We start from the raw sequence: 48,588 nt of genomic DNA, 5'->3' as shown, positions 1-48,588 counted from the left end.
GACCCGGGCGTCCGCCCGCCCGCCCGCGCGGCGCCGGCGTCCCGGGTCCGCGGCACCGTGCGCCACGCGCAGCGCGGCGACCGGGAGCGCGAGGGCCGCGACCCCGGCGAGCGCGAGCACGACGCCGACCGGCACGGCACCGGGCACGACGGCACCGGCCGCGAGCATGCCCGCCACCGCCCCGACCCCGACGACGACGACCGCCTCCGCCCCGAGCTCGACGGCGAGCGCCGGCAGCGCGGCGCCCCGGGTGCGCCGGGTGGCGAGCTCGCCCGCCCGCCGCCGGGCGAGCAGCCCCGCGGTCAGGACGAGGAGCAGCGCCCCCACGACCACCCCGCCCACCACGAGCGACGTCGCGGCGGCCCGCGCGGCCGCGAGGTCGGCCGCGGCCGCCCGCAGCACGCCCAGCGCGCTGGAGTGCAGCGATCCGCCGGCCGCGCCCCAGCCGATGGTGCCGGGCGAGGCCTGCAGGGCCGGCAGCTCCGCGAGCACCCGGTCGCCCGCCGCCACGCCGACCCGCGCCGGGTCGAGCGCGACCCGGACGGTGCGCTGCACCTCGCGCGGCCCGACCGCCGCCACCGCCGCGGCCAGCGAGTCGTCCGAGAGCAGGGCGGCCGCGGCGGTGCTCGTGGCCGGGCCGGTCGTCGACACCCTCGGGTCGAGGAGGTCGGGCGCGTCGTGCCACGTCGCGGCGGCGGGGTCGACGGGCCGGTACACGCCCGACACCACCGCCTCGACCGGCCCGCCGTCGGACGCGGTCAGGTGCAGCGGGTCGCCGGTCGTCGCGCCGACCGCGCGCGCCACCGCCTCGGACAGCGCGACCTGTACGGGCGCCGGCTCGGTCACGCCGCCGTCCGCCGCAGCGCCGTTCCCCGCCGCGCCGTCCCCCGCGCCGCCGTCCACTGCGCCGCCGTCCGCACCCGGGGCGGGCCGCTCCGGCGGGGCACCAGGTCCCGTCCCGGAGACCCACGTCACCGCGCCCTCCGCCGGCGTCCACACCAGCCGCAGCGTCACCTCGCCCGGTGGCGCGGCCGGGTCGTCCGCCGCCACCGCGAGGGACAGCGGCGCCGAGGCGGTGGAGACCAGGGCGTCGCGCAGCACGTCCCCGAGCCGCGGGGCCAGCCCGGTGGCGATCTGGTCCGCGGCCTCCCGGGAGAGCTCGGCGGACCCGTCGTACCCCTGCCCGGTCTCCGTGAACGCCGTCGCCGTCGTCACCACCAGGTCCGCGTCCGTGCCGGCCCGAGCCACGGCGGCCTGCACGGCCGCGTCCGACACCCGCGCGACCGCCCGCGGCACGGCCGCCACCAGCGCCACCACCAGGGCGACGAGGACCGCCACCAGGGTCAGCGGGCCCGCCTGCGCGGCGGCGCGGCGCGGGAGCGTCGCGAGGTCGAGGCCCGCGCGCCGCCGCGGGGCGCGCGTGCGGTGCCGGCCGGTCACTCGGCGTCCCCGAGCCGCAGGTGCGCGGCGGACGCCCGGCGGACCAGGCCCGTCACGACCGGCAGCACCACCGCGGCCGACCCGGCGAGCAGCACCGCCGCGATCCCGCCCGCGACGGGCCACGACCACACGGCCAGCGCGTCCGGCACCGGCCGGCCCCCGGTCGCCGAGATCGTCAGCGCCGGAGCGAGCGCGCGGACCGCGACGGCGCCCACCGCGGTGCCCGCGGCCACCGCGAGGACGTCCACGACCACGTGCTGCACCGCGTGGGTGCCGGCCACCGCGCGCGGCGAGGCCCCGACGGCGAGCAGCCGCGCCACCTCCGGGCCGCGGTCCTCGGCCGTCTCGGCGGCGTGCAGCGCGGTGCCGACGAGGGCGAGCGCGACGGCGGCGACGACGAGCAGCCCGAGCGCCGCGAGCACCCCGACGCGGAGCGGGCCGCCCCGGAGGTCGTCGGCGACCTCGGCGCGGGACGTCACGGCGGCACCCGCGTCGCGCAGCGCGGCCACGTCGCCGCCCGCGGGCAGCCACCACGCGTCCACCAGGGACGCGGTCTCGGCCTCGCCGATCGCGACCCGGGACAGCGTGCGCAGGTCCGCGAGCACCGCGGGGCCGTCGACCGCGCCCGGGAGGTACGGGGCGACGGCGGCGACGGTCGCGGGCAACGCCGTCCCGCCGACCGCGACCTGGAGCGGGTCGCCCGGCGCCAGCCCCGCGCCGGCCGCGAGGTCCGCGGTGACCGCCACCGGCAGCTCGGCGGCCGGGGCGAACGCCGTGAGCACGAGCACGGTCGGCAGGTAGGACGCGCGCGACACGTCGACCTCGGCGGTGCCGCGCAGCATGCCGGATGCCACAGTCACCGCGGGCTCCGCGAGGGACTGGTTCCGGAGCGTCGCGTCGGTCGGGCGCGCGGACCACCCGCCCGCCGCGGCCGCCGGCTCGTCGGCGCCCGCCGGGAGGTCCCAGCCCACCGCCACGTCGACGTCCGCCAGGCCGCCGACGCCCTCCTCCAGCACGGCGTCGGTCGCCACCTGCAGCGCGACGGCCAGCACCCGGGCACCGCCGTCCGGCGCGGCGAACCCGCCCGGCGTGGTCAGCCGCACCGTCCGCTCCACGCCGTCGAGCGGCACCCGCTCCCCCGCGACGCGCACCCGCACCCCGTGCCCGTCGTCGAGCACGAGCGTCGGCGTGACCGCCATCGGGTACGCGCTGCCGGTCGTCCCCGAGACCCGCACCGCGAGGTCCCCGCCCTCGGCGGCGAACGGCAGCGCCGCCGCGAGCTCGTCGTCCGGCGGGGCGAGGCCCGCCGTCAGCCCGGACCACGTCGTCCCGGCCGGCAACCGCCCGGCGAGCGCAGCGGCCGCGGTGTCGACGGCGAGCAGCCGGGGCTCGGCGTCCTCGGGCCCGGACACCGCGAGCGTACCGAACCCGGTCACCCGGTCCGTCACCGGCAGCGCGGCGCCGTCGGTCGCGGACCGGACGAGGGCGCCCTGCGCCGTGGGAGAGCCGGGCACGTCGGCCGCGACCACGGCCGCGGGCACCAGGGCCTCGGCCTGCTCGACCTGGGACCGGGACCAGGTCGCCGCCCACCCCGCGCCGGCGGTGGCGCCCGCGGCGGCGAGCACGAGGAGCAGCAGCGCGACCGCGGCCCGGGGCCGGCGCGCGACGTCCAGCGCCGCCAGCGGCAGCACGAACCGCCGCGACCGCCGCGCGGCGCGCTCGGCCGGCCGCGCCAGCAGCGGCACGACCCGCAGCACGACGACCGACGCCGCGACCAGCACGAGGACCGGTGCGAGCACCCGGACGGCGTCCGTGGCGCCGCCTGCGCGGAGCCGGACCGCGGCGAGCACCGCGACGGCCACCAGCAGCAGGTCCCCGCCGGACCGGGCCAGCCGCGACGCCGTGCCTCCGCGTCGCCGGCCCCCCGGTGGCCGTGCCGCCGGCGCCACGAGCGCCAGCAGGAGGCCGGCCGCGCCCGCGCCGACGGTGGCCACGAGGGAACCGGGTACCCCGTCCGGCGCGCCCACGCCCGAGCGTGCGACCAGCGGCACCGCCGTCAGCGCCCGGTACGCCGCCAGGCCGAGCGGGACGGCCAGCGCCGCCGCGACGGCCACCACCGCCGCCGCCTCGCCGAGCGCCAGGCCGAGCAGCTGACCCCGGCCCGCCCCGCGGTCCAGCAGCAGCGCGCGCTCCGGGGCGCGGCGCGCGGCCAGCAGCCGGCCCGCGAGGAGCAGCGCGGCCGCCGCGAGGGCGACGCCGACCAGCCCCGCGGTCAGCGCCGCGGCCCCCGCCACGGCGTGCTGGGTCGCCACCGCGCGGACCGTCGCCGGGAACGCGGTGCGGACCACCGCGCGGTCCGCACGGTCGCCGAGCGCGTCGGCGAGCGCGGGGCGCAGCCGGGCGACGTCCCGGCCGGCCTGCTCCAGGTCCGCGACGGCGACGCCTGCGGTGCCCGGACGCAGCGTCACCGTCACGACCCCGACGCCGGTCCCCGCGGCGGGCAGCGCACCGGGCGCGACCACGAGGGGCCCGTACGCGGGCGACAGCTTCCGGCCCGAGGTGCCCGGCCGGGGGTGCTCCGGGTCGACCCCGGCACCCCCGAGCAGGTCGCGCTGCCACACCGGCGTCCCGGCGTCGCCCCGGCCGAGCGGCTCGAACACGCCCACGACCCGGACCGTCGTCCGCGGTGCCGCCGCGGGCGCGTCCGGCGACGGTGCCAGGTCGACGGTCTCCCCGGGGACGAGGTCCAGAGTCGCGGCGGCGGCCGCGGGGACGGCGACGTCGACGGGAGCCGTCCCGCCCGCGGCCGTCCCGGCGTCCCCGGGGGCCCCGGCGTCCCCGGGCCAGGACCCTGCCACCAGGCGCGCGGCGTCCGCGAGGTCCGCGGCGTCGGTCAGGTACGCGTAGCCCGCGTCGTCCGAGCCGTCGTCGGGCAGCGCGAGCAGGGGCGACTCGGTCCAGGTGGACGCGACCGCGGGCAGCGGCGCGAGCGCGTCCGCGACGACGGCCGCCACCGCGGGCGCCAGGTCGTCGGCGTCCGCGGCGTCCGCCCCGACGGGCGGCACGACCCGGGCGACCACCTGGGTGCCGCTGGTGCCCGCGGCGGCGAGCGCCGCGTCCAGCGCGTCCCGGCGGCCGGCGGTCAGGAGCAGCCCGCACGCCGCCAGCACCGTCAGGGCGACCAGCGCGGTCGCGATCACGGCCGCGAGCAGCGGCGCCTGCGCCCGGGCGCGGTGCAGCGCCAGCGCGGGCACCTCCCGGGCCCAGGCGGCGCTCATGCGGGCAGCACGTGCCCGTCGACCAGGCGCACCGCCCGGTCCGCCAGCCCGATCATCACCGGGTCGTGGGTCGACACGACCGCCGCCATGCCCTCCGCCTCGACGACCGCCCGGATGAGCGCCATGACCGCGAGGCCGGTCTCGGTGTCGAGCTGGCCGGTGGGCTCGTCGGCGATCAGCAGCCGCGGCGACCCCGCCAGCGCGCGGGCGATCGCGACGCGCTGCTGCTGCCCGCCGGACAGCTCGTCCGGCCGCAGCCCGGCGTGCCCGTCCAGCCCCACGAGCCGCAGCAGCAGGGCCACCCGGCGCTCGCGGTCGGCGACCGGCAGCGCGCGCAGCCGCAGGGGCACGGCGACGTTCTCCGCCGCGCTGAGCACCGGGACCAGCCCGAACGTCTGGAACACGAACGCGACCACGTCCCGGCGCAGCCGGACCTGGCCCGCGGCGTCGAGCGTGGTCACGTCCGTCCCGTCGACGTGCACCGTCCCGGCGTCCGGGCGGTCCAGCCCGCCGACCACGTTGAGCAGCGTCGTCTTGCCGGAGCCGGACCGGCCGACCAGGGCGACGAGCTCGCCCGGTGCCACGTCCAGGTCGACGCCCCGCAGCGCGTGCACGGCGGCGCGACCCGAGCCGTAGGTGCGGTGCACGCCGCGGACGCGGACCAGCGGCGCGGTCGCCGGGGCCGCGGCCGTCGGGGCGCCGGACCCCGCCACCGCCCCGTCCGGGGTCCCGGCGGCCGCGGTCGACCCGGTCACGCGGCACCGTGCCGGCGCCGCCGGGCCGGCGCGGCGGCACCGTGGTCGCCCGGGCCGGTCGGTCCCGCGGCGGAGTCCGGCCGCACCGCGACGTGGTCCGCCTCGAGCTGGAGCCGGACCCGGCGGGTGAGGTCGAGCGCCTCCCGGTACTCCCGCGGCACCTGGACCCGCCCGGCCCGGTCCATCACCGCGTACTCCTCGGCGACGACGGCCGACGCGCCGTCCTCGCCGACGTGCGCGCGCCGCAGCACCTCGCTGCTGGTCCGCCCGTCCCGGATCGCCACCGTGCGCTCCACCTGCCCGCTCACCGCCGGGTCGTGCGTCACGACCACGACCGTGGTGCCCGCGTCCCGCTGGGCGGCGCGCAGCGCGTCGAACACCTGCTGGCCGGTGGCGGTGTCGAGCTCGCCCGTCGGCTCGTCGGCGAGCAGGAGCCGGGGCCGGTTGGCGAGCGCGACCGCGATCGCGACCCGCTGCTGCTCGCCCCCGGACAGCTCGGCGGGCCGCCGCCCGCCCGCGTCGGCGAGCCCGACCAGCTCCAGCAGCTCGCCCACCCGCGCGGCCCGCTGCCCGCGAGGCACCCCCGCGAGCGTGAGCGGGAGCGCGACGTTCTGCCGCGCGCTCAGGTAGGGCACGAGGTTGCGCGCGGTCTGCTGCCGGACGGTCCCCACCACCGTGCGCCGGTAGGTCACGCGGTCCCGCGCGCTCAGCGCCCCGAGGTCCCACCGCCCGACGCGGACCCGGCCCGCGCTCGGCGCGTCGGCGGCGGACAGGATCCGCAGCAGGGTGGACTTGCCGGAGCCCGACGCCCCGACGACCGCGACCATCTCCCCCGCGTGCACCAGCAGGTCGAGCCCCTGGAGGGCCTGCACCTCGACGCCGCCGGACCGGAAGATGCGGACCACGGCGTCGCACGCGACGAGGGCCTCGCTCCCGAACTCCTCGGGCGCGGCGAGCCGCTCGCCGAGCTCCTCCACGATGCTGCGCTGCACGGTGCCCCTCCTCGGACGACGGCGGGACTGTACCCCGCGCGTCGCCGCACGTCACCGGCGCGCCGGTGCCGTCACCCGCACGCGCCGGGGCCGGGCCGCGCCGGGACGGCACGACGCCGCCCCGGCAGCGGCGTGCTCCCGGGGCGGCGTCGTCGTGCGGGTCAGCCCTGCTGCGGGGCCTGCCGCACCTCCTGGGCCGAGTCCTGCGCCTGGTCCTTCAGGTCGCTCGCCGCCTGGGTGCCCTGCTCCTTGACGGAGCCGACGGCCTCGGCAGCGCGCTCCTTGACCTGGTCGACGGCCTGCTGCGCCGGCTCGCGCAGCTCGTCGACGACCTGGCCCGCGGCCCCCTTGACCTGCGGCGCCAGCTGCTGCGCCTGGTCCTTGACCGCCTGGGCCGCCTGCTGCTCCTTCTGCGAGGACGGCAGCAGCGACGCCGCCAGCCAGCCGACGCCGAAGGCGATCAGGCCCGCGGCGAGGGGGTTGCCCTGCGCCTGCCGCGCGACGGTCGACGGCGCGCCCTGCACGCCCTCGGCCAGCCCGTGCGCCGCGCTCCTCGCCGAGTCGGCGGCGGAGTGCGCCGAGCCCGACGCGCTGCCCGTCGCCCCGCTCACGGTGTCGCGGGCGTCGTGCACCGTGCCCATGACCCGGTCGCGGACCGAGCCGACCTTGCTGCGGACCTTGTCCGCCTGGCGGTGCGCCACCTGGCGCGGGTCCAGCGCGTCGCCGACCGCGTCCACGTTCGCGCTCAGGTCGGCACGGGTCGCCTCGATCCGCGCACGGATCTCGTCCGGGTTCTCACTCATGGTTCGCCTCCTCGTCACCCTTGAGGGCGTTCGGGATCTTCTTCACCGTCTCCGCCGTGCGCGGCGCGCCCTTGACGCGCTGCAGCTCGGAGCGACCGCGCAGCGCGAGCACGGCCGCGATCACGCCCCAGACCACGGCCACGACCAGCGCCGACCAGGCGTGGCCCAGCGGGTGGGCGAGCGCCCACCACAGTGCGATGGACAGGAACAGCAGGACGAAGTGCCCCGCGACGCCCGCCCCCGCGAGCATCCCGCTGCCCCGGCCGGCCCGCTTGGCCGACTGCGTCAGCTCGGCCTTGGCCAGCTCGACCTCCTGGCGCACCAGCGCCGACAGGTCCTGCGTGACGTTGCCGATCAGGTCGCCGAGCGACGGGCGCTCGCCGCCCGCCCCGGCCGGTGCCGTCCCCGCCGGCGCCGACCCGGGTGCGTCTCCCAGGGGAGGGACGCCCGCCGTGCCGCCCGTGCCCGCACCACCGGGGCCCGCGCCGGGGGCCGCGGCGACGGTCGGGTCCCCCGGCCCGGTCACGGCTGGTCCTCGCGGCGGAGGCCGGCCAGCGGGTCGCCGCCCGCGGTGCCGGAGTCGTCCGTCGACGGCAGGTGGCCGGGCGTCGGGGCGACCGGGGCGTCGCCGCCCGCCGCCGCCCACGCCTGCTGCTCGGAGCCGAGGCCGCCCTCGTCGGCCGGCCCGGGCTCGCGGTGCTGCCCGCCGAACTCGGCGTCGACGTCCGTCACCTCGGCCGTGCCGCCCGCGACCACGCCCGGCCCGCCCGCGGCCGCGACCGCCGGCGTGAGGTCCTGGGTGGTGGCGGCCGGCGACCCGCCCGCGGAGCCCGCGGTGGGGGTGGACAGGCCGGTGGTGGCGCCGGGCAGGGACGAGCCGGTCGAACCGGAGGTCCCGGTCGCGCCGGAGGCCCCGGTCGAACCGGTGCCGCCGCCGGACGCCGGCGCGTCCTTGAGCCCGCGGGTCAGCCGGCCCGCGAGGACGCCCGCGCCGGCCGCCAGGGCCAGGAACACCCCGGGGCGCCGCCGCGCGAAGTCGGTGACCTCGCCCAGCACGTCGCCCGGCTCGCGGTTCTCGAGCCACGTCGCCACGGAGCCGGTGCGCCCGGCCACCTGGCGCACGAGGTCCGCCGCGAGCCCGCCCTGCTCCGAGCCGTCGGCCATCCGGCCCAGCTCGTCGCCGAGCGAGCGGAGGCTGGACGCCGCCCGCGCCTGCTGGTCGGACGCCTGGCTCGTCAGGCCCGCGCGCGCCTCGCCCAGCAGGTCCCGGGCCTGGCCCTTCGCCTCCTGGACGACGTCCGCCGCCTGGTCCTTCGCCTCGTGCAGCACGCCCTGCCCGCTGTCGGCCGCCGCGTGCGCCAGTCCGGACGCCTGCTCCTTCGCGGTGCCCACCGCTGCGGCGGCGCCGCTGTCGTTCGTGCTCATCGCGTCCTCCTCACTCGCTCTTGAAGGTGTCCTTGAGCTTCCCGGCGACCTTCTCGGCCGTGTTCGGGAGCGGGGTGGTGCCGTACAGCCGCGGGTCGGGCTGCGTGGGCGGCGGCATCGGCACACCGGCCGGGGGCTCGGCGACGTAGCTGAACTCGCCGAGGCCGTCCGGGGTCGGGCCGGAGGCCCAGGAGCCCTTGTCGGCGTCCGTGCCGTTCGAGAAGTTGATGTACTGGTAGGACACCTCGCGGTGCTCCTGGTCGATCGGGAAGTTGCTCGGGGTCGGGATGCCCTCGAAGCCCTCCTCCTGCAGCTCGCGCGCCGCCGCGATCCACTGGTTCTGGTGCATCGTGTCGCGCGCCAGCAGGAACGCCAGCATGTCCCGCACGCCCTTGTCGTCGGTCATGTGGTAGAGCCGCGCCACCTGCACGCGGCCCTGCATCTCGGCGTTGGCGTTCGCCTGGAAGTCGGCCAGCAGGTTGCCGCTCGCGGTGATGTAGCCCGCGCTCCAGGGGTTGCCGTTGCTGTCGACCGGGCGCGCACCGGCACCGGCGACGATCGCGTGCTGGACGTCCGTGCCGCCCACGATCGCGGCGATCGTCGGGTCGTTCTGCACGGCCTCCTCGGTGATCCCGATGGGCGCCTTCTCGAGCAGCTGGGCGATCATCGTCGCCAGCATCTCGACGTGGCCGAACTCCTCGGCGCCGATGCCGTACAGCAGGTCGCGGTACTTGCCGGGCAGGTGCGTGTTCCAGGACTGGAACCCGTACTGCATCGCGACCGTGATCTCGCCGTACTGCCCGCCCAGGACCTCCTGGAGCTTGCGGGCGTAGACGGCGTCCGGCTTGTCGGGTGTGGCTTTGAACTGCAGCTCTTGACGGTGGAAGAACATCGCGACCTCCGCGCCCCGGGCTCGGGGCAGTCGTCTGCGGGAGCCTCGGTCGCGAGAGGTGCCGGTGGCGGCGCCCACCCGGACCGGGCGGTGCGCCGGCGCCCTGCTGCACCGACACGGCGGCGGCCCGTCTAGCGGACCGCCTCGACCCGACGCTAGGTCCGTCCGTGTGAACGCGCCTCTCGGGAGCGCGGTTGCACGCCCTGCCCCGCCGTGCGACGTCGCCGCCGGTCAGGCCGTGGGCCGCGCCTCGTGCCCCGGGCGACCGTGGGTGCGGTTCCGCTCCTTCAGCTGCGACTCGTAGACGTGCTTCCGGCCGCCCACCAGGCGCTCGCGGGTGCGCCGCTCGGCGTCGGCGAACGCGCGGTAGTAGCCGTCGTCGAAGTCCTCCACGACCTGGAACGTCCAGCGCCCCTCGAGCACGTTCCGGCCGACGACCTCGGCCCGGAGCTCGTCGGCCACGTCGGGGTGCCCCGCCTCGGCGAGCCGGTCGAGCGCGTCGGCGAGCTCGGCGTCGGCCCGGCCGATCAGCCGGTGGAACGCGTAGAGCATCCCGCGGGCGTGCTCCACGACCTCGAACGCGGCCGTCACCCCGCCGACGGCCTCCACGACGTCGTCGGGCACGCCCGCGGGCGGCAAGTGGGCGGCGTCGGGTCGCTCGGCGGACCCGTCGTCGCGGCGGTCGGAGGTCGGAGGCTGCAGGGCGTCGTCGGTCACCCGGCCATCGTGCGGCGCACCGCCCGAGCCCACCACCGCACGACGGCGCCGCGGCTGGGCGCAGGCCCGGGCCGCAGCCGCCCGTCAGGCCGCCGGCGAGGCGATCTGGACCAGGTTGCCGCAGGTGTCGTCCAGCACCGCCACGACGACCGGACCGGCCTCGGTGGGCGGCTGGACGAACCGCACGCCGAGCGCCTCGAGCCTCGCGTGCTCGGCGCGGACGTCGGCGACGCCGAAGCTCGTCCACGGGATCCCGTCCGCGACGAGCGCGGCCCGGAACGGCCCGACGGCGGGGTGCTCGGCCGGCTCGAGGAGGAGCTCGACGCCGTCCGGGGCCTCGGGCGACACGACGGTGAGCCAGCGGTGGGCACCGACCGGCACGTCGGTCTTCGGTCGGAAGCCCAGGACGTCGGTGTAGAACGCGAGCGCCCTGGCCTGGTCGTCGACGAACACGGAGGCGGTGGTGATGATCACGGGGACTCCTCGGTGGGTGCGGGTGGGGCTGCGGGTGCGGTCACGACGTCCAGCCAGCCGACGACGCCGGCCAGCGGTCCCGGGTCGAGGCGGTGCACGGTCGTCCGCCCCGCGCGGGTCGCCCGGACCAGGCCCGCGTCCGCCAGCACGCCCAGGTGCTTGGAGACCGCCTGCCGGGTGACGACGACGCCGTGGACGGAGATCAGCCGGGTGCACAGCTCGAACAGCGTCTGGCCGTCGCGTCGCCGCAGCTCCTCCAGGAGCAGCCGTCGTGTCGGGTCGGCCAGTGCCCGGAACACCTCGTCCACGCGGCCACGATAGGAAACCGTGGGGTTGCCCGACAAGACCTCGCAGGCCGGCGACCCCTCGCAGCAGGCGGTCAGTCGGCGGCGCGCCGGGCCGCGCCCTCGGCCAGGCCCGCCGCGAGACCCGTGACCACGCCCGCCGCCAGGCTGACGGCGAACACGCCCAGCAGGCCGCCGACCACCTCCTGCGTCGTCGTCGTCGGCCGCGGCGCGGGCACCGGGACCGCACCCGGCACGTCACCGGCGCCCTGCTGGGCCCGCAGCCGCAGCGCCGCCTGCTGCAGGGCCGCCGCCGGCCAGCAGCCGTCCGCGAGCGACGCCGCCCGGCGCGCGACCTCGGCCGCGGGCACCGGGCCCGGCGGCAGCACGTCCTCCGCGAGCCCGACGGCCGCGAGCAGGGCGGCGAGGGCCCGGGTGCGCCGGTCCGGGGCGGCGCCCTCGACCAGCACCGACCACAGCGCGCGCCGCGCGCCGGACTCCCGCGAGACGTCCGCGGCGGGCCAGCGGAACGTGCCCGGCACGGGACCGGCCACCACCCTGAGCGGGCCGCCGTCCGCCAGCCGTCCCGCGAGCGCGGCCGGCAGGCCGGCACCCAGGCGCGCCACCAGCTCGACGGGATCCCGCGGCGCCTCGTCGACCCGCTGCACCGCGGCGCGCAGGACCGGGTCACCGGTGACGCCGCCGGGCTCGAACGCGCGGGGCGTGACGACCACCTCGTGCCCGCCCGGCGTGCCCCGCAGCTGCACGGCGCCGGCCAGGTCGAGCTCCAGCAGCACGGCCCCGCCCAGCACCGCCTCCCCCGCGAGCACCGAGCCCGTGGGAGGACCGCCCGCGTCGCGCACCGCGAGGTCGCCGCGGTGGTCGTCGAGCAGGAGCAGCAGCAGGTCCTCGGCGATCAGCACGGCCATGCGCGGCACCGTAGCGCTTCTGGGGCCGCGCACGGCCCGTCACTCCCCCCGGTGCAGTAGCGTGTCCGCCATGTGCACGACGCAGAGCTGGTGGCCCGCCTCCTAGGCGGACCCCTCGACGCGTCGACGACCGCCCCTGAACCGGGTGGTCGTGGCCGCGGGCGCGGCGGGACCACCCGGTCCCCGACCGAACGGCACCCGCGATGACCTCCCTGCTCAGCTCCCTGCTCGACGACGACGCCACGCCGTTCGCGGTCCTGCACCGCCGCGGCACGGACTGGCTCGACGTCCTCGTCGGCGACGTCCTCGACGTCGACCGGCTGGCGGACGTGCCGCTCGACGGCGGCACCGTGCTCGCGCTCGTCCCGTTCCGCCAGGTGCGCGAGCGGGGGTTCGCCGCGCACGACGACGGCGCCCCGCTGCGCTGCCTGCGGGTCCGCGAGCGCGAGCGGGTGCCGCTCGCGGAGGCGCTGCCGCTGCTCCCGGCCGCCGTCCCCGTGGAGCCGGAGGGCTTCGACGTCGACGACGCCACCTACGCCGACCGGGTGCGCACGGTGATCGAGGACGAGATCGGCCGGGGCGAGGGCGCGAACTTCGTGCTGCGCCGGGACTTCGTGGCCCGGACGGGGTCGGCGCCCGGGCCCGCGGTGCTGGGGTGGCTGCGCGCGCTGCTGGAGCGCGAGCGGGGCGCGTACTGGACGTTCGCGGTCCGCACGCCCGGGCTCGCCGCCGCCGGCGCGACCCCCGAGCGGCACGTGTCCGTCGCGGGCGGCGTCGCCCGGATGAACCCGATCAGCGGCACGTTCCGGCACGGGGCGCAGCCGCCCACCGGGGCGGAGCTGCTGGCGTTCCTCGCCGACACCAAGGAGAGCGAGGAGCTGTTCATGGTGGTGGACGAGGAGATGAAGATGATGAGCGCGGTCTGCCCGGACGGCGGCCGGATCCTCGGGCCGTACCTCGCGCAGATGTCCCGGCTCACGCACACCGAGTACGTCCTGGAGGGGCGGACCGACCTGGACGTGCGCGAGGTGCTGCGGCTGACGATGTTCGCCCCGACCGTGACCGGCTCGCCGATGGGCAACGCGTGCGCGGTCATCGCGCGGCACGAGTCGACGCCGCGCGGCTACTACTCCGGCGTGCTGGCCCTGCTCGAGCCGGACGGCACGACCCGGCCGGACGGGGCGCCGGGGTACGAGGTCGACGCACCGATCCTCATCCGGACCGCCTACCTCGACGACGCCGGGCGGGTGACCGTGCCGGTCGGCGCCACGCTCGTGCGGCACTCCTCCCCCGACGGCGAGGTCGCCGAGACGCACGCCAAGGCCGCCGGGGTGCTGACCGCCATCGGCGCCCTCGCCCCCGCGCGTTCGGGGGGACCCGCTCCGGTGCTCGCGGACGAGCCCGGCGTCGCGGCGGCCCTCGCGTCGCGGAACGACCGGCTGGCCGCGTTCTGGCTGCGCCCCCAGGGCGCTGCGCCGGACCCGGCGCTCGCGGGCCGCACCGCCCTGGTCGTCGACGCCGAGGACCAGTTCACGACGATGCTCGCGCACCAGCTCCGGCACCTCGGGCTCGAGGCCCGGGTGGTGCCGTGGCAGGACGTCCCCGACGACCCGGCCACCGACCTGCTGGTGCTGGGGCCCGGCCCGGGCGACGCGCGGCACCTCGACGAGCCGCGGGTCGCGCGGCTGCACGAGCTGCTCGCCCGGCGGCTCGCGAGCGGGCACCCGCTCCTCGCGGTGTGCCTGAGCCACCAGGTCCTCGCGCTCCAGGCCGGCCTGCCGGTCGCGCCGCTGCCCGCGCCGCGGCAGGGCGTGCGGCTCGAGGTCGACGTGTTCGGCGAGCGCGCCGCCATCGGGTTCTACAACACATTCGCGGCGTACCACGGTCCGGGGGCGGCCCGGACGCCGCTGCTCGGGCTGGAGGTGGCGACCGACAACGCGGGGGTGGTGCACGCGCTGCGCGGCCCCGGGGTCGCGTCGGTGCAGGGGCACCTGGAGAGCGTGCTGTCGTCCGACGGGCTGGCGACGCTGCGCCGGCTCGTCGGGCACGCCCTGGCGACCGCCCCGTCGCCGCGGTGACGGCGGACCCGCCGCGCGCCCGCTAGCGTGACCTGCCATGGCCTCCCGCACCGGCGTCTCCACCGCCTCCGGCTGGCTCGCCGTCGTGGCCCTGGCCGGCACGGCGCTGCTGCTCGTGCCCGGCTGGTTCGGCCGCCCGCCGGGCGCGGTGCTGCTCCCGGTCGCGGCGGCGGCCGCGCTCGGGCTCGGCTGGCTGCTCGACCCGGCTGCGAGCCGGGCGACGTTCGTGGACGGCGCGCTCGCGGCCGTGGGCCTCGGGGCACTGCTCGGGGGCGCCGCCCTCCTGGTCTCGTCCCTGGTGCGGCTGATCGCGCTCGGCGACGTCGCGGCGCTCGGGTTCGGGCTCGGCGGGGCCGTGCTCGGCACGCTGATCGGCTCCGGGCTGCTGGCGACCCGGATGGACGGCCCGCCGATCTAAGCGGGCGCGGGCGAGCGCGTGTCAGACCCCGGGTCGAACATGTGTTCTATGCCCGCCACCGTTGATCCCGCCCCCGTCGCCGGGATCCTGCACGCCGACCTCGACGCGTTCTACGCCTCCGTCGAGCAGCGCGACGACCGCCGGCTGCGCGGGCGCCCCGTGGCCGTCGGCGGCGGGGTGGTGCTGGCCGCGTCGTACGAGGCGAAGCGGCGCGGCGTCCGCACCGCGATGAGCGCGCGGCAGGCCCGGTCGCTGTGCCCGGGCCTCGTCGTGGTCCGGCCCCGCTTCGAGGCCTACTCGGCCGCCAGCAAGGCGGTGTTCGCGATCTTCCGGGACACCACCCCCGCGGTGCAGGGCGTGTCGATCGACGAGGCGTTCCTCGACGTGCGCGGCCTGCACCGGATCGACGCGGCGCCCGTCCGGCTGGGCGCGCGCCTGCGGGACCGGGTCCGGGACGAGGTCGGCCTGCCGATCACGGTCGGGGTGGCCCGGACGCCGTTCCTGGCCAAGGTGGCCAGCCGGGTCGCCAAGCCCGACGGGCTGCTCCTGGTCGACCCCGACGGCGAGGACGCGTTCCTGCACCCGCTCCCGCTCGAGGTCCTGTGGGGCGTCGGCGCGGTCACCGCCGAGAAGCTGCACGCCTTCGGGCTCGCGACCGCCGGGGACGTGGCGGCGCTCCCCCGCTCCGTCCTGGAGCACGCGCTCGGACCGGCCATGGGCCGGCACCTGCACGCCGTGGTGCACGGCCGCACGCCCGACCGCGTCGAGACCGGGCGCCGTCGCGGCTCCGTCGGGGCCCAGCGCGCGCTCGGCCGCGGCCCGCACGACCCGGCGCAGGTCCGCGCCGCGCTGCTGGGCCTGGTCGACCGGGTCTGCCGCCGGATGCGCGGCGGCCACCGCCTGGCGCGGACGGTGGTGCTGCGCCTGCGGTTCGCCGACTACACGAAGGCCACGCGCTCACGGTCGTTCGCGTTCGCGACGGCGTCCGGGGCCCAGATCGGGGCCGCGGCGGTGGCGCTGCTCGACGAGGCCGCGCCGCTGCTCCGCGAGCGCGGGATCACGCTGGTCGGCGTGGCCCTCACCGGCCTGGAGCCCGACGACCACTGGCAGCCGGCGCTGGACCTCGACGGCGGGGCGCGGGACGGGCTCGACGTCGCCGTCGACGCGGTGGCGGACCGGTTCGGATCCGGGGCACTCGTGCGCGGCGCGCTGCTGCGCCGCGGGACGGGGCTCGAGGTGCCGACGCTGCCGGACGAGCCGGAGGACGACGCGTGACCTCCCGGGGACGCCCGCCGCGCGCCCCGGGACCCGGCCGCCGGCCTCCGGGTCACCGCGGCCGTCGGCGCTCACCCGGGCGCGCCGCTCCCGGGTGTCGGGATCACGGGGGCACGCGTACCGTCGACGGGAGAGCGGTGCCCGGGGGTGGAGCCACCGCCCGCGCACGCCGCACCGGACACCCGACGGGGGCGGCGTCCATGACCCAGACCACCGGAGCGGAGCGCGCACTGGCGCTCGGCACCCGCACGCGCGCGGGGGCCTACCGGCTCGACCTCGAGACGCAGCACTGGTGGTGGTCCGACGACGTCTACGCCATCCACGGGTTCGCCCCGCACGAGGTCGTGCCCACGACGGAGCTGCTGCTCGCGCACAAGCACCCCGAGGACCGGGACCACGTGGTCGCGGTGCTCGACGAGGCGAGCCGGACCGGCACGGCGTTCTCGTGCGTGCACCGCATCGTCGACGCCCGCGGGCGGGAACGCGTGGTCGTGGTCGTCGGCGAGGGGCAGGGCACGGCCGCGCACGGGCGGTCCGCGGAGCTGGTCGGCTACTTCGTCGACGTGACCGACGTGGTCGACGACCGGGCGCAGGCCGCGGCCACGGTGTCCATCGCCGCCGCCGCGCAGAGCCGGTCCGTCATCGACCAGGCGGTCGGGGTCGTGGCCTTCGTCGAGGAGATCGACCCCGCCGCCGCCTTCCTGGTCCTGCGCGCGGCGTCGAACGACGCGAACGTGCCGATCCGGGTGCTCGCCCGCGCGATCGTCGGCGCGCTGCCCACGCTGCGGCACGACCCGGCGCGGGTCCGGCAGTTCCTCGACGGCCTGCTCGCGCCCGCGCACCGCGTCACCGCCGGGGCCGCGCCAGGCGCCTGAGCCCGCCGCGCCCGCCGGACCCGGCCCACCCGCCCCCTGCCCGGGCCGCCTGCGCCTGCCGCCGCTACGGTCGGCTCGACGGGCGCGCCGCCGCGGCGGGTCCCCCGGGCGAGGAGGGCCATGCCGCCGGCAGCCGCACCGACGACCGCGCGCCGTGCCGTCGCGCTGGTCCGCGCCGCGCACGCGCCGCCGGCGTTCGCCGTCACGCTGTTCGCCGGGGCCTACGCCGCCGGCGCGGCGGGCGCCGGCCCCGCGCGCGCGGTGCTGGTCGCCGCCGCGGTGCTGGCGGGCCAGCTGTCCGTCGGCTGGTCGAACGACTGGATCGACGCCGGCCGGGACCTCGCGGTGGGCCGGGCCGACAAGCCGGTGGTCGCCGGGACGGTGACGGTCGCCGCGCTGCGTCGGGCGGCCCTCGTCGCGCTGGCCGCGTGCGCGCTCCTCTCGCTCGCGCTCGGGCCGCCCGCCGCGCTGCTGCACCTGGCCCTGGTCGCGGCCGCCTGGGCCTACAACGCGCGCCTGAAGTCCACCGCGTGGTCCTGGCTGCCGTACGCGGTGGCGTTCGGCGGGCTGCCGTCCGTCGCGACGCTCGGGGTGCCGGGCGGCGACGCGCTCGCGCCCTGGTGGGTGACCGCGGGGGGCGCGCTGCTCGGCGTCGGCGCGCACCTCGCGAACGTGCTCCCCGACCTGGAGGACGACGCGGCGACCGGCGTCCGCGGGCTGCCGCACCGGCTCGGCCGGCGGCGGACCGCGTTCGGGGCGGCCGGGGTCCTGCTCGTGGCCGTCGCGGTGGTGGTGCTGGGGCCGCCGGGCCCGCCCGGGGCGGTCGCGGCGGCGGGACTGGCCCTGGCGGCCGGGCTCGCCGCGTCGGGGGTCGCCGTCGCGCTCGCCCGGCCCGCCAGCCGCTGGCCGTTCGGCGCGGCGATGGCCGTCGCCGCCGTCGCGGTGGTGCTGCTGGTGGTCCAGGGGTGACCGCCGCCGGGTGGCGGCCGCGCGCGGCCACCCCCCGACCGGTCGCGGCCGCGAGGGTCGGAGGGCAGCATCGGGGCATGTCCCGCATCGCGGCCGTCGCCCCCGCGCTCCCCGAGCACGTCTACCCGCAGGCCGAGATCACCGCGGAGGTGGCGGGCCTGGTGACCCGCGACCCCCGGCGGCGGGCCCTGCTGGACCGGGTGCACGCGTCCAGCGCCATCACGACCCGGCACACCGTGCTGCCGCTCGAGAAGTACGCGGGGCTGACGTCGTTCGGCGAGACGAACGACGTGTTCCTGCGCGAGGGCCTGGAGCTGGCCGCGCGGGCGGTGACCGACGCCCTGGCGGCGGTCGACCTCCGGCCCGCGGACGTCGACCACCTGTTCTTCACCACGGTCACGGGCGTCTCCGCGCCGTCGCTCGACGCGCTCCTGGTGGGCCGGCTCGGGTTGCGGCCGGACGTGCGGCGGGTGCCGAGCTTCGGTCTCGGCTGCGCGGGCGGGGCCGCCGGACTCGCCCGGGTGGACGACCACCTCGCGGGCCACCCCGACGAGGTGGCCGTGCTGCTGTCGGTCGAGCTGTGCTCGCTCACGCTGCAGCACGACGACGACTCGACCGCCAACCTGGTCGCGAGCGGCCTGTTCGGCGACGGCGCCGCGGCGGCGGTGCTGCTGGGCGACCGCCGCGCGGCCGCGCTGGGGCTGGACGGGCCGGCCGTCGTCGGGGCCCGCAGCGCGCTCTACCCCGGGACCGAGCACGACCTCGGCTGGCAGGTCGGCGGCTCGGGCTTCCGCATCGTGCTCTCCGGCGGCATGGCGGACACCGTGGCCGCGCACGCCGCCGCGGACGTCGCCGCACTGCTCGACCCGCTGGGCGCCCAGGTCGCGGACGTCGCCCGCTGGGTCGTGCACCCGGGCGGCCCGAAGATCCTCGACGCCGTGCAGGACGCGCTGGGGCTCGGGCCCGACGCGCTCGCCGGGTCGCGCGCCGCGCTCGCCCGAGCCGGGAACCTGTCGTCGGCCGCCGTGCTGCACGTGCTGGCCGACGTGCTCGCGGGCCCGCCGCCCGACCCGGGGGCGCTGGGGGCGGTCCTCGCGTTCGGCCCCGGGGTGGGCGCCGAGCTGGTCGCGCTGCGCTGGCCGGAGGTGGCCGCGTGAGCTCGCTGCTGTGGTTCGACGTCCTGGTCGCGCTGACGGCCCTCGAGCGGCTGGCCGAGCTCGTCGTCTCGTCGCGGAACGCCCGCTGGTCGTTCGCCCGCGGCGGCGTCGAGTCCGGCCGCGGGCACTTCCCACCGATGGTGGCCCTGCACACCGGGCTGCTGCTGGCGTGCGTGCTGGAGGCGCACCTCGCCGACCGGCCGTTCCTCCCCTGGCTCGGCTGGCCGGCGCTGGTCCTCGTGCTGGCGAGCCAGGCGCTGCGCTGGTGGTGCATCGTGACGCTCGGCCCCCGGTGGAACACCCGGGTCGTCGTCGTGCCGGGGCTCCCGCTGGTGGACCGCGGCCCGTACCGGTGGATCCCGCACCCGAACTACGTCGCCGTGGTCGTCGAGGGCATCGCGCTGCCGCTCGTGCACACCGCCTGGGTCACCGCGCTCGCGTTCACCGTGCTCAACGCCGTGCTGCTGCTCGGGTTCCGGATCCCGGCCGAGGAGCGCGCGCTCGCGGCGGCGACGGGCGGCGGCGGACCGGTGCCCGCCCCGGGCCGGTGACCGCCACCCCGGACGTCGACGTCCTGGTCGTCGGCGGCGGACCCGTCGGGCTCGCCGCGGCCCTCGAGGCGCGCCGCGCCGGGCTGTCGGCGCTCGTCGTCGAGCCGCGCGGGACGCCCGTCGACAAGGCGTGCGGCGAGGGCCTGATGCCGCGGGCGGTCGACCTGCTGGGGCGCTGGGACGTCGACCCCGCCGGGCGGCCGCTCGCGGGCATCGCCTACGTGCGGGACGACCTGCGCGCCGAGCACCGGTTCGCCGGGCCGCCCGGCCGCGGCGTGCGCCGCACCGTGCTGCACGCGGCGCTCGCGGACCGGGCCGCCGCCGCGGGCGTCGAGCGGCACGCCAGCCGGGTCGGGGACCTCGCCCAGGACCGGGACGGCGTGACCGCCGCGGGGGTGCGCGCCCGGTGGCTGCTCGGGTGCGACGGCCTGCACTCGACGGTCCGGCGGCTCGCCGGGCTGGAGGCCGCGCGCCCGGGCCGCGCCGCGCGCCGGTTCGGCGTCCGCCGGCACTACCGGGTCGCCCCGTGGACCGACCTGGTCGAGGTGCACTGGGGCCGGCACGCCGAGGCGTACGTGACGCCGGTCGGCCCGGACCTGGTCGGGGTGGCGCTGCTCGGGCCGGCCCCGGTCGACGTGGACGCCGAGCTCGCGGCGATGCCCGCCCTCGCGACCCGCCTGGCCGGCGCCCCGGTGGATGCCGCGGACCGGGGCGCCGGCCCGCTGCGCCAGCGCACCCGCGCGCGGACGGCGGGGCGGGTGCTGCTCGTCGGAGACGCGTCGGGCTACGTGGACGCGCTGACCGGCGAGGGCCTGCGGCTCGGGTTCGCCCAGGCGGTCGCGGCGGTTGCGCACCTGGACGACCCCGCGGGCTACGAGCGCGCCTGGGCGGCGGCGACCCGGGACTACCGGCTGCTCACGTCCACGCTCGTGAGCGTGGCGACGTCGCCCCTGCGCGGGGCGCTCGTGCCGGCGGCGGTGCGGCTGCCGCCCGTGTTCGCCGGGGCGGTGGAGCGCCTGGCCCGCTGACCCGGGCTACGCCGGCGCGCCGGCCTTCCGGTCGTGCTTGTCGGCGTACAGGTCCGCGTCCGCGCGCACCAGCAGGTCCCGGGCGGTGTCGCCCGGTTCGTGCACCGCCACGCCCGCGCTGCACGGCAGCGGGGTCCACGCGCAGGCCAGCGCGGCCCAGCGCCGGGCCGCCTCCTCGCCGTGCCCCGGGAGCACCGCGACGAACTCGTCGCCGCCGAGCCGCCCGACGAACCCCGCGCGGTCGAGCTCCGCGTGCCAGTGCGCGACCAGGTCGGCCATGAGGTCGTCGGCGCCGAGGTGCCCGTGCGCGTCGTTGACCCGCCGGAAGTCGTCGATGTCGAGCGCCACCACCGCGAGCGGCTCGCCCCGCCGGCGCGCCCGCGCGAGGGCCGCGGCGAGCCGCGCGTAGAACGGCCCACGGGTCAGCGCGCCGGTGAGGTGGTCGGTGCCGCCCGCCTCGCGCAGCCGGTGGCCCTGCCACCCGAGCAGGACGCAGGACAGCACGCACAGGGTCGCCATGCTCACGATGTTGGTGGCGTGCACCGGCGCGACCGCCAGCCAGGCACCGACCGCGATCGTCGAGGCCGCGGCCGCCACCACCACGGCCGCACGGCGCGTGTCCAGCACGTACGCCGCGAGCTGCCCCGCCAGGATCACGCCGAGCGCGAAGACGACCACGCCCTCGGTCGCCCGGCAGCTCGCGAGCACGCCCCCGGCGACGACGATGCCGGCGACGAGCACCACCTCGGTGCTCGTCGGGTGCGCAGGCAGCGTCACCGCGAGCACCGCCAGCAGCGCGTACGCCGCGGCCGCCACCGCCCACCGGCCGGTGGGCGTCTGCGGGTCGACGGGCGTGAGGCCGCCGAGCGCCGTGAGCACGGAGACGACGAGGAGCGCCACGGCGAGCTGCGCGCGCAGGTCCCCGTGCGGCGTCTGCTCCACCGTCGGCATGGCCCGATGGTGCCGTGTCCGGGCGCGGGGCGCGGCTCGCGTGCGGGTGAACTCCGTGACGTGCCAGGCTCCGTCCGGCCCGCACGGCAACCGCTCACCCGAACGGCGGCAGGTCCGTGCGGGGCGGCTCACCCGATCGGACGCGCGCGGTCTCGGCTACCGTCGCGCGGGTGACCGCCGCACCCCCGCCCGAGCCCGCCCGCACCCCCGCGCCGTCCCCCGCCTCGTCCCCTGCGGCCGGCGACCGCACCGCGACGGCGGACGACGGCACGCGGCTGCGCTGGCGCGAGCAGGGCGCGGGCAGCCCCGTGCTGCTGCTCCAGGGCCAGGCGACCGCGATGGCGGGCTGGGACCGGGTCGCCGCCGACCTCGCCTCGGAGTTCCGGGTGCTGCGTACCGAGCAGCGCGGGGTCGCCGGCACGGACCCGGGCCCGGGCGGCCGGGTCCCGGACGGCCTGACGACCCGGGACCTCGCCCGGGACGTCCGCGCGGTGCTCGACGCCGCCGGCGTGGCCACGGCCCAGGTCGTCGGGCACTCGATGGGCGGCAAGATCGCGCAGTGGCTCGCGGTGGACGCGCCGGACCGGGTCGCGTCGCTCGTGCTGCTCGCGACCAGCGCCGGCGCGTCGGACGGGGTGCCGCGGGACGCCGAGGCGCACCGGCTGCTGCTCGCCGGCGACGGCGCCGCACGCACGCGGCTCTTCTTCGACGACGTCTGGGCCGCGGCGCACCCCGACGAGGTGCGGACGTTCTTCGCGCTGGACGCCGACCGGCCGACCCTCCGCGCCCTGTACCGGGCGAGCACCGAGCACGCCGCGCTCGGCGCTCTCGGGGCGGTGGTCGCGCCGACCCTCGTCGTGCACGGCACCGAGGACCGGCTCGCGCGCCTCGCGTCCGCGGAGCGGCTGGCGGCGGAGGTGCCGGGTGCCCGGCTCGTCGCGGTCGCCGGGGCGCGGCACGGGCTGCACCTGGACAGCGCCGGGGCCGCGGCGGCGGTGCGGGAGTTCCTGCGGGCGCACGCCCCGGGGTGACGCGTCCGGGCGGGCCTGGGCGGGCCCGGGGCCGGCCCGGGGCTGGCGCGGCGACCCGCCGCGGGCCTTGACTGGTCCCCCGGCGAGCCGCGACCCAGGGGGACGACATGACCACGACCGACCCGCTCGACCTGCGCGGCGCGCGCCTGGTCGCGGCCGACCTGCACGGCGCGCGGCTCATCCGCGCCGACCTGTCCCGCGTCGTGATGCGCGGCGTCGAGATCGACGGCGCCGACATCGACGCGCCCTGGCTGCTCGACGGGGGCTCGCTGCTCGTGAACGGCGTGGACGTCGCCCCGTACGTGGACGCCGAGCTGGACCGGCGGTTCCCGGGGCGGTCGCTGCGCCGCGCCGCGGACCCCGAGGGGCTGCGCGCCGCGTGGGCCGCCGTGGAGCAGACGTGGGCGGCCACCCTCGACCGCGTCGCCGCGCTGCCCGCCGGCACGGTGGACGTGTCCGTCGACGGCGAGTGGTCGTTCGCGCAGACGCTCCGGCACCTCGTGATGGCGACGGACACCTGGCTCCGGGGCGCCGTGCTCGGCGTCGAGGCGCCGTACCACCGGCTCGGGCAGCCGAACGTGGAGTACGCGGCGGACGGGCACGACCCGTCGGTGTTCGCGGACGGCACCCCCGCGTGGGACGAGGTGCTGGCGGTGCGCGCCGAGCGCGTCGCCATGGTGCGCGACTACCTGGCGGGCGTCACCGCCGCGGACCTCGCCGGGACCCGGCCGAACCCGTGGGCACCCGAGTACCCGGAGACAGTGCTGTCCTGCCTGCACACGGTCCTCGAGGAGGAGTGGGAGCACCACCGGTACGCGGTCCGCGACCTCGCGGCGGTCGCCGCCGCGCCGGGGGCCTGACGGCCGGGCCGACCGCTCAGCGGGGCCGGCGGGCGAGCGCGAGCCGGAACGCGTTCCGGAACCGGTACGACCCGTCCGCGAGCCGGAACGGGGCCGCCGCGGCGACCACCACCGGCCCGCGCCCCGCGAGCCCGGCCGCGTCCTCCCCGAGCAGCAGCCCCCGCACGAGGGCGTCCGCGTCCGGCGCCGACCAGGGCACGTCGACGAGCGCGAGGTGCTCGGCCACCAGCCCCGCGCCGGTGAGCAGCGCCCGCACCGGGGCCTCGCGGCGCAGCGGCCCCTCGGGGCCGGGCTCCTCGCCGTCGTCCGCCGCGAGGGCGGCCTCGACCGCGTCGAGCTCGCACCGGTCCCGCTCCGCCCAGCCGCAGACCGCCAGCACCCCGCCGGGCGCCAGCACCCGGGCCGCCTCCGCGACCGCGGCGGCCGCGTCGTCGGCCAGGTGCAGCACGTTCACCGCGGTGACGACGTCGAACGCCGCGTCCGGCCACGGGAGGTCCTCGGCGTCCGCCTCCCGCACGTCCGCCGCGGGCGCCGCGCGGCGGGCGCGGGCGACCATCCCCGGCGCGACGTCCGCGCCCGCCACGGCCGCGCCCCGGGAGGCGGCGTCCGCCAGCAGCTCGCCGGTCCCGCAGCCGACGTCGAGCAGCCGGGTGCCCGGGCCCACGGCGGCCGCGTCGAGCAGCGCCTCGCGGGCCGGGCCGGCGAAGCCGCCCCAGGCCGCGGCCCAGTCCTCGGCCAGGGCCGTCCAGGGGTCGTCGTCGATCGCCGGGGCGAGGTCGGTCGCCGGGCCGAGGTCGGGGTCGGTGTCGTCGCGCACGGACCCAGTCTCACCCGGGCTCAGTCCGCCCAGACCCGGAGGTGGTCGAACCGGGCCGTCGCCCGCGGCGCCGCCCCGTCCCACCCGTGCGCCACCAGCCCGACCCGCAGGTCGGTGCCTGGCGGGAAGGTCCACACGCCGCCGGCCACCCAGGTCGCCCCGTCCGTGCTGGTGAGCGCGCGCACCTCGTGCTCGCCCGCGTCGCCGGTCCGGTGCACGAGCCGCAGCCAGGTGGTGTCGCCCGGCGGCCCGACAATGGTCCCGCCGTACGACAGCCGCCCCGCGAAGGGCGTCTCCCGGCCGAACTCGGTCTGCCGGGTGTTCCAGATCGCGACGTGCGACAGCCGGGCGAACTCGTCGTCGCCCGCGTACGCCACGAGCCCCGCCTGCTGGTAGTTGCGCACGTCGTCGGTGCCGAGGTCGACGGACACCGCGGTCTCGGCGGTCCAGTCGCCCTCGGGGACGTCCCGCAGCAGGACGCCCGCGTCGTTCCCCGTGCCGGTCAGGTCGGCGTGCTCGACGGGCCACACCAGCGCGCCGTCCGCGGTCGTCACGTCCGGGTCCCGCACCGCGGTCCAGCCGGCGCCGGGGTCGTCGCCGGGCGCGCCGTCGAACGTCACCTCGTCCACCAGGGTGCCCGTCGACGGCAGCGGCTCGACGTCGGTGACCTGCTGGGCGAGCGGGACGGCGCTGAGGTCGTCGACGTGCACGCCCGAGGTCCGCGCCACCGCGCCCGCACCGCCGGGACGAAGGCGCTGCGGCAGGTCCAGGGTCACGACGGCGAGCGGGTCGCCGAGCCGGGCCTGGCTCACCTCCGCGCGGGCGAGCCGGCCCTCGACCTCGAGCACCACGGCGTGCCAGGTGGTCCAGTCGACGCCGTCGGGCAGCGGGACGGCCGCCCGGGCCGACCCCGAGCGGACCACGAGCTCGCCGGCGGCGGGGTCGAGCACGGCGCTCACCCCGCTCCCGCCGCGGGCGGCACCCCGCACCCCCGCGGGGCCGGGGGCCGCCGCGGACCCGCCCGTCGAACCGCCGCGACCGAGGCCGAAGCCGGCCACGACGCCGCCCGACGCGCCGGGGTTCAGCCGCACGTCCGCCTCGACGCGCACGGGACCGGGCAGCCGGGACCGGGTGAGCAGGGCACCGGCGCCGACCGCCACGGCGTGCCCACCGCCCTGCGGATCGCCGCCGACGGCCCGCCAGGCGTCGCCCCGCCACCCCGCGCCGAGCCCGTCCTCGAAGCCCGCGACCGCGCGCCCGCCCGCGGCGGGGGCGGGCTGGGCGTCGTCCGACGCACCCCTGCCCGCGCGGACCACCGGCCAGCCGTCCACCCAGTCGAGCCGGTCCAGCAGCATGGGGCGGCGGTTGATCCCGTCCGTGCCGTCCAGGTACGGCTGCCCGCGGTCGATCGCGTGGTACACGACCCAGTCCCGCCCGGCCAGGTCGGTCACGACCGCGTTGTGGCCCGTGCCCACCCACGCGTTCCCGTTCGGCGCGAGCACCGGCGTGCCGCCCGCGCGGGACTGCAGCAGGGGCACGCCCTCGCGGTCGACGTACGGCCCGGTGAGCGAGGTCGACCGCCCGACCTGCACGCTGTACCCGGTCGTCGGGCCGGCGCAGCAGTTCGCGGTCGACGCGAAGAGGAACCAGTACCCGCCGCGCCGGACCACGTAGGCCCCCTCGAACTTGTTGTCGACGGCCAGCTGCACCGGCTCGCCGACGGCGCGGGTCCCGGTCGCGTCCAGCGCGGTCACCCAGACGCCCCCGTAGTAGGAGCCGTAGACCAGGTGCTCGGTGCCGTCGGGGCCGACGACGTGCGACGGGTCGTACGTCCACAGGAAGTCGTCGGGCGCGCCGCTGCCGCCGGGTCGCGGGTCCACGACCGGGGCACCCGCGTCGGTCCACGGACCGGTGGGCGTGGGCGCGGTGGCGACCCCGACGGCCGAGTCGCCGGTCCCCGCGGTCACGGTGGTCTCGGTGACGACGTAGTAGAGCCGGTACTCGCCGTCGACGTACCGCACGTCGGGGGCCCACAGCGCGGCCGGGTGCGCGGGGTCGGCGTCGGCCCAGGACGGCAGGGTGTCCTCGGTGAACGCGTCCCCGACGTACTCCCACGCGACGAGGTCGGCGGACCGGGACACCGGCAGCAGGTGCCGGGTCCCCTCCCCGGCACGCAGCGGGTCGGTCGTGCCGTACGCGTACCACCAGCCGTCCTGACCGCGGACCACCGCGGGGTCGGCGAACGTGTCGGCGAAGCCGGCGCTGACGGGGTTCGTGACGGTGCCGGGGGCGCCGGTCGGGGACGTCGGACCGCCCCCGGTGAAACGGGCGTCGCCGACCGGGACCTCGGCGGACGCGCGGGCCGGGGGTGCCGCGGCGGACGCCGACGCGCCGGCCAGCACGAGCGCGAGGGCCGCCGCGGGGGCGGCGGCGCGCACGCCGGCCCTCCCCGGGGCGTGCCGGTGCCGTGGGGTGCGCTGCGCCATCGCAGGCTCCTGCCGTTCGTGGGTCCGGAGCACCCCTTCTACGCCCGGCGGCGCACAGCCGCCACTCAGACGGGCGAGCCGGCGGCGCACGATCCGCCGTTTCCCGGACAGGGTGGTGCTCGCTCCCCTACCGTCTCCGGTGTCCGCCGACAGTCCCGCACCGCCGACGAGAGGTCCCCGCCGTGATCCGCGTGCTGCCAGTCCTGATCCAGCTCGGGCTGCTCGTCTACTGCCTGATCGACTGCATCCAGACGGACTCGGTCCTGGTGCGTAACCTGCCCAAGACCGCCTGGGTGCTGCTCATCGTGTTCCTGCCGCTCGTCGGCGGGATCGCGTGGCTGGTCGCCGGACGACCGGAGCGGGGCGCGACCGCCCGGTCGGTGCCCTGGCCGAGCACCGCGACCGCCGGGTTCCCCGAGTACGAGCGCCCGCGCGCGACCGGCCCGGACGACGACCCGGAGTTCCTGGCGGGGATGCGGGACTCGGACGACCGGCACGAGCGGATGCTCCGCGACTGGGAGGCCGACCTGCGCGCCCGGGAGCAGGGCCTGCGCGACGGCGGCCCCGCGGCGGACGACGGCACCCCCGGGTCCCGCCCGGGCGCCTGACCGCGGTCAGCGGCGCGAGGTCGCCCGCATCCGCCAGAGCAGCCAGAGGAAGTACGGCGTGCCGACCACGGCCGTGACCAGGCCCGCGGGCAGCTGCGCCGGCGCGATCGCCGTCCGCCCCACCACGTCGGCCACGCAGACCAGCGCCGCGCCCAGCACGACGGTCAGCGGCAGCGTCCACCGGTGCCGCTTGCCGATCAGCATCCGCGCGGCGTGCGGCGCCACCAGCCCGACGAACACCACCGGTCCGATCGCCGCCGTGGCCGCGGCCGTGAGCAGCACCGCGACGCCGACGTGCACCGACCGGGAGCGCGGCAGGTCGACGCCGAGCACGCGCGGCGTGACGTCGTCGACCTGGACCAGGTCGAGGTCGCGGTGCGTGCGGGCGACGACCAGCACGCCGATCGCCAGCGCCACCGCCATCGGCACCAGCTGCGGGGTCCCGGCGCCGTAGGTCGACCCGCCGAGCCAGGTGATCGCGCGGTTCTGGTTCCACGGGTCGGTGCGGACCAGCAGCAGCGTCGTGACCGCGCTCGCCGCCGCGCCGGTGCCGAGGCCGACGAGCACCATCCGTCCCGACGCCATGCCGGTGCCCGCCGTGACGCCGAACACCAGGAGGCTCGCGAGCACCGCGCCGACCAGCGCGCCGCCGAAGACCAGCGCGAACGACGGCGCCGCCGTGAGCACGATGACGACGACCGCACCGAGACCGGCCGCGTGCGCGACGCCGAGGACACCGGGGTCGGCGAGCGGGTTCCGGGTGACCGTCTGCACCAGCGCACCGGCCAGGGCGAGGCAGGCGCCGGCGAGCAGAGCCGCGCCGACCCGCGGCACCCGGGAGTCGAGGATGATGTCCAGCCGCACCGACGCCTTGCCGGCGAGCCAGTTCGCCACGTCGCCGAGCAGCACCGTCGAGTCGCCGAGCAGCACGCCCGCGACGACGACGCCGACCAGGACGAGCACCCCGGCGCCGAGCAGCAGGGCCGGGGCGCGGCGGGCGAGGGCGCTGCCGGCGCGCAGCGTGACCAGCGTGTCGGGCTCCAGCGCGGCGCGCGCCCGGCGGGCCAGGACGACCAGGGCGACGGCGCCGATCAGGCTGGTCACGACGCCGGTCGGCACGGTGACGCCGGAGATCGGGCCGAACACGGCGCGCAGCGCGACGTCGGCGGTGAGCACGAGGGCCGTCCCCGCGACCGCGGCCGCGGGGATCAGGAGCCGGTGCCGGCCGAGCGGCCGGACCCAGGTCGCGAGCAGCCGCACGAGGAGCGGCGCGCACAGGCCGACGAACCCGATGGGGCCGGTCACCGTGACGGCGCAGGTGGCGAGCAGCACCGCCAGCACCACGCCGACGAGGCGGGTCCGGGCCACGTCGACCCCGAGCGACCGGGCGGCGTCGTCGCCGAGCCCGAGCAGGTCGAGCCGGCGGCCCAGCAGGACGAGACCCAGGAACGCGACGACCACGACCGGGGCGACCGTGCGCACGGTGCCCATGCCGTTCTGGCCGAGCGAGCCCGCGCCCCAGGCGAACAGGCCCTGGGTCTCCCAGGGGAACAGCACGAGCAGCGCCTGCGTCACCGAGGACAGGCCGAGCGTGATGGCGGTGCCGGCGAGCACCAGGCGCACCGGCGAGGCGGCCGGGCCACCGGACAGGCCGATGACGACGCCCGCCGCGGCGAGGCCGCCCGCGAACGCGACCGCCACGCCCGGCAGGGCGCCGAGCGAGGCCCCGACGACCGCGGCGGCGGTGACGGCGAGGTGCGCGCCCGCGTTGACCGCGAGGGTGTCCGGTGCGGCGAGCGGGTTGCGGGCGATGCCCTGGAGGGCCGCGCCGGACGCGCCGAGCGCGCAGCCGACCAGCACGCCGGCCGCCAGCCGCGGCAGCCGCGAAGCCGTGACGACCGCGGCGGCCTGGTCGAGGCCGCCCTGCCCGGTGAGCGCCCGCCACAGCTCGCCGACCGTGACGTCGGCGGTGCCCTGGGTGAGGTGCCACGCCGCGGCGGCGACCAGCCACACGACCAGCAGCACGAGCGCGCCGACCAGCCGCACCGGCTGGCGTCCGGCCGGGGTCTGCTCGCGCGCGGCACCGCGCCCCCCGCCCGCCGGTCCGGCGCCGGGCGCGGCAGGGAGCGCGGCGGCGGCGACGGGGCCGGTGGCGGGGGGCGAGGTGGTCACGGTGTCCCTCAGGAGTGGGCGGTGCGGGTGCGGGTCACTCGGCCGGCAGCTGGGCGACCAGGTCGTCCGACCAGCCGGCCAGCGACTCCGGGCCGCCGTAGGCCCAGATGCCGACGCCCGAGCGGTACACGTGGCCCTGCTGCACGAACGGCAGCGACTGCCACACCGGGTTGCTCGCGAGGACGGTCTCGACGACGTCGTCCTCGTCGTCGTTGCCCCAGTAGAGGAACCGGGTCTCGGCCGGCAGCGCCGTCAGGCCCTCGACGTCGACGTAGGACAGGCCGTACGCGTCGTCGCCCGGGTCCTCGGTCGCGGAGCCGAGGCCCATCTCGGTGGCGACGGCCTGGAACGCCGTGCGCGGGCCGTGCATGCGGACCGTCACGTTCGCGCCCTCGGCGTACGGCGAGGCGAACACGACGGGCGTGCCCTCCAGGCCGGCGTCCGCGATCTTCTGCGCGTTGTCGGCGATGTGCGCCTCGGTGTCGGTGACGACCTGCTCGGCCTCGTCCTCGGCGCCGACCAGCGTCGCGACGCTGCGGAACGTGTCCTCGACGTAGCCGAGCGGGTCGGACGCGTCGGCGCCGTCGAACAGCGCGACCGGCGCGATCCGCTCGAACTGCTCCAGCGCGCCCTCCGGGATCGAGGACGTGACGCCGATGATGAGGTCCGGCTCCAGGCCGGCGATCGCCTCGACCGAGGGCTCGCCGCGGGTACCGACGTCCTCAGGCTCGCCCTCGAGCGGCACGACCGTGCCCACCCAGGAGGTGTAGCCCGCGACGTCCGCGGCGCCGACCGGGGTGACGCCGAGCGACGTCAGCATCTCGGTCTGCATCCACTCCAGCGACACCACCCGGGTCGCCGGGGCGTCGAGCTCGACGGTCTCCCCGCGGTCGTCCGTGATGGAGACCGGGCCGCCCGCGGCGGTGGTGCCCGTGGTCTCGGCCGCCGGCTCGTCGGTGGTGCCGCAGGCCGCCAGCGCGGCCACCGCGCCGACGGCGACGAGCGCCGTGAGCGTGCGTCGGGTGGTCATCGTTCCTCGTGTCTGCGCGGGAGGAGTGGGCGCCCGCGCGTCGCGCCCTCGGCCGCGGGGAGGCGCGGCGGGTGGAGAAGGAGTGGGTGGCGGCGCGTCAGGCGCCGACCGGGGCGGGGTGCGGGGCGCCGGCCGGCGCGTCCGCGGGTTCGTCGGTGCGGCGACCGGGGGCCCGGCCGGCCACGCGGCGGAGCAGCAGGCGCGGCGCGTGCACGCTGACGTGCCCGGTGCCCGCGTCGGTGCGCACCTCGATGTCGATGTCGTACACCTCGCTGAGCAGCGCGGAGGTCATCGCGTCCTCGGGTGCGCCGTCCGCGACCACGCGGCCGCCGTGCAGGACCAGGACCCGGTCGGCGACCGCCGCGGCCTGCTCCAGGTCGTGCAGCACCACCCCGACCGCGACGCCGTGCGCGTCCGCGAGCTCCCGGACGAGCTCCAGCACCTCGACCTGGTACCGCAGGTCGAGGTGGTTGGTCGGCTCGTCGAGCAGCAGCACGCCCGTGCCCTGGGCGAGCGCGGACGCGAACCACACCCGCTGGACCTGGCCGCCGGACAGCGCGTCGACGTCGTCGCCCGCGAGGTCCGCGATCCCGGCGAGCTCCAGCGCGCGGTCCACCGCGGCCCGACCCTCGGGGTCGGTCCCCCGCCAGCCCTGCCGGTGCGGGTGCCGGCCGAACTCGACCGCGTCCCGGACCGTGATGCCCGCGGGCGTCGGGCGGGACTGCGCGAGCAGCGTGACCCGGCGGGCGAAGTCCCGGGCGGACAGCGCGTGCGCGTCCCCGTCGGCGACCGTGACCCGGCCGGCGGACAGCCGCTGCAGGCGAGCCATGCCGCGCAGCAGCGTCGACTTGCCGGAGCCGTTCGGCCCGACCAGCGCCGTGACCCGGCCGGCGGCGAGCTCGACGCTCGCGCCGGTGACGACGGGGTCGCCGCCGTAGCCGATGCTGACGTCGGCGGCGGCCATCGCGGCGGTGTTCACGGGCACGAACCGGGACATTAGCGAAGGCTTACCTCAGAAGTCCATCCGCGTCCGGTCCGTGACCGCGGTGCGCGGCTCCGGCGGGAGGCCGCGGCCCGCCGGGCGGGCCGGCGTGCGCTCGCCTAGCGTGGCCGGGTCCGAACCCGACGCACGGAGCGTGGTGCACACATGAGCGGTCCCCGGCGGCACGACGTGCTCGTCATCGGCGGCGGCAACGCCGGCCTGTCCCTCGCGGGGCGGCTCCGGCGGGACGGCTGCCGCGACGTCGCGGTGGTCGAGCCGCGGTCCGTGCACCACTACCGGCCCCTGCTGTCGTACGTCGCCTCCGGCACCGCGACCCTCGCCGACCTGCGCCGACCGCAGGACGAGGTCGTCCCGTCGGGCGTCCGGCGGTACGCGGGCACCGTGGCGTCCGTAGACCCCGCGCGGTCCGTCGTCCTCCTCGCCGACGGCACGGAGCTCGGCTACGGCGACCTCGCGGTCTGCCCCGGCTCGGAGGTCGACTGGGACGCGGTCCCCGGCTCGAGGGAGGCGGTGGCGACCGCGCACGCCGCCACCAGCTACCTGCCCGAGCAGGCGGAGAAGACCTGGACGATGCTGTCGTCGCTCCGTTCCGGCCGGGCGGTCTTCGCGATCTCCGACCGGCACGTGCCGTGCGCCCCCGTCGGGCTGAAGCCGCTGTTCGCCGCGGTGGACGTGTGGCGGCGGACCAGGGTCCTCGACGACATCGAGGTCGAGCTGCTGGTCGAGGGGCCGCACCTGGTCCGGCACTCGGCCGCCGACCGCCGGCTGCGGGACGCGGCGACGGCGTACGGCGTCCGGGTCCGGCTCGGGACCACGGTGCGCTCGGTGGACGCCGGGGGGCGGACGCTGGTGATCGAGGGGCCGGACGGTGCGTCGACGCTCGGCTACGACGCGCTGTACCTGGCGCCGCCGCACCGCGCGTACGCCTGGATCGCGGAGAGCGGCCTGGCGACCGACGACAGCGAGGGCTTCGTCGCCGTCGACCCGGAGACCCTGCAGCACGTGGCGCACCCGCGCGTGTGGGGCCTCGGCGACGCCGCGACCGTCGGGACGCTGCCGTCCGGCGGGGCGCTCCGCAAGCAGGTGCCGGTGGTGGCGCGCAACATCCAGGCCCGCCGCACCGGCCGCACGATGCGGCGGTACGACGGCTACTCGGTCGCGCCCGTCACCACCTCCCGCCGCCGGCTGCTGCTCGCCGAGTTCGACCGGACCGGCCGGCCCGAGCCGTCGCTGCCCGTCGTGGACCTCGCGCGGCCGCGCCCGAGCCTGCTGGTGTTCGACCGGTACCTGGAGCCGCTGATCTACTGGCACCAGCTCATCCAGGGCCGCGTCTCCTGACAGCCGGGCCCGCCGGTGGCAGGGTGAGCGCGTGCAGATCGACGACATCCCGGTCCGGACCCTCCGCGGCGAGGACACCACCTTCGGCGCCCTGACCGACGGGCGCGTGGCCCTCGTGGTCAACGTCGCGTCGCGGTGCGGCCTCGCGCCCCAGTACGAGCAGCTCGAGGCGCTGCACCGGTCCTACGGCGGGCGCGGGTTCACCGTCGTCGGCGTGCCGAGCAACCAGTTCCTCCAGGAGCTCGGCTCGTCCGAGGCGATCGCCGAGTACTGCTCCGCCACCTGGGGCGCGACGTTCCCGATGCTGGAGAAGACCCCCGTCAACGGCCGGCACGCCCACCCGCTGTACCGCGCGCTGCACGAGGTGCCCGACGACGCCGGCAAGGCCGGGCGGATCACCTGGAACTTCGAGAAGTTCCTGGTCGCGCCGGACGGCCGAGCCCGCCGGTTCCGCCCCCGCGTCCTCCCGGACGCCCCGGAGGTCGTCGCGGCGATCGAGGAGCTCCTCCCGGAGCGCGCGCCGGAGGCGTGACGGCGGACGCCGACCCCCCTGCCCCCGCGACCCGCCGCACCCGCGCGCCGCAGCACTCGCGCGCCGCAGCACCCGCGCGCCGCAGCACCCGCGCGCGGCAGCACTCGCACGCCGAGATAGGACCGTCGCGCCGAGATAGGACTCCAGGCGGTCCTATCTCGGCACGCGGGTCCTATCTCGGCGAGCCGAGGGTGAGCGCAAAGGGCCAGAGCCGGAGGCGAGGGGCGAGGGCGAGGGCCGGGGCCCTCCGGTCAGCTGCCGGCCGTCGCCGCGACGGTCGTGGCCGCCATCACCGCGGACATCGCGGCGGTGGACGCCGTGATCGCGTCCTGCACCGCCTTGGCCGCCCAGGTGCCCTCCGCGACCTCCTTGGCGCGGCGGCGCACGTCGCGGGCCGGCACTCCCCCGCGGTCCACGGCCGACGGCGCCGCACCTACCGCATGCAGGAGCGCCACCAGCGCGCCGGTGCGCGGGTCGGGATCGAGCCCCTGCACGAGCACCGCGGTCAGACGCGACCGGACCTCGTCCTCGTGGCGGCCGTCGGCCTCGGGCCAGCGCGTGCGGGGGAACAGGCCGAGCACCCGGTCGTCCTCCCGGCGCAGGACCCCGCGCTCCGCCAGCCGCGCCGTGAGCTCGTGCCGCGTGCCCTTGCCGAGCCGGGTCACCAGGTCGGAGGCGGCCCGCTCGCGCTCGGCGACCCGGTCGAGGGCGTCGGCCAGCACCGGGTCAGACACGACCGCGCCGGGCGTGACGCCGACCTTGGCGGACGACCACACGCTGGTGCGCTCCCGGACGTGGACGGCCTCGGCGAGGGCGAGCTCCAGCAGCAGCGCGCCGCCGAGCGCCACGTCGAGGTAGCTGGACGTGGGGGTGCCCTTCACGTCGTCCAGGAGCAGGAGCAGCAGGTCCTCGGCGATCAGCGTCGTCACGGGGCCGAGCCTAGCGACGGCGAGCCGAGCGCACGCGGTGGGTGCCGGGCGCGCGCGGGCCGCTGGGCGCACGCGGCGGGTGCCGGGCGCACGGTGGGTGCTGAGCGCCGCGACCTCGGCGCGCGCCCCCGCCGGTCACCCCGCGAGGTGCCCCCACCGCGGCGCAAGGTCGCGCCACGGCCCCACCGCCACCACGGCGCCCTCCTCGAGCACCACGACCCGGTCCGCCCGCGCGAGCGCCGCCCGCTTCGACGTCGCCCCGACCACGGTCGTCCCGCGCTCCCGCAGCGCGGACCACAGCTCGATCTCGGTGCTCGCGTCGAGGGCGCTGGACACGTCGTCGGCGAGCAGCAGCTCCGCGTCCGTCGCCAGGGCCCGCGCGAGGGCGAGCCGCTGCACCTGCCCCCCGGACAGCCGCACGCCCCGGTGCCCGACGAGCGCGTCCGGCCCGCCCGCCTCGGCCACGTCGGAGGCCATCCGCGCCGCGGCGAGCGGCCCGTCGACGGCGCGGTCGTGGTCGAGGCGCACGTTGTCGGCGAACGTCCCGGAGAGCACGCGCGGCACCTGGGCGACGTGCGCGACACGGCCCGGCCGGAGGAAGGCCTCGGCGTCCTCGACGTCGGTGCCGTTCCACCGGATCCGCCCGGTGTGCGCCATCAGCCCGGCGAGCGCCGACAGCAGGCTGGACTTGCCCGCGCCGACGCGCCCGAGCAGCAGCACGAGCTCGCCGCGCGCGACCGTGAGGTCCACGTCGGCGACGCCGATCGTGCCGTCGTCGTGCACGGCGCCGACGCCGCGGAGCTCCAGGGTGTCGAACCGGTCCCGGGCATCCGGACCGGGCCGCGCCGCTGCACCGGTCGACAGGTCGACCCCGGGCACCTCGGCCACGAGGTCGGATCCGCCCGCGAACGACGCCGTGGCCTGCTGCCAGGCCCGGGTGCCGGGCGCCTCGGTCACCACCGCTCCGGCGACGACCCCGAACCAGTTGAACCCGGCCACGGCGCCCGCGACCAGCAGCGTGCTCGCGAGGTCCCAGACCCCGGCGAGCAGGGCGCCCCACGCCACGACCGCGCCGACCTGCACCATGATGATCGGCACGCCGTCGAGGACGGCCTGCACCCGGTGCTCGAACACGGCGGCCTCGACCCGGCCGTCGTCGACCCGGCGCAGGTGCGCGTGCACCTCGGGCGTGCGGGCGGCGAGCTTGACCGTCCGGGCGGCGTCCAGCGCGGAGACCAACGACCGCCCGAAGCCGGCGCGCGCGGCGGCCGACCGGGTGGCCGAGCGCCCCGCGACGCCGCGACCCGCGAGGGCGCAGACCGCGCTCACGACGAGGACCGCGAGCAGCACGGCGCCCGCGAGCAGCGACCAGCTCAGCACCGCCGTGACCGCCACCAGGACGAGACCGTTGACCAGGTCGACCCAGCGGTCCGCGTAGAGCACGAACCGGTCCGCGTCGAGCGCGCGGGCCACGACCTCGCCCGGCGGGGTGCGGCGCAGCCGGTGCTGCCGGGTCTGCCCGACCAGCACCGACATCCGCACCCGGAGCAGCAGCTCGATCCACCACTTCGGGTACAGCCGGAACGCGAGCGAGCTGCACGGGGCGACGAGCAGCAGGGTGACGGCCAGCGCCACGACGAGGCCGGTGGTCGGCTCCCCCGCGCGCAGGCCCTCGACGGTGTGGCCCCACAGGTAGCCGGTCACCGCGCCCTGGGCGGCGAACAGGCTCGACAGCAGGAACAGCAGGCCGCCGAGCAGGCCCCACCGGGGCTTGACCACCAGGGCGTGCGCGATCCCGCGGGCGAGGCTGGGGCCGGTCCCCGGGTCGCGCAGCGCGGGCGGCGGCCCGGTACGCCGGCGGGCGCCGACCTCGCCCGCGCGCTCGTCGGCGTCCGCGGCCGGGGCGGCCGCCGCGACGTCGATCGTGTCCGCGTGCCCCTCGACCCGGCTCGCCTCGAGCAGCGACCGGAACGGCCCGTCGACCTCGGTCAGCGTCGCCCGGTCGCCCTGCTGCACGACCCGCCCGTGGTCGAGCACGACCACCTGGTCCGCGCGCTCGACGGTCCCGAGCCGGTGCGCCACGAGCAGGCCGGTCCGCCCGCCGAGCAGCCGCTCCGACGCCGCGACGACGCGCGCCTCGGTCAGCGGGTCCATCCGGGCGGTCGCCTCGTCCAGCACGACCACCTGCACGTCCCGCACGAGCAGCCGGGCGAACGCGACGAGCTGCTCCTCCCCCGCGGACAGGGAGGTCCCGCCGGGCCCGAGGAGCGTGTCGAGCCCGTCCGGCAGCCCGGCGACCCACTCGGTGAGCCGGAGCTCGCGCACGGCGCCCTCGACGTCGGCGCGCGGCACGTCGGCGAACAGCGCGATGTTCTCCGCGAGCGTCCCGGCGAGGATCTCCGTGCGCTGGGTGACCACGCCGACCGCGCCGCGCAGCGCCTGCAGGTCGAGGTCCCGCACGTCGACGCCGCCGAGCAGCACCGAGCCGGGCTCCGGCTCCACCGCCCGGGACAGCAGCGACGCCAGCGTCGACTTGCCCGAGCCGGTGCGGCCGACGAGCGCGACGGTCTGCCCCGCGGGCACCCGCAGGTCGACGCCGCGCAGGGCGAACGTGCCCTCCGCGTACGAGAAGTGCAGGTCGCGCAGCTCGAGGTCGAGCGGACCCTCGGGCACGGCGCGGCCGCCGGCCGGCTCGGGCTCGGTGTCGAGCAGCTCGCGGATGCGGACGATCGCGCCGATCCCCTCCTGCACATCGGGCAGGTGCCGGGCGAGCTGGTCGAACTGGCCGACGAACGACGCGGTCACCAGGAACAGCGTGACGAGCTGCGCGACCGAGAGGTCGCCCGCGCCCGCGAGCACCACGCCGGCCACGACGACGCCGGCGAGCAGCGCGTGCAGCAGCGTCCCGGCCTTCGCGGTCATCCGGGTCTCGACCGCCAGGACGCGGTCGAGCATCCGGTGCACGAGCGCGGACGCCTCGGCCAGGCGCCGGACGGCGAACGCCTGCCCGCGGCTGGTGCGCAGGTCGTCGCGGGCGGCGACCGCCTCCTCGAACGCGGCGGCGTTGTCGGTCCAGGCGCGCTCCTCGACCACCTTGCGGCGCGCGATCTCCCCCAGCGAGGGCCGCACGACCAGCACGGTGGCCCCGCCGAGCAGCGGGAACAGCACCCACGCCGGCCACCAGGTCAGGCCGCCGACGATCCAGAGCGGCACGCAGCCGACGACGGTGCGGCCCAGCCCCCAGACCTGCCGGCGCACCAGCGTGCCGACGGCGTGCGTGTCATCGTCGACCCGGTCGAGCACCTCGCCGACCGCCTGCTCCGAGAGCGTGCCCAGCGGCTGGTGCAGCGCCGCGCTCAGCAGGTCGCCGCGGAGCCGGCCCTCGGCGCGGTCGACGACGCCCGCCCACGCGACCTGCCCGACCGTGTCCACGAGCGCGGCGCCGACCAGGCACGCGGCGAGCAGCCACAGCCCGGCGGCCGTCGGCTCCTCGGCGAGGTCGCCGGCGACGACGGTGCCGAGCGCGGCGCCGACCGAGGCGATGGTCAGCGCGACGAGCGCGAGGCCGGCGACCGGACCCCGCAGGCGGCGCCAGTCGAGGCGGCGGGCGGGGTCGAGCGGCGCGCGCGAGGCCCGGTCGGCGGTGGCGTCGACCGGGGGCGGGGCGGTGGTGGTTCCGAGCATCGTCCGTCGACCCTAGGGCGACCCACCCACACGCCCGAAGCGCATTTCGCCGACGGGCGTCGCCCCGCCGCCGCTACGGTCGCCGCATGATCACGTGGGCGACCGCCTTCCTCGACTCGACCGCGGCCGACTGGGACCGCACGCTCGCGTTCTGGCAGGCGGCCACCGCGACGACCCTGTCGCCGTTCCGCGGCCCGGACGACGAGTTCGTGACGCTCGTGCCCGCCGACGGGGACGCGTTCCTGCGCGCGCAGCGGGTGCGGTCGGGGCCGGGCGGCGTGCACCTCGACCTGCACGTGCCCGACGTCCGCGCCGCCGCCGACGCCGCCGTCCGGCTCGGTGCCCGCGAGGTCGCCGCCTCGGACCACGTCGTGCTGACGTCGCCGGGTGGGTTCGCGTTCTGCTTCGTCGCCGCGTACCCGGCGCGCCGCCCCACCGCCGTGACCTGGCCCGGGGCGGGCGGCGGGACGCACACGAGCCTGCTCGACCAGCTGGCGGTCGACGTCCCGGCCGAGCGCTGGCAGCCCGAGCGGCGGTTCTGGGCCGCGCTCACCGGATGGCCCGAGCGGACGACCGCGCCCGGGTCCGCCCTGGTCCCCCTGCACCGGCCCGAGGGCCTCCCCCTGCGCCTGCTGCTGCAGCGCCTCGACGAGCCGGCCGGTCCCGTGCGCGCCCACCCCGACCTGGCCTGCTCGGACCGTCGCGCCGAGACGGTCCGGCACGTCGCGCTCGGCGCGACGGTCGAGGCGGTGCGGGAGCGCTGGACCGTGCTGCGGGACCCCGCCGGCCGGCGGTACTGCCTCACCGACCGCGACCCGACCACCGGCGCGCTCCCCTGAGCACCGCCGCGGCCGGGAAGCCGGGCGTCCCACGCCGCACCTCTCACGCCTCCGGGAGGTGCTCCCGCGCCCACAGCGCCGCGCTGGTCCGGTCCGCCACGCCGAGCAACCGGAACACGTGCCCGACGTGCACCTTCACCGTGCGCTCCGCGATACCGAGCTCCCGCCCGATCTGCTTGTTCGCCAGCCCGCGCGCGAGCAGCCGCAGCACGTCGCGCTCCCGCGCGCTGAGCCGGTCCGCCGGGCGCGGGGCCGCGGCGGACGGCAGCAGCGCGCCGGCCACGCGCGGGTCGAGCGGGGCGTACCCCCGGGCGGCGGACCGCACGGCCGCGACCAGCTCCTCCGGCTCGCAGTCCTTCAGCAGGTAGCCGACCGCGCCCGCACCGACCGCCGCCGACACGCGGTCGTGGTCGGAGAACGACGTCAGCACGACCACGCGGGTCGCCGGCCGCGCCGCGAGGACCTGGCGGGTCGCCTCGACGCCCTCGGTCCCGGGCATCGACAGGTCCATGAGGATCACGTCGGGCGCCAGCTCGGCCGCCAGCGCGACGGCCGCGGCCCCGTCGGCGGCCTGCCCCACGACCCGCATCCCGTCCGCCGCGTCGACCAGCCCGGCCAGCCCGGACCGCACCAGGTGGTGGTCGTCGGCGAGCAGCACCGTGATGTCCTCGGTCATCGCACCTCCACGTCGGGGTCGACCGCGAGCCGCCAGCGCGTCCCCGCGCCGGGCGCCGAGTCGACCGACAGGTCCGCACCGGCGGCCGCGGCCAGGTCGCCGAGCACCCGCAGCCCGAGGTGGCCCTCGGGCGGGCTCGCGAGCGTGGCGGCGGCGTCGAAGCCCGCGCCGTCGTCGGCGACCTCCAGCACCAGCAGGCCACCCGACCGCTCCAGGCGCACCCGCACCTCGTCCGCGCCCGCGTGCGCGACGGCGTTGCGCACCGTCTCCTGCGCCACCCGGTAAACGAGCTGCTGGGCGTCGACGCCGATCCCCGCCAGCGCCTCCTCCGGCGCGTCGACGGTCACCCGCACGCCGCGGGCGGCGAGCCCGCCGGCGAGGTCGGCGAGCGCGGCGCCCAGCCCGGCGGTGCGCAGGCTCGGCGGGTAGATGTCGACGAGCAGCGACCGCAGCCCGCGGATCGACGTCCGCACGGTGCCGCTCGCGGCGCGCACGTCCGCCGCGACGTCCGGGGCGCCGGCCCGCTCGGCGCGCTCGGCGGCGCCGGCGAGGGCGAACGACGACGCCGCCAGCTCCTGGACCACGCCGTCGTGCAGCGTCGCGGCGATCCGGCGGCGCTCGGCGTCGGACGCGTCGACCGCGCTGCGCAGCAGCCGCTCCCGCTGGTCCTGCCCGCGGCGCAGCCGGTCGAGCAGCGTCCACAGGACCGGCAGCAGCAGCACCAGGAGCAGGAGCAGGCTGGTGACCGTGATGCCGGCGAAGCCCCGCCACACCGCGGCGGCGCGCTCGGTGACGACGTCGTACCGGCTGTAGGTCTCGAACAGCAGGACCGTGCCGTCCGGCGTCCAGACCGGGCGGTAGACCTCGAGCAGCCGGCCCTGGTCCCGCTCGAACCGGTTCTCGGGCTCGTCGAGGTCGCTGACCTCGGCCTGCGTCGACGGGTCGGCGAGCACCGCGCGCTCGTCGTCGCCCAGCCCGAACGTGTCGCCGATCAGCCGGGGCTCGTCCGAGTACACGATCCGGCCGTCGGCGTCCCAGAGCTTCACCCGGACGACGGCGTCGCCGAGCACCCGGTCCCGGACGACCGCGTCCAGTGCCGCGAGGGCCTCGGGGTCGCCGGCGGCGACGCCGTCGGTCAGCGCGGGCTGCACGACCGCGTCGGCCAGCAGGTCGGTGCTGCGCGCGGCGTCGTTGACGGACTCCTGCTCGGCGATCCGGCGGCTCGCGCTCAGGCCGAGCACCGCGACCAGCACGAGCACGACCGCGGCCGCCGCGCCGACCTGGAGGAACACCCGCCAGGTACGGACGGGGGCGACCGAGGCGGCGGGCGGCGCGCCGCGGCTGAGGACGACTCGGCCGTCCTCGGCCGCCGGCGCGGGCGTCTGCACAGGCGCCACCCTAGGTGCTGCGGGCACCGGTCAGTCGTCGCTGCCGTGGCCGCCGTGCCGGCCGCCGTCGTCGTCGCCGTGCCGACCGGAGTCGTCGGAGCCGGAGCCCGACGAGTGGTGGCCGGAGTCGTCGGAGCCCGAGCCCGACGAGTGGTGGCCGGAGTCGTCGGAGCCCGAGCCCGACGAGTGGTGGCCGGAGTCGTCGGAGCCCGAGCCCGACGAGTGGTGGCCGGAGTCGTCGGAGCCCGAGCCCGACGAGTGGTGGCCGGAGTCGTCGACGGGCGCGGCGGGAGCCGCCGGGGCGGCGGGGACCACGGGCGCGGTCGGCGCGACGGTGCCCGTCCCGTTCGCGCGGCGGTCGTCACCGGGCTCGACGCGGTCGTCGCGGTCGACGCGCCCGCCGTGGTCGTCCGGCACGGCCGAGGGCGAGGACGAGCCGGACGGCGTCGCGTCGCCGAACGGCGACGTGGCGGCGCCGGTCCCGTTCGCGCGCCGGTCGTCGCCGACCTCGGTGCGCAGGTCGCGATCGGTGGCCCCGCCGCGGTCGTCGGCGGTCGGCGCCTGGCTGGGCACCGCGACCGGCACCTCGCGGCTGAGGCTGGGGTTGGCGGTGAGGCCGACGACGGCCGGCACGATCGCCAGCGCGGCGGCGGCGGTGAACACCAGGGTGCGCTTCACGGGGACTCCTCGGGTGGTGGTGGATCCGACGAGTCAGTTCTCCCGCGCCGCGGGTCTGCCGCGCGATCGGACGTTGGTACTAGTACCCGTCGCGAGGGGTCCCCGTGCTGGTCAGCGCGACGTCAGCCCCGCCGGTCGACCAGCAGCCACGCCCCCGAGCCGAGCACCGCCGCGGCGAGCAGCACCGAGGGCCACGCCCCCAGCGCCCCGGCGAGGACGTGCGACGCGACGAAGCACGCCGCACCGAGCAGCACCACGGCCAGCACCCGCGCGACCCCGGCCGCCCACGACCGCCACGCGCACCACGCCACGCCGAGGACCAGCACCACCCCGCCGAGCGCCCGGACGCCGGTGCCCTGCGCGACGGCGAACGCCGCCACGAGGGTCACCGCAGCCAGCACGCCGGTCGGGACGGCGGCGAGCGGGCCGCGCGCCCCGGCGGGCCGGGACGGCGCTGCCGCCGCTCCGGACCCGCCCGGCGCACGTCCGGCGGGAACCGTCACTCGTCCGCCCCGACGACCGCCCCGGCGAACTGCGACTGGTACAGCCGGTGGTACGCCCCGCCGGCCGCGATGAGCTCGTCGTGCGTGCCCTTCTCGACGATCGCGCCGTGCTCCATCACGAGGATGAGGTCGGCGTCCCGGATGGTCGACAGCCGGTGCGCGATGACGAACGACGTCCGCCCCTGCCGCAGCGAGGCCATCGCCTGCTGCAGCAGCTTCTCGGTCCGGGTGTCGACCGACGACGTGGCCTCGTCGAGGATGAGCACCGACGGCCGCGCGACGAACGCCCGGGCGATGGTGATCAGCTGCTTCTCCCCCGCCGACAGGTTGGCCGCGTCCTCCTCCAGCACGGTGTCGTACCCGTGCGGCAGCGAGTGCACGAACCGGTCGACGTACGTGGCCTGCGCGGCCGCGAGGATCTCCTCGTCGGTCGCCGACTGCCGGCCGTACCGGATGTTCTCCCGGATCGTGCCCGCGAACAGCCACGGGTCCTGGAGCACCATGCCGGTGCGCGCCCGGGCGTCGTGCCGGGACAGCGTCGCGATGTCCTGGCCGTTGACCAGGATCCGGCCGCCGTCGAGCTCGTAGAACCGCATCAGCAGGTTGACCAGCGTCGTCTTGCCGGCGCCGGTCGGGCCGACGATCGCGACCGTCTGCCCCGGGCGCACGATGAACGACAGGTCGGAGATCAGCGGGTGCTCGGGGTCGTAGGAGAACGCGACGTGCTCGAACTCGATGGTCCCGTCGCCCTCCGCCGGGGCGGGTGCCTGCGGGTCGTCCTCGCTCTGCTCGTCCTCGTCGAGCAGCTGGAACACCCGCTCGGCCGACGCGGTGCCGGACTGCACGACCGCGGCCATCCCGCCGAGCTCGGACAGCGGCTGGGTGAACATCTGCGTGTACTGGATGAACGCCTGCACGCTGCCGAGCAGCATCGTGCCGTTCGCCACCATGAGCCCGCCGAGCACCGCGATGCCGACGTACGTGAGGTTGCTGACGAACGACATGCCCGGCCAGATGATCCCGGACAGGAACTGCGCCTTGAACGAGGCCTGGTACAGCTCCTCGTTCTCCGCCTTGAACCGGTCCGCGAAGTCCTGCCGGCGGCCGAAGACCTTGACCAGGGCGTGCCCGGAGAACGACTCCTCGACGCGCGCGTTCAGCCGACCGACCTTGCGCCACTGGGTGCCGAAGGCCTTCTGCGACTTCGGGCCGATGATCCCGAAGATGACGCCCATCAGCGGGATCGACACCAGCGCGACCAGGGCGAGCTGCCAGGAGATCGTGAACATCATGACCAGCACGCCGACCACGGTGAGGATCGAGGTCAGCGCCGAGGACAGCGACTGCTGCATCGTCTGCGTGATGTTGTCGATGTCGTTGGTCACGCGGGAGATCAGCTCGCCGCGCTGCACCTTGTCGAAGTAGGCGAGCGGCAGCCGGTTGATCTTGGTCTCGACCTGCTCGCGCAGCCGCCACATGGCGCGGACCATGATCACGTTGATGATGTAGCCCTGGAGCCACATGAGCAGCGCGCCCGCCACGTACAGCGCGAGGACGGTGACCAGCAGCCGGCCGAGCAGGTCGAAGTCGACCCCCGAGCCGGGCACCAGGTTCTCCGCCGCCGCGACCATGTCCGCGACCCGCTCCTGGCCCGCGGCGCGCAGGCCCTCGACGGCCTGCTCCTGGGTGAGGCCCTCGGGCAGCTGCCGGCCCATGAACCCGGTGAACACCGCGTCGGTGGCGCGGCCGAGCACCCGCGGGGCGAGCACCGTGAGCACGACACCGGCCGTGCCCATGATCGTGACGGCCACGAGGGCCCACTTGTACGGGCGCAGCAGGCCGAGCATCCGGCCGAACGACTGCCCGAAGTTGTCCGCCTTGCCGGGCGCGACCGAGTCCCACGAGTCCGAGGCCAGGCGTGCCTGCTCCCCGAGCTCGATCTCGAGCTTCTCGTCCTCCGTCAGCTCCGGCTCCGCCGGCTTCGTGCGCGTCTTCTGGTCGCTCATGCGCCGGCCTCCACCGCGAGCTGGGACTCCGCGATCTCGCGGTAGGTCTGGTTGGTCGCGAGCAGCTCGTCGTGCGTGCCGAGGCCGGCCACGCGGCCGTCCTCGAGGACGAGGATCTGGTCCGCGCCGGTCACCGTCGACACCCGCTGGGCGACGACGATCTTGGTGACGTCGGGCAGCTCGCGCCACAGCGCCTGCCGCAGCCGGGCGTCGGTCGCGAGGTCGAGCGCCGAGAACGAGTCGTCGAACAGCAGCACCGCCGGTCGGCGCACCAGGGCGCGCGCGATCGCGAGCCGCTGGCGCTGCCCGCCGGACACGTTGGTGCCGCCCTGCGCGATCCGCGCCTCGAGCCCGCCCTCCATCTGCTGCACGAAGTCGCTCGCCTGGGCGATCTCCAGCGCGCGCCACAGGTCGGCGTCGGTGGCGTCCTCCTGGCCGAGGCGCAGGTTGGACGCCACGGTCCCGGCGAACAGGAACGGGCGCTGCGGGACCAGGCCGATGCCGGCCCACAGCTCCTCGACGTCGCGGTCCCGGACGTCGACGCCGCCGACGCGCACCGCGCCGCCGGTCGTGTCGAACAGCCGCGGGATGAGCGAGACGAGCGTGGTCTTGCCCGCACCGGTCGACCCGATCACGGCGACCGTCTGGCCCTGGCGGGCCGTGAACGAGACGCCGGAGAGCACCGCGTGCTCGGCCTCGGGGTAGGCGAAGGTCACGTCGTCGAACGCGACCTCCCCCGGCCGCGGCGTGCCGCGCACCGGCTCGGCCGGCTCGGCCAGCGTGGACTCGCTGGTCAGCACCTCGGTGATCCGCTCGGCCGACACGGCCGCGCGCGGGATCATCACCGTCATGAAGGTGGCCATGAGGACGCCCATGAGGATCTGGCCGATGTACTGCATGAACGCGAACAGCGTGCCGACCTGCACGTTGCCGTTGTCGACCTCGATGCCGCCGAACCAGATCACGCCGACCACGGTCACGTTGAGCACGAGCATCGCGAGCGGGAACAGCACGACGAACAGCGAGCCGATCTTGCGGCCGACGACCATGATGTCGGTGTTCGCGCCCCGGAACCGCTCGCCCTCGATGTCCTCCCGGACGAACGCCCGCACGACGCGCACGCCGGTGAGCTGCTCGCGCATGATCCGGTTGACCGCGTCGAGCTTGGTCTGGAACGACCGGAACAGCGGCACCATCCGGCTGATGATCACGCCCGCGACGAGGAGCAGCACCGGCACCGAGACGGCGATCAGCCAGGACAGCCCGACGTCCTGCCGCAGCGCCATGATGATGCCGCCGATCGCGAGCATCGGGGCGCTGACCAGCATCGTCGAGCCCATCATCGCGAGCATCTGGACCTGCTGGACGTCGTTCGTGTTGCGCGTGATGAGCGAGCCGGCGCCGAACCGGGAGATCTCCCGTTCCGAGTAGCCGCTCACCCGCCCGTACACGTCGTCGCGCAGGTCCCGCCCGACCTGCATCGCGGCGCGCGCGGCGAAGTAGGTGGCGATGATCGCCGCGACGATCTGGCCGAGGGACACCACGAGCATGTACCCGCCGGCGCGCCAGATGAAGCCGGTGTCCCCCTGGGCCACCCCCTCGTCGATGATGCGGGCGTTCAGGTTGGGCAGGTAGAGCATGGCGAGCGCCGAGCAGAGCTGGAAGACCAGCACGCCGAGCAGCAGCCAGCGGTAGGGGCGCAGGTAGCGCATCAGCAGACGGGCGAGCACGTGTTCTCCTGGGGTCGGCGGGCGACGAGGTCCGCGACCACGGGGCGGCGGGGGGTCCGTCCGCGATCGGCTCCGTCAGGGTAGCCACCCCCACCGACACCCACCGCCACCTTTTCGCCCACCCCCGGGGGGCGTGGAGTCTTGTCCCGCCCGGGGAGCGCGCCCTAGGGTCGCCCTGTCCGAATTGTCCTATATGTCCCTACCGCGGACTCAGGCCACGGGTCCCCGGCGCCGTCGTCCGCCCTGCCGCCCGGCTCCCGGGTCGCAGCACGGGGACGGCCCGGGACGCGGGACCGGGCGCGCGCCGGGCGCGACCGAAGGACGTGACAGCGATGTCGAGCACCGGGGCGCACCGCGCCGCATCCTCCCGCACCCCGCTCCCCTGGCCCCGCGTCCTGCTGGGCGGCACGCCGGTCGACCTGCTCGAGACGGCCGGAGCGGTCGACACCGTGGTGGGGCACGCATCGCGCGGCGCGGGCTGGCCGCTGGGGGTGATGAGCGCGAACCTCGACCACATCCACCACTTCGGCTACCACGGGCCGTCGTCGCTGGTCCCGTTCGCCTGGGCGCACCCCGACGCCGGCGACCCGTACCCGGCGGGACCGCCGGTCCCCGATCCCCTCGACGGGCTGCCGCCGGTCCGCTGGCTCAACCTCCTGGACGGGGCGCCGCTGGTCCGGCGCGCCGAGCACCTCACCGGGCACGCCTGGCCGCGGCTCGCCGGCAGCGACCTGATCGCGCCGGTGCTCGACCGCGCGGCCTCCGTCGGCCTGCGGGTGGGGTTCCTCGGCGGCCGGCCGGACGTGCTCGACGCGCTGGCGGCGCGGCTCGCGGCGGACCGCCCCGGGCTGGCCGTCGCGGGTCTGTGGTCGCCCCCGCGCCAGGACCTGGACGACGCCGCGGCCTGCCGCGCCTGGGCCGCCCTCGTGCGCCACTCGGGCGCGGACGTCGTGGTGGTGGGGCTCGGCAAGCCGCGGCAGGAGCGGTGGATCGCGCGGTACGGGCCGCTGACCGGCGCGGCCGTGCTGCTCGCGTTCGGCGCGGTGGTCGACTTCCTCGCGGGCGCGGCGCAGCGCGCCCCGGAGGCCGTCCGGGACCACGGCTGGGAGTGGGCGTGGCGCCTCGCGCACGAGCCCCGCCGGCTCGCGCGGCGATACCTGGTCGACGGGCCGCCCGCGTACGACGTCCTGGCGCGGCGGAGCTTCGTGCTGGTGCCCGGGGCGCCCGAGCCGGCGGGGCGGCCGTGACGGCGCAGGCGGAGCACCGCGCGACGACCGGGCCGGCCTTCGCGGCGGCCGGCGAGCGTGCGGAGCTCGGGGTGGTCGTGGTGACGTACGACAACGAGGCGCACCTCGACCGCCTGCTCGCCAGCCTGCGCCTCGAGGCGGCGGGCACCCGGATGCGGGTGGTCGTCGTCGACAACGGGTCGTCCGACGGGACGGTGCGGCGCGCCCGCGCGCACGCCGACGTGCGCACGCTGACGGGGCACGGCAACGTCGGCTACGCGGGCGGCATCAACGTCGGGGCGGCGGCGCTCGGCGACGTCCCGGCGGTGCTCGTGCTCAACGCGGACCTGGTGCTCGAGCCCGGTGCCGTGCCCGCCCTGCTGGCACGCCTGCACCGGCCCCGGGCGGGCGTGGTGCTGCCGATGCTGCTCGACCGGTCCGGCGCGGTCCAGCCGTCGCTGCGCCGGGAGCCCTCGGTGACCCGGTCACTCGGCGACGCCGTGCTGGGGCGGTTCCTCGGCGACCGGCCCGGGTGGCTGTCCGAGACGGTGCGCGACCCCACCGCCTACGCCTGGGCGCACCCCGTCGACTGGGGCACCGGGGCGGCGATGCTGGTGCGCGCGGAGGCCGCCCGGTCGGTCGGCCCGTGGGACGAGCGGTTCTTCCTGTACTCCGAGGAGACCGACTACTGCCGCCGCGTGCGCGAGGCCGGCTGGGAGGTGTGGTTCGAGCCCGCCGCGCGGGTCCGGCACGCCGCCGGCGGCTCCGGGCGCGGCCCGGAGCTGACCGCGCTGCTCCAGGTGAACCGGGTCCGGTACGCCCGCAAGCACCGGGCCGCGCCCGTGGCCGGGGCGACCCTCGCCGTGACGGCGGTGACGTCGCTCGCGCGCACCTGGGACCCGGGGCACCGGTCGGCGGTGCGCGCGCTGCTGGTCCCGGCGGCGCGGCGGGCGCTGCCGCGCGGGCGGCCGACCGGGCTGGCCCAGGCGGACGGCGGCCGGGCAGCCACCGGTCCCGGTCCCGCGACCAGGAGCGCCGCGCCCGCGCGCGTCACCGGCACCGTGGTCGTCCCCGCGCACGACGAGGCGGCGGTCATCGGCCGCACCCTCGCCGGGCTCGCGCCGTGGGCCCGGGCCACCGGGGTCGAGGTGGTCGTGGTGTGCAACGGCTGCACCGACGGCACCGCGGACGTGGCGCGGCGGTTCCCCGCGGTGCGGGTGCTCGAGCTGCCCGAGGGGTCCAAGCCCCGCGCCCTGGACGCCGGCGACCGCGCCGCCCGGGCCTTCCCGCGGGTGTACCTCGACGCGGACGTCACGGCGTCCCCCGCGGCGGTCGCCGCGACGCTGCGCGCCCTGGCCGAGGGACCCTGGCTCGCCGCCCGCCCGCCGGCGGCGGTGGACGTCGCCGGGGCGTCCGCCCCGGTGCGCGCCTTCCACCGGGCGCGGGCCCGGCTGGCGACGCCGCGGGAGGCCCTGTGGGGCGCGGGCGTCTACGGCCTGTCCGCAGCGGGCCACGCGCGGCTCGGCCGGTTCCCGGACCTCGTCGCGGACGACCTGTGGGTGGACGCGCTGTTCGCCCCCGGGGAGAAGCGGGTGGTCGACGCGCCGCCGGTGCGGGTGGTGGCGCCGCGGACCGCCCGGAGCCTGGTGCGGGTGCTCGCGCGGACCGCCCGCGGCACGGCCGAGGTGCGGGCGCGGACGGCCGCGCGCTCGGACGCGGCACCCGCCGCGCCGCCGGCCGAGCAGCCCGCCGCGCCGCTCG

The 48,588-nt window shown here is 77.9% G+C and carries 41 protein-coding genes and 1 pseudogene; 16 read left to right on the top strand and 26 right to left on the bottom strand.

Features of this window, described 5'->3' with window-relative positions; translation table 11 throughout:
• The 12 genes and pseudogenes from J5O08_RS13295 to J5O08_RS13240 form a co-directional block, all read right to left on the bottom strand.
• A pseudogene (locus J5O08_RS13295) lies at window positions 1-1,440 on the bottom strand (hypothetical protein); the annotation flags it as partial.
• Window positions 1,437-4,718 (bottom strand): FtsX-like permease family protein, encoded by a 3,282-nt coding sequence (locus J5O08_RS13290; RefSeq protein ID WP_218707360.1) that lies wholly within the window; start codon window positions 4,716-4,718, stop codon window positions 1,437-1,439. The gene J5O08_RS13290 and the pseudogene J5O08_RS13295, both read right to left, overlap by 4 nt.
• Window positions 4,715-5,431 (bottom strand): ABC transporter ATP-binding protein, encoded by a 717-nt coding sequence (locus J5O08_RS13285; protein ID WP_218707368.1) that lies wholly within the window; start codon window positions 5,429-5,431, stop codon window positions 4,715-4,717. Before J5O08_RS13285 ends, J5O08_RS13290 begins: the two co-directional genes overlap by 4 nt.
• A gap of 38 nt (window positions 5,432-5,469) precedes the next feature.
• Window positions 5,470-6,465 (bottom strand): ABC transporter ATP-binding protein, encoded by a 996-nt coding sequence (locus tag J5O08_RS13280; protein WP_308281605.1) that lies wholly within the window; start codon window positions 6,463-6,465, stop codon window positions 5,470-5,472.
• A gap of 161 nt (window positions 6,466-6,626) precedes the next feature.
• Window positions 6,627-7,268, bottom strand: coding sequence for a DUF3618 domain-containing protein (locus J5O08_RS13275; RefSeq protein ID WP_218707359.1), 642 nt, complete (start codon window positions 7,266-7,268; stop codon window positions 6,627-6,629).
• Complete coding sequence (locus tag J5O08_RS13270) at window positions 7,261-7,704, bottom strand: phage holin family protein (protein WP_374225979.1); 444 nt, start codon at window positions 7,702-7,704, stop codon at window positions 7,261-7,263. The genes J5O08_RS13275 and J5O08_RS13270 overlap by 8 nt, the downstream gene beginning before the upstream one ends.
• A gap of 86 nt (window positions 7,705-7,790) precedes the next feature.
• Window positions 7,791-8,693, bottom strand: a complete 903-nt coding sequence (locus J5O08_RS13265; RefSeq protein WP_218707358.1) for a hypothetical protein — start codon at window positions 8,691-8,693, stop codon at window positions 7,791-7,793.
• A gap of 10 nt (window positions 8,694-8,703) precedes the next feature.
• A complete protein-coding gene (locus J5O08_RS13260) occupies window positions 8,704-9,585 on the bottom strand; it encodes a manganese catalase family protein (RefSeq protein WP_217616091.1) in 882 nt (293 codons plus the stop codon).
• Between the two features lie 231 nt (window positions 9,586-9,816).
• Window positions 9,817-10,287, bottom strand: coding sequence for a hypothetical protein (locus J5O08_RS13255; RefSeq protein WP_374225978.1), 471 nt, complete (start codon window positions 10,285-10,287; stop codon window positions 9,817-9,819).
• A 99-nt stretch (window positions 10,288-10,386) separates the two neighbouring features.
• The gene (locus J5O08_RS13250) at window positions 10,387-10,776 is read right to left on the bottom strand and encodes a VOC family protein (protein ID WP_218707357.1); all 390 of its coding nucleotides are present in this window, start codon (window positions 10,774-10,776) and stop codon (window positions 10,387-10,389) included.
• Window positions 10,773-11,084 (bottom strand): helix-turn-helix transcriptional regulator, encoded by a 312-nt coding sequence (locus tag J5O08_RS13245; protein WP_218707356.1) that lies wholly within the window; start codon window positions 11,082-11,084, stop codon window positions 10,773-10,775. Before J5O08_RS13245 ends, J5O08_RS13250 begins: the two co-directional genes overlap by 4 nt.
• Window positions 11,085-11,155: 71 nt before the next feature.
• Window positions 11,156-11,989 carry a GPP34 family phosphoprotein gene (locus J5O08_RS13240; protein WP_218707355.1) on the bottom strand — a complete coding sequence of 278 codons (834 nt, stop codon included), beginning with the start codon at window positions 11,987-11,989 and terminating at the stop codon, window positions 11,156-11,158.
• Between the two features lie 203 nt (window positions 11,990-12,192).
• Between J5O08_RS13240 and J5O08_RS13235 the strand changes: the two genes are divergently transcribed.
• The 8 genes from J5O08_RS13235 (at window position 12,193) to J5O08_RS13200 (ending at window position 20,340) form a co-directional block, all read left to right on the top strand.
• Window positions 12,193-14,067 (top strand): anthranilate synthase family protein, encoded by a 1,875-nt coding sequence (locus J5O08_RS13235; RefSeq protein ID WP_218707354.1) that lies wholly within the window; start codon window positions 12,193-12,195, stop codon window positions 14,065-14,067.
• 37 nt (window positions 14,068-14,104) lie between these two features.
• On the top strand, window positions 14,105-14,485 hold the full coding sequence (locus tag J5O08_RS13230) for a hypothetical protein (RefSeq protein WP_218707353.1): 381 nt from the start codon (window positions 14,105-14,107) through the stop codon (window positions 14,483-14,485).
• A 48-nt stretch (window positions 14,486-14,533) separates the two neighbouring features.
• Complete coding sequence (gene dinB / locus J5O08_RS13225; RefSeq protein WP_218707352.1) at window positions 14,534-15,760, top strand: DNA polymerase IV; 1,227 nt, start codon at window positions 14,534-14,536, stop codon at window positions 15,758-15,760.
• 200 nt (window positions 15,761-15,960) lie between these two features.
• Window positions 15,961-16,635 carry a PAS and ANTAR domain-containing protein gene (locus tag J5O08_RS13220; protein ID WP_218707350.1) on the top strand — a complete coding sequence of 225 codons (675 nt, stop codon included), beginning with the start codon at window positions 15,961-15,963 and terminating at the stop codon, window positions 16,633-16,635.
• Between the two features lie 120 nt (window positions 16,636-16,755).
• The gene (locus tag J5O08_RS13215) at window positions 16,756-17,604 is read left to right on the top strand and encodes a UbiA family prenyltransferase (RefSeq protein WP_218707349.1); all 849 of its coding nucleotides are present in this window, start codon (window positions 16,756-16,758) and stop codon (window positions 17,602-17,604) included.
• A 77-nt stretch (window positions 17,605-17,681) separates the two neighbouring features.
• Window positions 17,682-18,761, top strand: coding sequence for a type III polyketide synthase (locus tag J5O08_RS13210; RefSeq protein ID WP_218707348.1), 1,080 nt, complete (start codon window positions 17,682-17,684; stop codon window positions 18,759-18,761).
• Between the two features lie 5 nt (window positions 18,762-18,766).
• Complete coding sequence (locus J5O08_RS13205; protein WP_218707365.1) at window positions 18,767-19,312, top strand: isoprenylcysteine carboxyl methyltransferase family protein; 546 nt, start codon at window positions 18,767-18,769, stop codon at window positions 19,310-19,312.
• Entirely contained in the window at window positions 19,309-20,340 is a 1,032-nt protein-coding gene (locus J5O08_RS13200; RefSeq protein WP_218707347.1) for an FAD-dependent monooxygenase, read from the top strand. The genes J5O08_RS13205 and J5O08_RS13200 overlap by 4 nt, the downstream gene beginning before the upstream one ends.
• Before the next feature lie 6 nt (window positions 20,341-20,346).
• On the opposite strand, the gene J5O08_RS13195 is transcribed toward J5O08_RS13200, so the two are convergent.
• Window positions 20,347-21,291, bottom strand: coding sequence for a GGDEF domain-containing protein (locus J5O08_RS13195; protein ID WP_218707346.1), 945 nt, complete (start codon window positions 21,289-21,291; stop codon window positions 20,347-20,349).
• A gap of 170 nt (window positions 21,292-21,461) precedes the next feature.
• On the opposite strand from J5O08_RS13195, the gene J5O08_RS13190 reads away from it, so the two are divergent.
• Window positions 21,462-22,322 carry an alpha/beta fold hydrolase gene (locus tag J5O08_RS13190; RefSeq protein WP_218707345.1) on the top strand — a complete coding sequence of 287 codons (861 nt, stop codon included), beginning with the start codon at window positions 21,462-21,464 and terminating at the stop codon, window positions 22,320-22,322.
• Between the two features lie 107 nt (window positions 22,323-22,429).
• Window positions 22,430-23,182, top strand: a complete 753-nt coding sequence (locus J5O08_RS13185) for a DinB family protein (protein WP_218707344.1) — start codon at window positions 22,430-22,432, stop codon at window positions 23,180-23,182.
• A 16-nt stretch (window positions 23,183-23,198) separates the two neighbouring features.
• Here J5O08_RS13185 and J5O08_RS13180 read toward each other — a convergent pair whose 3' ends face one another.
• Together J5O08_RS13180 and J5O08_RS13175 are read right to left on the bottom strand one after the other, a co-directional pair.
• Window positions 23,199-23,999 (bottom strand): methyltransferase domain-containing protein, encoded by an 801-nt coding sequence (locus J5O08_RS13180; RefSeq protein ID WP_308281604.1) that lies wholly within the window; start codon window positions 23,997-23,999, stop codon window positions 23,199-23,201.
• Between the two features lie 20 nt (window positions 24,000-24,019).
• Window positions 24,020-26,485 carry a family 43 glycosylhydrolase gene (locus J5O08_RS13175; RefSeq protein WP_218707343.1) on the bottom strand — a complete coding sequence of 822 codons (2,466 nt, stop codon included), beginning with the start codon at window positions 26,483-26,485 and terminating at the stop codon, window positions 24,020-24,022.
• A 182-nt stretch (window positions 26,486-26,667) separates the two neighbouring features.
• On the opposite strand from J5O08_RS13175, the gene J5O08_RS13170 reads away from it, so the two are divergent.
• Window positions 26,668-27,093, top strand: a complete 426-nt coding sequence (locus J5O08_RS13170; protein ID WP_217616069.1) for a PLD nuclease N-terminal domain-containing protein — start codon at window positions 26,668-26,670, stop codon at window positions 27,091-27,093.
• Window positions 27,094-27,099: 6 nt separating this feature from the next.
• Here J5O08_RS13170 and J5O08_RS13165 read toward each other — a convergent pair whose 3' ends face one another.
• The 3 genes from J5O08_RS13165 to J5O08_RS13155 all read right to left on the bottom strand — a co-directional run bounded on the left by J5O08_RS13165 (window position 27,100) and on the right by J5O08_RS13155 (window position 31,292).
• Window positions 27,100-29,265, bottom strand: a complete 2,166-nt coding sequence (locus J5O08_RS13165) for an iron ABC transporter permease (RefSeq protein WP_308281603.1) — start codon at window positions 29,263-29,265, stop codon at window positions 27,100-27,102.
• Between the two features lie 34 nt (window positions 29,266-29,299).
• Window positions 29,300-30,295 (bottom strand): iron-siderophore ABC transporter substrate-binding protein, encoded by a 996-nt coding sequence (locus J5O08_RS13160; protein WP_218707342.1) that lies wholly within the window; start codon window positions 30,293-30,295, stop codon window positions 29,300-29,302.
• 97 nt (window positions 30,296-30,392) lie between these two features.
• A complete protein-coding gene (locus J5O08_RS13155) occupies window positions 30,393-31,292 on the bottom strand; it encodes an ABC transporter ATP-binding protein (RefSeq protein WP_218707341.1) in 900 nt (299 codons plus the stop codon).
• Between the two features lie 150 nt (window positions 31,293-31,442).
• On the opposite strand from J5O08_RS13155, the gene J5O08_RS13150 reads away from it, so the two are divergent.
• Together J5O08_RS13150 and J5O08_RS13145 are read left to right on the top strand one after the other, a co-directional pair.
• Window positions 31,443-32,636, top strand: a complete 1,194-nt coding sequence (locus tag J5O08_RS13150; RefSeq protein ID WP_218707339.1) for an NAD(P)/FAD-dependent oxidoreductase — start codon at window positions 31,443-31,445, stop codon at window positions 32,634-32,636.
• A 31-nt stretch (window positions 32,637-32,667) separates the two neighbouring features.
• On the top strand, window positions 32,668-33,168 hold the full coding sequence (locus J5O08_RS13145) for a glutathione peroxidase (protein ID WP_218707337.1): 501 nt from the start codon (window positions 32,668-32,670) through the stop codon (window positions 33,166-33,168).
• A gap of 251 nt (window positions 33,169-33,419) precedes the next feature.
• Here J5O08_RS13145 and J5O08_RS13140 read toward each other — a convergent pair whose 3' ends face one another.
• Together J5O08_RS13140 and J5O08_RS13135 are read right to left on the bottom strand one after the other, a co-directional pair.
• Entirely contained in the window at window positions 33,420-34,097 is a 678-nt protein-coding gene (locus J5O08_RS13140) for a GPP34 family phosphoprotein (protein ID WP_218707335.1), read from the bottom strand.
• A gap of 135 nt (window positions 34,098-34,232) precedes the next feature.
• A complete protein-coding gene (locus tag J5O08_RS13135) occupies window positions 34,233-37,781 on the bottom strand; it encodes an ABC transporter ATP-binding protein (protein ID WP_218707333.1) in 3,549 nt (1,182 codons plus the stop codon).
• Between the two features lie 86 nt (window positions 37,782-37,867).
• Between J5O08_RS13135 and J5O08_RS13130 the strand changes: the two genes are divergently transcribed.
• Entirely contained in the window at window positions 37,868-38,620 is a 753-nt protein-coding gene (locus J5O08_RS13130) for a VOC family protein (protein ID WP_218707332.1), read from the top strand.
• Between the two features lie 43 nt (window positions 38,621-38,663).
• Here the strand turns inward: J5O08_RS13130 and J5O08_RS13125 are convergent, their stop codons facing one another.
• From J5O08_RS13125 to J5O08_RS13100, 6 genes are all read right to left on the bottom strand, one after another.
• Window positions 38,664-39,296: a response regulator transcription factor gene (locus J5O08_RS13125; protein ID WP_218707331.1), complete on the bottom strand. Its 633-nt coding sequence runs from the start codon at window positions 39,294-39,296 to the stop codon at window positions 38,664-38,666.
• Window positions 39,293-40,684 (bottom strand): ATP-binding protein, encoded by a 1,392-nt coding sequence (locus J5O08_RS21675; RefSeq protein WP_218707330.1) that lies wholly within the window; start codon window positions 40,682-40,684, stop codon window positions 39,293-39,295. Before J5O08_RS21675 ends, J5O08_RS13125 begins: the two co-directional genes overlap by 4 nt.
• 30 nt (window positions 40,685-40,714) lie before the next feature.
• On the bottom strand, window positions 40,715-41,362 hold the full coding sequence (locus tag J5O08_RS13115) for a hypothetical protein (protein ID WP_218707329.1): 648 nt from the start codon (window positions 41,360-41,362) through the stop codon (window positions 40,715-40,717).
• Window positions 41,363-41,484: 122 nt separating this feature from the next.
• A complete protein-coding gene (locus J5O08_RS13110; RefSeq protein WP_308281602.1) occupies window positions 41,485-41,865 on the bottom strand; it encodes a hypothetical protein in 381 nt (126 codons plus the stop codon).
• Entirely contained in the window at window positions 41,862-43,871 is a 2,010-nt protein-coding gene (locus J5O08_RS13105; protein WP_218707328.1) for an ABC transporter ATP-binding protein, read from the bottom strand. The genes J5O08_RS13110 and J5O08_RS13105 overlap by 4 nt, the downstream gene beginning before the upstream one ends.
• Window positions 43,868-45,601: an ABC transporter ATP-binding protein gene (locus J5O08_RS13100; protein WP_218707327.1), complete on the bottom strand. Its 1,734-nt coding sequence runs from the start codon at window positions 45,599-45,601 to the stop codon at window positions 43,868-43,870. Before J5O08_RS13100 ends, J5O08_RS13105 begins: the two co-directional genes overlap by 4 nt.
• A 332-nt stretch (window positions 45,602-45,933) precedes the next feature.
• On the opposite strand from J5O08_RS13100, the gene J5O08_RS13095 reads away from it, so the two are divergent.
• Window positions 45,934-46,848 carry a WecB/TagA/CpsF family glycosyltransferase gene (locus tag J5O08_RS13095; RefSeq protein WP_218707326.1) on the top strand — a complete coding sequence of 305 codons (915 nt, stop codon included), beginning with the start codon at window positions 45,934-45,936 and terminating at the stop codon, window positions 46,846-46,848.
• Window positions 46,845-48,588, top strand: a 1,744-nt coding sequence (locus tag J5O08_RS13090) for a glycosyltransferase (protein WP_218707325.1), incomplete at its 3' end; no start/stop codon positions are given. The genes J5O08_RS13095 and J5O08_RS13090, both read left to right, overlap by 4 nt.

The organism is Cellulomonas sp. PS-H5 (assembly GCF_019265565.1).
Classification (GTDB): Bacteria; Actinomycetota; Actinomycetes; order Actinomycetales; family Cellulomonadaceae; genus Cellulomonas.
This window is presented reverse-complemented; position numbering and strand designations above follow the sequence as displayed.

What these genes read in the sequence shown, in the direction of transcription:
- J5O08_RS13210 (WP_218707348.1), top strand. Translation starts at nt 17,682, where the DNA reads ATGTCCCGCATCGCGGCCGTCGCCCCCGCGCTCCCCGAGCACGTCTAC.
- J5O08_RS13135 (WP_218707333.1), bottom strand. Translation starts at nt 37,781, where the DNA reads ATGCTCGGAACCACCACCGCCCCGCCCCCGGTCGACGCCACCGCCGAC.
- J5O08_RS13275 (WP_218707359.1), bottom strand. Translation starts at nt 7,268, where the DNA reads ATGAGTGAGAACCCGGACGAGATCCGTGCGCGGATCGAGGCGACCCGT.
- J5O08_RS13235 (WP_218707354.1), top strand. Translation starts at nt 12,193, where the DNA reads ATGACCTCCCTGCTCAGCTCCCTGCTCGACGACGACGCCACGCCGTTC.
- J5O08_RS13220 (WP_218707350.1), top strand. Translation starts at nt 15,961, where the DNA reads ATGACCCAGACCACCGGAGCGGAGCGCGCACTGGCGCTCGGCACCCGC.
- J5O08_RS13125 (WP_218707331.1), bottom strand. Translation starts at nt 39,296, where the DNA reads ATGACCGAGGACATCACGGTGCTGCTCGCCGACGACCACCACCTGGTG.
- J5O08_RS13160 (WP_218707342.1), bottom strand. Translation starts at nt 30,295, where the DNA reads ATGACCACCCGACGCACGCTCACGGCGCTCGTCGCCGTCGGCGCGGTG.
- J5O08_RS13185 (WP_218707344.1), top strand. Translation starts at nt 22,430, where the DNA reads ATGACCACGACCGACCCGCTCGACCTGCGCGGCGCGCGCCTGGTCGCG.
- J5O08_RS13175 (WP_218707343.1), bottom strand. Translation starts at nt 26,485, where the DNA reads ATGGCGCAGCGCACCCCACGGCACCGGCACGCCCCGGGGAGGGCCGGC.
- J5O08_RS13265 (WP_218707358.1), bottom strand. Translation starts at nt 8,693, where the DNA reads ATGAGCACGAACGACAGCGGCGCCGCCGCAGCGGTGGGCACCGCGAAG.
- J5O08_RS13130 (WP_218707332.1), top strand. Translation starts at nt 37,868, where the DNA reads ATGATCACGTGGGCGACCGCCTTCCTCGACTCGACCGCGGCCGACTGG.
- J5O08_RS13095 (WP_218707326.1), top strand. Translation starts at nt 45,934, where the DNA reads ATGTCGAGCACCGGGGCGCACCGCGCCGCATCCTCCCGCACCCCGCTC.
- J5O08_RS13105 (WP_218707328.1), bottom strand. Translation starts at nt 43,871, where the DNA reads ATGAGCGACCAGAAGACGCGCACGAAGCCGGCGGAGCCGGAGCTGACG.
- J5O08_RS13290 (WP_218707360.1), bottom strand. Translation starts at nt 4,718, where the DNA reads ATGAGCGCCGCCTGGGCCCGGGAGGTGCCCGCGCTGGCGCTGCACCGC.
- dinB (WP_218707352.1), top strand. Translation starts at nt 14,534, where the DNA reads ATGCCCGCCACCGTTGATCCCGCCCCCGTCGCCGGGATCCTGCACGCC.
- J5O08_RS13230 (WP_218707353.1), top strand. Translation starts at nt 14,105, where the DNA reads ATGGCCTCCCGCACCGGCGTCTCCACCGCCTCCGGCTGGCTCGCCGTC.
- J5O08_RS13240 (WP_218707355.1), bottom strand. Translation starts at nt 11,989, where the DNA reads ATGGCCGTGCTGATCGCCGAGGACCTGCTGCTGCTCCTGCTCGACGAC.
- J5O08_RS13260 (WP_217616091.1), bottom strand. Translation starts at nt 9,585, where the DNA reads ATGTTCTTCCACCGTCAAGAGCTGCAGTTCAAAGCCACACCCGACAAG.
- J5O08_RS13155 (WP_218707341.1), bottom strand. Translation starts at nt 31,292, where the DNA reads ATGTCCCGGTTCGTGCCCGTGAACACCGCCGCGATGGCCGCCGCCGAC.
- J5O08_RS13215 (WP_218707349.1), top strand. Translation starts at nt 16,756, where the DNA reads ATGCCGCCGGCAGCCGCACCGACGACCGCGCGCCGTGCCGTCGCGCTG.
- J5O08_RS13195 (WP_218707346.1), bottom strand. Translation starts at nt 21,291, where the DNA reads ATGCCGACGGTGGAGCAGACGCCGCACGGGGACCTGCGCGCGCAGCTC.
- J5O08_RS13150 (WP_218707339.1), top strand. Translation starts at nt 31,443, where the DNA reads ATGAGCGGTCCCCGGCGGCACGACGTGCTCGTCATCGGCGGCGGCAAC.